This is a genomic window from Pilosibacter rotomagensis (genome assembly GCF_045062245.2).
Lineage (GTDB): Bacteria > Bacillota > Clostridia > Lachnospirales > Lachnospiraceae > Pilosibacter.
In genome coordinates this window covers 3087501-3145171 of the sequence record NZ_CM170323.1, presented here as the reverse complement: position 1 = coordinate 3145171, position 57671 = coordinate 3087501, and the positions used below count along the sequence as shown (strand labels likewise).

At 49.0% G+C, this 57671-nt stretch carries 46 protein-coding genes and 1 riboswitch (1 of these 47 only partly in view); of the genes, 36 read left to right on the top strand and 10 right to left on the bottom strand.

The genetic code is table 11. From position 1 onward, the window contains the following. Together ACI3EW_RS14085 and ribH are read left to right on the top strand one after the other, a co-directional pair. Positions 1–820, top strand: partial view of a bifunctional 3,4-dihydroxy-2-butanone-4-phosphate synthase/GTP cyclohydrolase II gene (locus tag ACI3EW_RS14085; protein WP_021904510.1) — the 3' portion only. 392 nt of this gene lie to the left of the window's left edge; 820 of the gene's 1212 nt are visible here — the last part of the coding sequence; its start codon lies beyond the left edge, outside the window; its stop codon occupies positions 818–820. Between the two features lie 222 nt (positions 821–1042). Further along, positions 1043–1507, top strand: a complete 465-nt coding sequence (gene ribH, locus ACI3EW_RS14080; RefSeq protein ID WP_425518591.1) for a 6,7-dimethyl-8-ribityllumazine synthase — start codon at positions 1043–1045, stop codon at positions 1505–1507. A 125-nt stretch (positions 1508–1632) separates the two neighbouring features. Here the strand turns inward: ribH and ACI3EW_RS14075 are convergent, their stop codons facing one another. Both ACI3EW_RS14075 and ACI3EW_RS14070 read right to left on the bottom strand, forming a co-directional pair. Continuing rightward, positions 1633–2058, bottom strand: coding sequence for a MarR family winged helix-turn-helix transcriptional regulator (locus ACI3EW_RS14075; RefSeq protein WP_405580707.1), 426 nt, complete (start codon positions 2056–2058; stop codon positions 1633–1635). A gap of 72 nt (positions 2059–2130) precedes the next feature. After that, on the bottom strand, positions 2131–3462 hold the full coding sequence (locus tag ACI3EW_RS14070; RefSeq protein ID WP_405580704.1) for an MATE family efflux transporter: 1332 nt from the start codon (positions 3460–3462) through the stop codon (positions 2131–2133). Between the two features lie 442 nt (positions 3463–3904). Here ACI3EW_RS14070 and ACI3EW_RS14065 point away from each other — a divergent pair, with 442 nt between their 5' ends. The 19 genes from ACI3EW_RS14065 (at position 3905) to ACI3EW_RS13975 (ending at position 25528) form a co-directional block, all read left to right on the top strand. Beyond that, positions 3905–4561, top strand: a complete 657-nt coding sequence (locus ACI3EW_RS14065) for an HD domain-containing protein (protein WP_117469133.1) — start codon at positions 3905–3907, stop codon at positions 4559–4561. A gap of 330 nt (positions 4562–4891) precedes the next feature. Then, positions 4892–5437 carry a hypothetical protein gene (locus ACI3EW_RS14060; protein WP_405580700.1) on the top strand — a complete coding sequence of 182 codons (546 nt, stop codon included), beginning with the start codon at positions 4892–4894 and terminating at the stop codon, positions 5435–5437. An 82-nt stretch (positions 5438–5519) separates the two neighbouring features. After that, the gene (locus ACI3EW_RS14055; protein ID WP_405580697.1) at positions 5520–6152 is read left to right on the top strand and encodes an RNA polymerase sigma factor; all 633 of its coding nucleotides are present in this window, start codon (positions 5520–5522) and stop codon (positions 6150–6152) included. Beyond that, positions 6139–6792: a hypothetical protein gene (locus tag ACI3EW_RS14050; RefSeq protein WP_405580694.1), complete on the top strand. Its 654-nt coding sequence runs from the start codon at positions 6139–6141 to the stop codon at positions 6790–6792. The genes ACI3EW_RS14055 and ACI3EW_RS14050 overlap by 14 nt, the downstream gene beginning before the upstream one ends. Before the next feature lie 77 nt (positions 6793–6869). Further along, positions 6870–7148 (top strand): AAA family ATPase, encoded by a 279-nt coding sequence (locus ACI3EW_RS14045; RefSeq protein WP_252197387.1) that lies wholly within the window; start codon positions 6870–6872, stop codon positions 7146–7148. A 169-nt stretch (positions 7149–7317) separates the two neighbouring features. Beyond that, complete coding sequence (locus ACI3EW_RS14040; protein WP_405580690.1) at positions 7318–7971, top strand: CatA-like O-acetyltransferase; 654 nt, start codon at positions 7318–7320, stop codon at positions 7969–7971. A gap of 49 nt (positions 7972–8020) precedes the next feature. After that, entirely contained in the window at positions 8021–8707 is a 687-nt protein-coding gene (locus ACI3EW_RS14035; RefSeq protein WP_405580687.1) for a FadR/GntR family transcriptional regulator, read from the top strand. Positions 8708–9009: 302 nt separating this feature from the next. Then, positions 9010–10482 (top strand): NAD(P)/FAD-dependent oxidoreductase, encoded by a 1473-nt coding sequence (locus ACI3EW_RS14030; protein ID WP_405580684.1) that lies wholly within the window; start codon positions 9010–9012, stop codon positions 10480–10482. A 1-nt stretch (position 10483) separates the two neighbouring features. Then, a complete protein-coding gene (locus tag ACI3EW_RS14025; RefSeq protein ID WP_485663140.1) occupies positions 10484–11716 on the top strand; it encodes an NAD(P)/FAD-dependent oxidoreductase in 1233 nt (410 codons plus the stop codon). Continuing rightward, on the top strand, positions 11713–12075 hold the full coding sequence (locus ACI3EW_RS14020; protein WP_118514855.1) for a DUF1667 domain-containing protein: 363 nt from the start codon (positions 11713–11715) through the stop codon (positions 12073–12075). The genes ACI3EW_RS14025 and ACI3EW_RS14020 overlap by 4 nt, the downstream gene beginning before the upstream one ends. Before the next feature lie 197 nt (positions 12076–12272). Continuing rightward, positions 12273–13193: a nucleotidyltransferase family protein gene (locus ACI3EW_RS14015; protein ID WP_118530894.1), complete on the top strand. Its 921-nt coding sequence runs from the start codon at positions 12273–12275 to the stop codon at positions 13191–13193. Positions 13194–13335: 142 nt separating this feature from the next. Next, the gene (locus tag ACI3EW_RS14010) at positions 13336–13716 is read left to right on the top strand and encodes a hypothetical protein (protein ID WP_118530892.1); all 381 of its coding nucleotides are present in this window, start codon (positions 13336–13338) and stop codon (positions 13714–13716) included. Between the two features lie 135 nt (positions 13717–13851). Continuing rightward, positions 13852–16329, top strand: coding sequence for a hypothetical protein (locus ACI3EW_RS14005; protein ID WP_405580679.1), 2478 nt, complete (start codon positions 13852–13854; stop codon positions 16327–16329). Positions 16330–16449: 120 nt separating this feature from the next. Further along, entirely contained in the window at positions 16450–17742 is a 1293-nt protein-coding gene (locus tag ACI3EW_RS14000) for a UDP-N-acetylglucosamine 1-carboxyvinyltransferase (protein WP_118530888.1), read from the top strand. Positions 17743–17916: 174 nt separating this feature from the next. After that, a riboswitch (SAM riboswitch) is annotated at positions 17917–18033 on the top strand. Between the two features lie 79 nt (positions 18034–18112). After that, positions 18113–19300 (top strand): methionine adenosyltransferase, encoded by a 1188-nt coding sequence (metK, locus tag ACI3EW_RS13995; protein WP_118297169.1) that lies wholly within the window; start codon positions 18113–18115, stop codon positions 19298–19300. 321 nt (positions 19301–19621) lie between these two features. Then, complete coding sequence (locus tag ACI3EW_RS13990) at positions 19622–21100, top strand: sensor histidine kinase (protein ID WP_118297168.1); 1479 nt, start codon at positions 19622–19624, stop codon at positions 21098–21100. A 17-nt stretch (positions 21101–21117) separates the two neighbouring features. Then, the gene (locus ACI3EW_RS13985) at positions 21118–21807 is read left to right on the top strand and encodes a response regulator transcription factor (RefSeq protein ID WP_118297167.1); all 690 of its coding nucleotides are present in this window, start codon (positions 21118–21120) and stop codon (positions 21805–21807) included. Positions 21808–22193: 386 nt separating this feature from the next. Further along, positions 22194–23387: an MFS transporter gene (locus tag ACI3EW_RS13980; protein ID WP_118530887.1), complete on the top strand. Its 1194-nt coding sequence runs from the start codon at positions 22194–22196 to the stop codon at positions 23385–23387. 458 nt (positions 23388–23845) lie between these two features. Further along, positions 23846–25528, top strand: a complete 1683-nt coding sequence (locus tag ACI3EW_RS13975; protein ID WP_405580096.1) for a DEAD/DEAH box helicase — start codon at positions 23846–23848, stop codon at positions 25526–25528. A gap of 47 nt (positions 25529–25575) precedes the next feature. On the opposite strand, the gene rpiB is transcribed toward ACI3EW_RS13975, so the two are convergent. The 3 genes from rpiB to ACI3EW_RS13960 form a co-directional block, all read right to left on the bottom strand. Next, positions 25576–26016, bottom strand: coding sequence for a ribose 5-phosphate isomerase B (rpiB, locus tag ACI3EW_RS13970; protein WP_118530885.1), 441 nt, complete (start codon positions 26014–26016; stop codon positions 25576–25578). Positions 26017–26093: 77 nt separating this feature from the next. After that, on the bottom strand, positions 26094–27224 hold the full coding sequence (aroC, locus tag ACI3EW_RS13965) for a chorismate synthase (RefSeq protein WP_405580100.1): 1131 nt from the start codon (positions 27222–27224) through the stop codon (positions 26094–26096). Positions 27225–27230: 6 nt separating this feature from the next. Beyond that, complete coding sequence (locus ACI3EW_RS13960) at positions 27231–28283, bottom strand: lactonase family protein (RefSeq protein WP_118530881.1); 1053 nt, start codon at positions 28281–28283, stop codon at positions 27231–27233. 339 nt (positions 28284–28622) lie between these two features. Here ACI3EW_RS13960 and ACI3EW_RS13955 point away from each other — a divergent pair, with 339 nt between their 5' ends. From ACI3EW_RS13955 to ACI3EW_RS13945, 3 genes are read left to right on the top strand one after another with little or no spacing between them, the layout of a single operon-like run. Further along, positions 28623–29699 (top strand): ABC transporter ATP-binding protein, encoded by a 1077-nt coding sequence (locus ACI3EW_RS13955; protein WP_118322549.1) that lies wholly within the window; start codon positions 28623–28625, stop codon positions 29697–29699. After that, the gene (locus ACI3EW_RS13950) at positions 29692–30513 is read left to right on the top strand and encodes an ABC transporter permease (RefSeq protein ID WP_118530879.1); all 822 of its coding nucleotides are present in this window, start codon (positions 29692–29694) and stop codon (positions 30511–30513) included. Before ACI3EW_RS13955 ends, ACI3EW_RS13950 begins: the two co-directional genes overlap by 8 nt. Beyond that, positions 30513–32453, top strand: a complete 1941-nt coding sequence (locus tag ACI3EW_RS13945) for an extracellular solute-binding protein (protein WP_405580106.1) — start codon at positions 30513–30515, stop codon at positions 32451–32453. Before ACI3EW_RS13950 ends, ACI3EW_RS13945 begins: the two co-directional genes overlap by 1 nt. 308 nt (positions 32454–32761) lie before the next feature. Here ACI3EW_RS13945 and ACI3EW_RS13940 read toward each other — a convergent pair whose 3' ends face one another. Then, positions 32762–34081 carry an aspartate kinase gene (locus ACI3EW_RS13940; RefSeq protein ID WP_405580109.1) on the bottom strand — a complete coding sequence of 440 codons (1320 nt, stop codon included), beginning with the start codon at positions 34079–34081 and terminating at the stop codon, positions 32762–32764. A gap of 103 nt (positions 34082–34184) precedes the next feature. Continuing rightward, on the bottom strand, positions 34185–34820 hold the full coding sequence (lepB, locus tag ACI3EW_RS13935) for a signal peptidase I (RefSeq protein ID WP_118530873.1): 636 nt from the start codon (positions 34818–34820) through the stop codon (positions 34185–34187). A gap of 420 nt (positions 34821–35240) precedes the next feature. Between lepB and glgB the strand changes: the two genes are divergently transcribed. The 5 genes from glgB to ACI3EW_RS13910 all read left to right on the top strand — a co-directional run bounded on the left by glgB (position 35241) and on the right by ACI3EW_RS13910 (position 41893). Beyond that, positions 35241–37655 (top strand): 1,4-alpha-glucan branching protein GlgB, encoded by a 2415-nt coding sequence (gene glgB, locus ACI3EW_RS13930; RefSeq protein ID WP_405580112.1) that lies wholly within the window; start codon positions 35241–35243, stop codon positions 37653–37655. A 51-nt stretch (positions 37656–37706) separates the two neighbouring features. Beyond that, the gene (locus ACI3EW_RS13925; RefSeq protein ID WP_118530871.1) at positions 37707–38522 is read left to right on the top strand and encodes a mechanosensitive ion channel family protein; all 816 of its coding nucleotides are present in this window, start codon (positions 37707–37709) and stop codon (positions 38520–38522) included. Between the two features lie 432 nt (positions 38523–38954). Continuing rightward, entirely contained in the window at positions 38955–39791 is an 837-nt protein-coding gene (locus ACI3EW_RS13920) for a DUF3100 domain-containing protein (RefSeq protein ID WP_117485796.1), read from the top strand. 11 nt (positions 39792–39802) lie between these two features. Beyond that, the gene (locus tag ACI3EW_RS13915) at positions 39803–40288 is read left to right on the top strand and encodes a DUF340 domain-containing protein (protein ID WP_118530867.1); all 486 of its coding nucleotides are present in this window, start codon (positions 39803–39805) and stop codon (positions 40286–40288) included. 288 nt (positions 40289–40576) lie between these two features. Then, positions 40577–41893, top strand: a complete 1317-nt coding sequence (locus ACI3EW_RS13910; protein WP_405580117.1) for an MATE family efflux transporter — start codon at positions 40577–40579, stop codon at positions 41891–41893. A gap of 310 nt (positions 41894–42203) precedes the next feature. On the opposite strand, the gene hemZ is transcribed toward ACI3EW_RS13910, so the two are convergent. The 3 genes from hemZ to ACI3EW_RS13895 all read right to left on the bottom strand — a co-directional run bounded on the left by hemZ (position 42204) and on the right by ACI3EW_RS13895 (position 46790). After that, a complete protein-coding gene (hemZ, locus tag ACI3EW_RS13905) occupies positions 42204–43661 on the bottom strand; it encodes a coproporphyrinogen dehydrogenase HemZ (RefSeq protein ID WP_405580120.1) in 1458 nt (485 codons plus the stop codon). Then, positions 43658–44302: an MBL fold metallo-hydrolase gene (locus ACI3EW_RS13900; protein WP_405580122.1), complete on the bottom strand. Its 645-nt coding sequence runs from the start codon at positions 44300–44302 to the stop codon at positions 43658–43660. The genes hemZ and ACI3EW_RS13900 overlap by 4 nt, the downstream gene beginning before the upstream one ends. Positions 44303–44504: 202 nt before the next feature. Next, positions 44505–46790 (bottom strand): RelA/SpoT family protein, encoded by a 2286-nt coding sequence (locus ACI3EW_RS13895; RefSeq protein ID WP_405580125.1) that lies wholly within the window; start codon positions 46788–46790, stop codon positions 44505–44507. 356 nt (positions 46791–47146) lie between these two features. Between ACI3EW_RS13895 and ACI3EW_RS13890 the strand changes: the two genes are divergently transcribed. The 7 genes from ACI3EW_RS13890 (at position 47147) to ACI3EW_RS13860 (ending at position 57305) form a co-directional block, all read left to right on the top strand. Next, positions 47147–48322 (top strand): M20 metallopeptidase family protein, encoded by a 1176-nt coding sequence (locus ACI3EW_RS13890; RefSeq protein ID WP_117471266.1) that lies wholly within the window; start codon positions 47147–47149, stop codon positions 48320–48322. Between the two features lie 12 nt (positions 48323–48334). Beyond that, the gene (locus ACI3EW_RS13885; RefSeq protein WP_405580128.1) at positions 48335–49747 is read left to right on the top strand and encodes a YfcC family protein; all 1413 of its coding nucleotides are present in this window, start codon (positions 48335–48337) and stop codon (positions 49745–49747) included. 395 nt (positions 49748–50142) lie between these two features. Then, on the top strand, positions 50143–51408 hold the full coding sequence (gene hisS, locus ACI3EW_RS13880; RefSeq protein ID WP_015552566.1) for a histidine--tRNA ligase: 1266 nt from the start codon (positions 50143–50145) through the stop codon (positions 51406–51408). Between the two features lie 146 nt (positions 51409–51554). Beyond that, the gene (aspS, locus tag ACI3EW_RS13875; RefSeq protein ID WP_405580132.1) at positions 51555–53351 is read left to right on the top strand and encodes an aspartate--tRNA ligase; all 1797 of its coding nucleotides are present in this window, start codon (positions 51555–51557) and stop codon (positions 53349–53351) included. A 93-nt stretch (positions 53352–53444) separates the two neighbouring features. After that, positions 53445–54860 carry a transglutaminase domain-containing protein gene (locus ACI3EW_RS13870; RefSeq protein WP_405580135.1) on the top strand — a complete coding sequence of 472 codons (1416 nt, stop codon included), beginning with the start codon at positions 53445–53447 and terminating at the stop codon, positions 54858–54860. A gap of 223 nt (positions 54861–55083) precedes the next feature. Further along, positions 55084–55764, top strand: coding sequence for a response regulator transcription factor (locus ACI3EW_RS13865; protein ID WP_021905844.1), 681 nt, complete (start codon positions 55084–55086; stop codon positions 55762–55764). After that, entirely contained in the window at positions 55761–57305 is a 1545-nt protein-coding gene (locus tag ACI3EW_RS13860; RefSeq protein WP_117567754.1) for a HAMP domain-containing sensor histidine kinase, read from the top strand. The genes ACI3EW_RS13865 and ACI3EW_RS13860 overlap by 4 nt, the downstream gene beginning before the upstream one ends. Positions 57306–57671: the final 366 nt, after the last annotated feature.

The window sequence follows — 57671 nt, the reverse complement described above, 5'->3', positions numbered from 1 at the left end:
TGTAGCAAGACGGGGCGGAGTGCTCGTGAGAAATGGCCACACCGAGGCAACTGTGGACCTCATGCGTCTGGCGGGACTTTCCGAGTGCGGCGTGTGCTGTGAGATCATGGAGGAAGACGGAACCATGATGCGGACCACAAACCTGTGGAAGCTGGCGAAGGAGTACGGACTGAAATTTATCACGATCAAGGAACTGCAGGATTACTGCCGTGTCCATGAAAAACATGTGGTGCAGGAGGCCTGCGCGGACATGCCGACCCAGTATGGACACTTTAAGATCTACGGCTATGTGAACGATATTACCGGCGAGCACCATGTGGCTCTTGTGAAAGGTGATATCGGGGACGGCGAGGATGTGCTCTGCCGCGTGCATTCCGAGTGCCTGACCGGAGATGTGTTCGGTTCCATGCGCTGTGACTGCGGAAAACAGCTCCAGACCGCGATGCGCCAGGTGGAGGCGGAAGGCCGTGGCATCATCCTCTACATGCGCCAGGAAGGCCGCGGCATCGGTCTGATCAACAAATTGAAGACGTATGTACTTCAGGAGCAGGGCTTTGACACTGTGGAGGCCAATATCAAGCTTGGTTTTGCTCCGGATCTTAGGGAATACTGGATCGGGGCACAGATCTTAAGGGATCTCGGCGTGAAGTCCTTAAGACTTCTCACGAACAATCCGGAGAAGATCTACGGACTTTCCGGCTTCGGACTTGAGATCCATGAGCGCGTGCCGATCGAGATCGATCCGCAGCAGTACGACAGCTTCTATCTGAAGACGAAGCAGGACAAGATGGGACATATCTTTACAAAAATTAAAGTGTGATAGGATGGAACGTCCATTGCTGAAAGTCCTGTACACCGGCGGCATGCATCCCGCACGGACGGAAGTGATGAGATGATTACAGCTGCGCAGGCGGCACAGATCTACGGGCATGCATCCCGCACGGATGGAAGTGATGGGCAATTGGAAATAGAATTTTGCATGTAATTATGAAGACTTCTGAATAGCAGTAAGCATAAGAAAAGGAGAAACATCATGAAAGAGATCAAAGTATTAGAAGGAAAAGTTGTAGCACCAGAAGGCATGAAAGTGGGGATCGTAGCTTCCCGTTTCAACGAGATCATCGTAAATAAGCTTTTAGGCGGAGCAGTTGACGGACTTGTCCGCCACGGTGTGGAGGAAGAAAATATCACGGCGGCCTGGGTTCCGGGGGCGTTCGAGATCCCGGTTGCGGCATCTGCCATGGCAAAGTCCGGCAAGTACGACGCGATCATCTGCGTCGGCGCTGTGATCCGCGGTGATACCACACACTACGATTATGTGTGCAGTGAGGTCTCCAAGGGAATCGCGCAGGTGGGACTGGCAGAGAAGATGCCGGTACTCTTCGGCGTCCTGACAACCGAGAACATTGAGCAGGCCATCGCCCGTGCCGGAAGCAAAGGTGGAAATAAGGGATATGACTGTGCACTTTCCGCGATCGAGATGGTAAATCTTATGAGACAGTTCTAATTTCAGATCATATAGACGTAAAAGATCAGCGCCTGAAAACATTTTTCAGAGGCGCTGATTTTTGCGTAATAGGGATTCCTCGGAATTTCCTATTACACAAAAGGCACATTCTGCTTTAGCAGAGCTTATAAGGTTTTCGTCTCTTCCGTGAATTTAGCCGCGAAATCCCGGTTCAGTTTCATGAAGAGCTGCTGCTCCTCGGGAGACCAGCTCTCAAAAATCGCATTTTCGATGGCGATCAGGCGATGGGCGGTATTTTTCATGAGTTCCTCTCCTTTTTCCGTGAGAAAAACGCAGGTGTTCCTCCCGGTTCCGGGTTTCAGGTACAGATAACCGGCCTGTTCCATCCTGCGTACTGCAGAGTTGATCGTGGATTTTGTGGTGCCGGTCTCTTTGTAAAAAATACTTTGATTGCAGCCGGAGCCGTGTTCATTGAGGGAGTAGAGAATATCAAGCTCGCTGTCCGTGAGACCGAGCTTTAATGCAGCGTCATGGTAGGCACTGTCGACCTGGCTGAGCAGGTTGTAGAATTCTTTAAATGCAGAGTACATGGCAGATCTCCTGAAAATATAAGTGTATGGGGGCAGTGCAGGGCTTTGCATCCGCCTGCACGGGTTATCAGTCTATGTGTATCCGTACTTCTTTGCCTTCCGGATCAGGAAGAAGAGCGACAGGCATACCGCCATAAATTCCGCCGCGATGATGGAATACCAGATCCCGGAGACACCGAGGAAAAACGGCAGGATGATAACGGCCCCCGTTTCAAAGATCATGGTACGGCAGAAGGAGATCACAGCGGAGACGAATCCGTCGTTGAGTGCCGTAAAGAAGGACGATGCGTAGATGCTGAAGCCCATGAACAGGAAAGAGATCGAGTATGAGCGGAATGCATGGACCGTCATGTCTAAGAGGTTCGTGTTATAGCGGACGAAAATTCCCGCAAGAAACGGGGCACCCGCTTCTGCCACGATCGTCAGGATGATCTGGAAGGTCAGGATCAGCAGGAAGCTTTTTCCGAGCAGATTCTTTAACTCGCTCTTATTTCCTGCACCGCAGTGATAGCCCACGATCGGGGCACTTCCCATAGAGTAGCCGATAAAGAGCGCCGCAAAGATAAAGCTCACGTACATGATGACGCCGTATACGGCAACACCGTCGGAACCGGCAAGGCGCATGAGCTGCCAGTTGTAGAGCATGTTTACGATGGACATGGAGATGTTCGTCATAAACTCGGAAGCGCCGTTTGTACAGGTCTTCAACAGGGCACTAAAGTCCATATGGGTCCTTCCGAGACGGAGTCGGCTCCTGTTTGGAAAGATAAAGTAGAGCAGGGGGATCAGTCCACCGATGGACTGACTGATCGCCGTTGCGGCGGCAGCTCCCACAACGCCGAGACGCAGAACAGCGATAAAATAAGCATCGAGGATCATATTTGTAAGTCCTGACGCGATGGTGATCAGGAGTCCGAGCTGCGGGCGTTCCGCAACAACTAAAAAGCTCTGGAATACATTCTGCAGCATAAAGGGGATCAGAGCCAGCAGGATGATCCGGCCGTAACGGACGCAGTAGGGGAGAAGGATCTCATCAGCACCTAAGAGTCTTGCCATCGGGGCTAAAAGAATCTCACCGCCTACCGTAAAGAGGAAGCCCACCGCGATCAGAACGTAGACGAGGAGGGAAAAGATCTCCTTTGCCTTTTTTTCATTCCCGGTTCCGAAGGTCAGAGCCACCAGGGCACTGCCGCCGGTGCCGGTCATAAAGCCGATGGCACCGAGGATCATGAGAAACGGCATAATGATATTGATGGAGGCGAAGGCCTCGGAACCCACAAAGTTCGAGACGAAAACACCGTCCACAACACCGTAGATGGACGTTAAAATCATCATGACGATAGACGGAAACGTGAACCGCAGGAGTTTTTTGTAGGTAAAGTGGTCGGAAAGCGAAATATTCATCGTGTGCCCTTTCAGTTTTTTTACTGTGTCTGCCCGCGGGGGAAAATCGTGTCTTTTCTATCGGACAGTTTTACAGTTATGAATGTACGAAATCGTACGTAGAATCATAGTACGATTTCGTACATATGTCAAGAAGAACTTTACATACTGTCTCACGGTATGAACTTCGTATCCAGCCTCACAGATATGAACTTTGCATCCTGTCCCACGGAAGAACTTCGCATCCAGTCTCACAGATATGAACTTTGCGTCCTGCCTCACGGAGGTTCGCCTCGAATTAAGATGGAAATCTCACAGAATGAGTTTTTACACAGATTTTACATTCTTTTACCGGAGCGTGATTGTTCGTTTCTTTTTTCTGCTATATGATATAGAAGTGAAAATGAGAGAAAAAAGAAAGAGCAGTCACGAGCTGGGTCGACTGCGGCAGAGGAAAAAGAATATGACATATAAGGAAATCAAGAAAAACGAGGAAGTTTTAGCTTACCTGAAAAAAGGAAACGACAATCTGGGGACTATGGGATTTACAGATCATTCGGACGCGCACTGCGCGATGGTTGCGGAGCGGGCAGCAATGATCTTAAAGAAATTCGGTTACTCAGATCACGATATCGAGCTGGTGAAGATCGCCGGTTTCATGCATGATATGGGAAATGCGATCAACCGGCATGCCCATGCGGAGTATGGTGCCCTTCTGGCATCCCAGATCCTGGAAAAGACGGATCTTCCGATCACAGACCGCGCGATCATCGTCTCCGCGATCGGAAACCATGATGAGTCAACGGGCGGAGCTGTAGATCCGATCTCCGCGGCGCTCATCATCGCCGACAAGACGGATGTACGCAGAAACCGCGTCCGCCAGAAGGAGATGGCATCATTTGATATCCACGACCGCGTAAACTATGCGGTTACAGAGGCAAAATTAAAGGTAAATGAGGAAAAGAAAGTGATCACCCTGAACTTAAAGATCGACGAAAACATCTGCTCCATGCTGGAGTACTTCGAGATCTTCTTACAGCGCATGCTCATGTGCCGTCGTGCGTGTGAAATGCTCGGAGCGAAATTCAAGATGACGGCGAACGGAAGCAAGATCGTATAAAATAAAATATGGAATATGCATCAGAGACACTCTTGGAACAGACCGTAATTGGCCTGTGCTGAGAGTGTTTTTTGTAACAGGAAATTCGGGGGGAGTTCTCCGATGAAAAAAGCACGAATGTGCCAATGATGTGCATTCACGCGAGGCTGTAGGTTATCGCAAGCGACTGCACGAGACACCCGAATGTGCCAGGGCATATTCTTTTTGAGCATTTTAATTCTGATATTCGAAAAAATATTTTTTACCGCAACATTTTCGTTCGGCTGGTTGTATATAGGGTAGAAAGGCAAAAATGCCGGAGTCAAAATGAAGAATTGTGAGGGAATCAATATGTATAAGAAGAATTTAGTAATGCTTGCAACAGTAGTTATGATGGCGGCTTTCGTGAGCGCCTGCGGAAATGGAAAACAGGAAATAAAGGAGACTGCAGTAATCGAGACAATGAAAGACTCACAGGAGGCATCTGAAAATGCTCAGATTGCGAATCCATGGATCGAGGTAAAAACGATGGAGGAGGCGAAAAATATGGCTGGTTTTGACTTAAAACTTCCGGAAATTCCGGCAGAATACGGAAAGAAGATGATCCAGGTGCTGGACTCTGCTGATGCTCTGACGATCGAAGTGATCTTCTGGAATAATGAGGATAAGGAAATACGAATCCGGAAAGCACCGGGAACCGGGGATATCAGCGGAGATTACACTGCTTATGCGCAGAAGCAGAAAGTTCAGGCGGAAAATCGTGAACTGACCTTAAAGGGAGAGGAAGATAAGGTATTCCTTGCCACCTGGACGGAGGATGGTTATACTTATTCTATGTATGTAGAAGCCGGAATTTCAGCGGATGAGATGACTGGAATGGCGGGACAGGTCTGCTGAGAATGGATATCGGAGCGGACTGCTCGGACTACGGATAGAGCTTCATATGACAGGATACGATAAAACAGGGAGAAAAACGGGAATGGGAATATGGACAGCATGGGAGCTGCCGGGATTTCGCCTGCTCCGGTGGCTGCAAGCCCTTATCTGGGCCTTTATGCCGGGGGTAAAGGACGAAAACCGGCAGAATATGGTCGAAAAAGAAGAATGGGAAGCGCGGATGCGTCAGGCGGAGACGAACGGCCGGGCGGAAATGATTCTGACTAGGTTTGGAGACAGCATCCTGCGCTATGCTTATACATATCTTCATAATATGAGCGATGCAGAGGAAGTCCTTCAGGACACGTTGATGCAGTTTTTAAAGACAGCACCGGAATTTGAAAGTGAGAATCATGAAAAAGCCTGGCTTCTGCGAGTCGCTGCGAACTTGAGCAAAAACAGGATCAGGTATAATAAACTTCGGGAGACGGATGAATTGAATGATGAGCTTGTCGCGGAAGAGCGTGAGGATCTGTCCTTTGTGTGGGAGGCGGTAAAGAGTCTGCCGGTAAAATACCGGGAGGTGATCCACCTGTTTTACCATGAAGGTTACCAGACAGCTCAGATCGCGAAGGTTCTCGGAAGAAATGAATCGACAGTCCGTTCTGATCTTCGCCGGGGCAGGGAGAAGCTTAAGGAAGTTCTGAAGGGAGAGTACGATTTTGAAGAAATATGATGAGATCATGAACAAAATCGAGGTAGACGAGGCGATGCGCAAACGGATCCTCAGCTATGTGGAGAACTTGAATCTGGAAACGGAAAAGCCGGCAAAAAGCAGAGAAGAGTCAAAGATCCGCCAGTTCCGCAGACGAACGGTGAGAAATATAACAGCTGCGGCTGCCTGTATCGCGATCCTTCTGGTATGTATCTTCGCCTGGCCGAAGCTCACGGGACCGGGAGAACTGGAAACGAAAGAAAGCGTAAGCATCGCGAACGGCATGGTGGAAGTAAAATCTATCGATGAGCTTTCCGCGGCAGTGGGTTTCCCGGTAAACGAAGTGGAGGGACTCCCGTTTACTGTTGAAAAAGAGGTATACATCTCCTACTGGGGAGAGATGGCGCAGATCGAGTATACCGGAGAAGGCGAGACAGCCGTATTCCGAAAGGGCACGGGAACGGATGATGTCTCTGGAGATTATAATGTGTATTCCAGCGTAAAAGAAATTATGGCTGGAGCGAATCCTGTGACATTGAAAGGCGAGAATAATGTATTCACGCTGGCTGTCTGGACAGATGGGAATTACTCGTACTCTTTGGATATTTCCAAAGGATTAAGTGAAGATGAATGGAGTGAAATGATTCAACTTGCATTGTAAATGCCAGTGATTTTTCAGGTGCCTGCAGCAGTCTTATAAAAATTATGAATGCAGAGACGAGGCGGGCATTTATTTCCATGGATAGCCAGAAACTCAGTGATGTCGACAAAAAGCTGTTTGAGGAATTAATGGACCGTGGTATGACGCAGGATACACTTGTATACAGCTTAAAAGAACTTTCAGAATTGCTCGAACGAGTCTATGGCAGAAAAGTCATTGTCCTTATTGATGAGTATGATGTTCCGCTGGCAAAGGCAAATGAAAATGGATATTATGACGAGATGGCATTGCTGATTAGGAGAGAATGCCTGCAGAGCTCTCAAATTTGTAGGAAATCTCAAAGAAATTTCCTGTGAATAAAAATTAATGTTTCTGTTCATTGCCTTATTAAGGCGGATATGTTATCGTAGATGCAGAAATTAAGATTCATAGTTTTAAGCAGAGACCGGATATCATTGTGAAAAAACGTGCATGTGAGGCTGCATGAATGTGAAACTATGATATCCGTAAGAAGGAGTCAGGACCATGATATTTACTCCGGTTGATCTGGATAGCTGGGAGAGAAGATCCCATTACGAGTATTATACAAAGCTGTTAAAATGCGGGTACAGTGTGACGGTGTCTCTTGATATCACCAAGCTGCACCGTCAGGTAAAGGAAAAAGGATTGAGATTTTATCCGGTGTTTGTGTACTGTGTGTCGAGGCAGATCGCGGCAACGAAGGAATTTCGAATGGGACGGGACAAAGACGGGAATCCGGGATATTATGATGTCCTTCATCCGAACTATACGATCTTTCATGAGGATGACCACACCTTTTCCGATGTGTGGACCGCCTATACGGAAGATTTTTCGGTGTTTTATAAAAATATGTGCAGTGACATGGAGACATACCGGCATGTAAAGGCGGTAAAAGCAAAGCCCGGACAGCCGCAGAACTTTTATTGTATTTCCATGGTGCCATGGCTTGATTTTACCGGATATTCTGCGTATACGGAGAGCGGAACACCGATGCTGTTCCCGATTATTACCTGCGGAAAATTTACGGAGCGGGATGGACGGCTGACGATGCCGTTCTGTGTGAATATAGCTCATGCAGCGGCAGACGGATATCATACATCCATGTTTATTAACGAATTACAGAAACAGCTTGATACGATCACACTGAAAGAGCTGTGATCAGATCATTGTCCGGATATGCCAGGGAAGAAACAGGAGGCGGGAATTGATGGGGACACAGACGAAAACACTTGCGGAGCAGGTTGCGGACGGAATCATGAATCTGATCCAGGAGACACCATACAAAGCAGGAGACAAGCTTCCGACGGAAAAGGAACTCTGTGAGAGTACGGGAGCAGGAAGAAATACGGTCCGTGAGGCCTTAAAGATCCTTGCATCCAGAAATGTCCTAGAGATCCGTCAGGGAGCAGGAACCTTTGTGTCTGAAAAACAGGGGATCCCGGATGATCCTCTTGGATTTTCAATGGTGAATGACCACGTAAAGCTTACAAGGGATCTGCTCCAGGTGAGGATCATGCTGGAGCCGCAGATAGCGGCACTTGCGGCCCAGTGTGCGAAGGAGCATGAGATCAAAGAGCTGGAAGAAATTCTGGAAGAGATGGAAGCGGCAATGAAAAAGAGGGAGGATTATTCGGAGCTGGATACGAAATTCCACACGAAGATTGCCCAGTGTACGCATAATATCGTGATGGAAAATCTTCTTCCGGTGATCGGAAAAGGTGTGGCTGTTTTTGCAAAGGAGGTTGCACAGACAGAATATGACCGGACATGGATCTCGCACCGAAAGATCTTTTGCTATATCCGTGATCACAAGCCCTTTGAGGCAGAGATGGAGATGCAGTATCATCTCCTGTATAACACGAGCCGGTATGAGGAAGAGCAGAGCGGACTTTAAACGATGACGGCTTTGTGTCTGCCTGGCTGTTTTAAACATGAAAAGTCTTCGAAAATTTGTAGGATAAATTTTCGGAGACTTTTTTCATAAAGGGAAAGGGAAATCGAAAATGCCTGCGTGCCGCTCTCCTTTGAGATACTGCGAAAAAACAATGAAAAAATATGAGAAAAATCAAGAAAAATCCTTGTAAAAAGCCGGGATCTGTGGTAAGATTCAAACATAAAATAGGTAGGACGAATTTTGACCTGACCATTGTAGAAAATAATAGCAACGAGATAAAATATCCAAAAAGGAGAAAAGTTATGGGACGATTTGATGTGCTTATCATTGGCGGCGGTGTTGTCGGCAGTGCAATCGCAAGAGAGCTTACAAGATATCAGCTCCGGATCGGTGTGCTGGAAAAGAATCTGGATGTCTGTTATGAGACGAGCGGACGAAATTCCGGAGTGGTCCATGGTGGATTCGCATATGATGTAGGAACACTGAAAGCAAAGCTTTGTGTGGAAGGCAATCAGGGGATGGATGAACTGTCCAGGGAGCTTGGCTTTGTATTCAAACGCTGTGGAAAGGTTCTTGTAGGAAAAACTCCGGAGGATCTGGAGACATTAAAACGGACGATCGCTCAGGGCGAAAAGAACGGAGCAACAAAGCTTCGTCTGCTGAATAAAGAAGAGCTTCATGAGCTGGTTCCGACAGCAGTTGGAGAGTTTGCCATGTTCTCGGAAAATTCCGGAATCGTAGATCCCTTTAACTATACGATCGCACTGGCGGAGAATGCAGCTCAGAACGGAGCGGAATATTTCTTCGATCATGAAGTGACAGGAATCAGCCGTGGAACAAGCGAGGCAGGAGAAGATCTTTATACGGTAACGACAACGCACGGAACCTTTGAGTCCCGTTGGGTGGTCAACAGTGCCGGACTTGGCTGCGGAAAGATTTCTGATATGCTTGGTATCAAAGGATATCGCGTGATCGGCTCCAAGGGAGATTACATCATTCTGGATCGCAGGACCGGAGAGCTTCTTCCGATGCCGATCTATCCGGTTCCGAGTAATACATATATGGGAATCCATGTTACCAATACGACGGATGGAAATGTAATTATCGGACCGAATGCAGAGATGACAGAGAATTTCACGTACTATGGAGTGCCGCAGGAGAACATGGATTACCTTGCAAGGAGTGCATCTGAGATCTGGCCGTATATTAAAAAGTCAGATTATATCCGCAACTACTCCGGAATCCTGCCGAAGTGGGTGGATGAGAACGGAACGATCCAGGATTTCAAGATCGAGATCCGTCCGGAGCTTGCGCCGCATGCGGTGAACCTTGTAGGAATCGAGTCTCCGGGACTTACGGCAGCAGTTCCGATCGGACGTATGGTGGCACGGATGATGCAGGAATACGAAGCATTTAAAGAAAATCCGGAATTTAACCCGAAACGGGAGGGAATTATCCGGTTTGATGAGCAGGATGACGAGACAAAAGCAAAGCTGATCGCAGAAGATCCGGATTACGGTGAGGTGATCTGCCGCTGTGAGAAGGTAACAAAGGCGGAGATCCTCAAGGCGGTCCACAATCCGCTCGGAGTTCATACGATGACAGGAATTAAGTACCGTACAAGATCCATGATGGGGCGCTGTCAGGGCGGTTACTGCCAGATGAGAATTGAAAAAATGATCGAGGATGAGCTCGGTGTGAAGGATACGGATATCCGGTATGCAAGACAGAATTCCTGGATGTTTACCGGAGAAGTGAGAAAGGAGGAACAGTAGGATGGAAACACGTGATGTGGTAATTGTCGGCGGAGGTCCGGCCGGACTTGCGGCAGCCGTAGAGCTTTATAAAAAAGGGATTAGGAATGTTCTGATCGTAGAACGTGAAAAGACCATGGGCGGTATTTTACGTCAGTGTATTCATGACGGTTTCGGTCTGACGAGATTTGGAGAGACCTTGAGCGGACCGGAATATGCACAGAAATTTATTGACGAGGTCATGGAATTAAAGATACCGTATGTGACCGATACGACTGTTCTTTCTGTATCTCCGGACAAGGTTGTAACCCTTGCTTCTTCGAATGGTTTAAAGAAGATTCAGGCAAAAGCTGTGATCCTCACCATGGGCTGCAGAGAGAGGACAAGAGGTGCTCTGGGAATCCCGGGCGAACGTCCGACGGGAGTATTCACAGCAGGTGTTGCACAGGCTTACATCAATCTTTATAACCGCATGGTCGGAAAAGAGGTCGTGATCCTTGGTTCCGGAGATATCGGAATGATCATGGCGAGACGTTTAACCTTAGAGGGCGCTCATGTACAGGCTGTGTTTGAGATCCAGCCGATCCCGAGCGGACTTCCGAGAAACATCGAACAGTGCCTGAATGATTACGGAATCCCGCTGTATCTGAGCCACACGATCACAGACATCCACGGAAATGAGCGTGTGACAGGCGTTACCGTTGCACAGGTGGATGAGCACATGAAGCCGATTCCGGGAACGGAGAAGGAATACAACTGTGATACGGTGATCCTCTCGGTCGGTCTGATTCCGGAAAACGAGCTTTCCATCGATGCCGGTGTTACGCTTGATGCAAGAACAAAGGGGGCGGTGGTCGATGAATATTTCCAGACAGAAAAATCCGGCTTCTTTGCAGCAGGCAATGTCCTCCATGTTCATGATCTGGTAGACTTTGTGTCCATGGAAGCAGAAAAGCTGGCAGACGGTGTTGCGGAATATGTGGAAAACGGCAGTCTGCCGGAGTGCACGATCCCGGTGAAAGCAGCTTCCGGCATCAATCATACGGTGCCGATGAAGGTCAGCGGAAAGAAAGATGTGACGATCTCCATGCGTGTCGGACGGAAATTCGAAAATTGCACGATCGAGGTCAGACAGGGAGAAAAGGTTCTTGCGAAAAAGCATTTAAAGAAGGCACTTCCGGCAGAGATGATCCAGATCCCGGTTAAGAAAGAGACGTTTGAAGGTGAGCAGGAAGTGGAGGTGTGCATCTTATGATTAGAAAAATGACATGTATCGTATGTCCGAATGGCTGTGAGCTTGAGGCGGAGATCGTGGATGGAAAATGCATCTCCGTGAGTGGAAATTTATGCCCGAAGGGAGCTCAGTATGCGGCGCAGGAGGTCGAAGCGCCGAAGCGTACGATCGCAAGCTCCGTGGCTGTGAAAAACGGAGTTCTCCCACTTGTCAGCGTGCGGTTAAACCGTGCGGTGCCGAAGGAGAAGCTGTTTGAGGTGATGGCGGAGATCCGCAAGCTGTCCTTAAATGCACCGGTCCATACCGGTGATCTGATCGTAGAAAATATTTTAGGTCTTGGAAGCGATCTGATCGCGACGAAAAATGTAGAGAAACAGTAGTATAGAAGATTATTTGGAAGAGTCCGGTGGTTCTCTCAGAAGATGCGAAGGAAGTGACTGCTTTTTGGCAGAAATTCCTACGAATTTCTTAAAAGAGTGCAGCCGGACTCTTTGTCTGATTGAAAAGAATCTGAATCTGTGTTATGATACCTCCATATGAGTGTGAAAGAATCTGCAGAAAAAAGGAGGACTGTTACATGAAAAAGACATCTCTTGTCATCATGGCAGCAGGAATTGGAAGCCGTTTTGGCGGCGGAATCAAGCAGCTTGCCCCGGTTGGTCCGAGCGGTGAGATCATTATGGACTATTCGATCCATGATGCTCTGGAAGCGGGTTTTGATAAAATTATTTTTATCATCAGAAAAGATCTGGAGAAAGATTTTAAGGAGATCATCGGAAACAGGATCGAGAAGATCGCTCCGGTCGAGTATGCGTACCAGGAGATGGATGATCTCCCGGAAGGTTTTTCTGTTCCGGAAGGTAGAAAAAAACCGTGGGGAACCGGTCAGGCGATTCTTGCGGCGAGAGATCTGATCAAGGAACCGTTCCTTGTCATCAATGCCGATGACTACTACGGAAAAGAAGGCTTTAAGATCGTCCATGACTATATGGTAAATGAGATGGATGATACGAAGGCTACATTCGATATGTGTATGGCTGGTTTTATCCTCTCCAACACGTTAAGCGAAAATGGTCCGGTGACCCGCGGCGTGTGCACGGTGGATGCCAATGGATATCTCTCCAAGGTCACAGAGACATACGACGTCTACAAAGCGGAAGACGGCATGCATGCGGCTGACCACGATGGCAACCCGGTTATCGTAAAAGAAGACCAGCATGTTTCCATGAATATGTTCGGACTGCCGGCATCTTTCGTAAAAGAACTGGAAAAAGGATTCCCGGAATTCCTCTCCGGCGTGAAAGAGGGGGATCTGAAAGCGGAATACCTTCTCCCAGCGGTGATCGACAGCTGTATTCATAACGGAAAAGGTACAGTCCGCGTCCTTGAGACAAAGGATAAATGGTTTGGTGTGACCTACAAAGAGGACAAACCGGCAGTTGTCGCGTCGATCCAGAAGCTGGTCGATGCGGGTGTTTATCCGAAAAAACTGTTTTAGCCGGTCCGGCGCCGACATGTCAGACTTCATGAAATTGCCGGCTGTGGATCGAAATTATCATAAAATGAGATGGTAGCTTTCCCGCTCCTTTTTGCATATGATAATCCTGTATAGGGATCAGCAAAGGAGCGGGAACGTTTTTATGGAGAAGAGATACCGGGGATACCCCCCGGAAGTGAAAAAAGTGCCCTGGATGCTTTATCGGAGAGAGGAACAGAGCGCAGGACCGGTCCTGACCGGAAATGAGCTCCGGTCGGAGATGGACTATCTGAGAGGACTCTATCCTTCAGCAGCGAAGAGAAAACAGGTTTTGGCCGAGGAGGCGTGTGACCTTTTGGAATACCCCGGGAGTCCGATGTATGACGAATATCCGGACCGGGAATTCTTATACCGGGAACTGTTAAAAGTCAGAGAACGCCACCCGGAGGAGACTATGGGCGGAACAGAAGAACAGGATCTGCTGCAGGTTCTGTTTGTGAATGAGATTTACCGGAGAAGAATTTTAAACAGAGTTGAAAATTGATAACTGTTCAGCAGGTCTGCGCACTTGCTGCGTTGACTGTAATAAAGCACGGGTTTGAAGGTACTGAACAGTTACGGAAATTGAAAAATTCTGCCGACAGGCAGTGACAGATAGACAGAGTGAGGAAACAGTGAGATGAAGACCGGAAAGAAAGTCATGATCCTGCTGCTTGTTTTTGTAGCGGCGGCAGTGGTATATTTTGTACACCCAGTAGGGAAGAAAGAAGAGCACGGAGTCACGGAGTACACGGCGATGGAAAAAGCAAAATTCCCGGTGCTCTATGCGACGATGGGAGAACGGGAGATGGCACCCGTGTTCGGACAGACGGAGGAGCGCGGCGTGACCGCAGGGCGTGACAGCCTGATCCTGCTTCCGGAGGACCGGAAACTAAAGCTCCGGTTTGCAGGGACTACGAAGATCCAGGGAGTGCATTATGAAATCCGCAGTCTCGATACGGAGGATCTGATCGAGAGAACGAGAATTGGATCGTTTGAAACGTCATTAAACGGGGACAGTGAGAACGCCTTGAGTACAGAGCTTCCGATCCAGAACCTTCTGGATGCAGGAAAGGAATATCTGCTCGGGGTATGTGCAGAACTCTCTGATGGATCCGAGGCCTGGTACTATATGCGGATCACGGAACAGGACCAGGGACATGCGAATGAGATGCTGTCGCTGGCGGAGGACTTTTCTTCAAAAACTTATAAGTATAGTGATGCCCAGAGTCTGACCATGTATATGGAGACATCCCCGACCGCAGGCAGCACATCCCTGGGGACGGTGACACTGAAGGACACATTTACCCAGCTCACCTGGGGATCGCTCGGTGTGGAGCGGTCCGGAGAGGCATACACGAAGCTGAAGGAACTTTCCGGCAATCTCGCGAATGTGGAGATCACGTCGAGAGTGACGGCGAAAAATGGTGAAAAGACAGAAAACTATGAAGTGACAGAAAACTTCACGATGAAATGGTCATCCCAGAGGATCTACATGATGGATTACGAGCGCACGATGACGGAACTTTTCACCGGAGACACGGAACTGTTTTCCGGAAAGAGGATCCTTCTGGGGATCGGAAACGGTGACGGAGTTCACGCCGTAAAGAGCACAGGTGGCCAGTATACGGCATTTGTGACAGACCGGGAACTGTGGGCTTACGACAGCGGTGAGAACGTGGGGGCGCGGGTGTTCGCGTTCGGCGGAGCAGCGTCCGATGATATCAGGGACAATGTGCCGGAGCATGGCGTCGAGATCCTCGCTGTCGATGAGGACGGCGGGATCGATTTTATCGTTTACGGGAGAATGAACCGCGGAACACATGAAGGAAGCACGGGGATCGCGTACTATCATTATGATATGGGACAGAATGCGCTGGAAGAAAAATTCTTTATTCCATCGTCGGAACCTTATCAGGAGTTAAAAGATGATCTCTCGGTACTTGCCCATCGCGGAACGAATGGAATCTTCTACTTCTATATGGATCACGGGATCTATGGGATCGACTTAAAGAGTCTGGAGTATGTGGCACTTGCCTCCGGACTTACAAAAGAGCAGTTCGCGGTCAGCGCGGACCATTCCCGGGCGGCATGGCAGGAGAATACCGGGATCTGGGATTCACAGACGATCCAGATCATGGACCTCGACACCGGGGACAAGACTCAGGTGGGCGGACAGAGTGGTTCTGTAACGAGGATCCTTGGTTTTGTCGGAAACGACTGCATTTATGGAACCGGGGACAGCGGAGACTATCTGATGTCCAACGGCCGTGTGATGGGGACTTATCTGAACAGCATCGATATCGTTGACCGGGAGATGAAGTCGGTCATGCATTATGAGAAGCCGGGTTCCTGGATTCGTGAGGTGTCTGTGGATGACAGCAGGATCCATATGAAGACTGTGAACAGCCGGGACGGATTTTTCGGAGCATATTCTGAGGACACGCTTGTCTGCAATGCGGAGATCCTTCCAGGAAAGACGGATGATATCGGCTGGTACGCATCAGACCAGAAAGGTCAGATCATGTTTGTACAGCTTGACCGTGATGTCGATGCGTCAAAGAAAAAGATCCGCCAGACATCTCCGAAGCTTGCGGAGAGCAGTTCGACAGTCAAACCGATCGCAGCGGCAGCTTGTAAGACTACGGAATTTTATGCGTATGGACGAGGACGATTCCTCGGACGTTTTGTGGACTTTGCCGATGCGGCGCAGGCAGCATACGATCATATGGGATTCGTGACCGCGGGACGTGACCGGACCATCTGGGTCCGCGGAAACCGCGCGAGCGCCTTCTATATCAGGGATCTCACCGCGGGTTCCGCTCTGCTGGAGCGCTATCGGGATTCCTTTGAGAAGAACCAGACAATGGAAGACGGAACCTTCCTTCTGGATGCGTCGGGCAGCAGTATCGTTCAGGTCCTGTACTTTGTGGGACAGAATATCCCGGTACTGGCGTATACCGGAGAGGGAACCTGCATGTACCTGACCGGCTATGACCAGACGCATGTCCGCGTGTACCATCCGGAAAGCGGGGCAACGGAAGTCCTGTCCATGGAGACGGCGAACCAGATGTTCGGCGCAGCGGGGTATGATTTTATCTGCTGTGTACCGGTATAGGGGAGTATCTTAAGAAAAACTTTACATTTTTCCCAGATATGTTATAATCATAACGAAAACGAGCTGGGACGGATGCAGGATAGCTATGTCCTTTTTTAGATATATAGATAGAGGTGCGTAATGGAACAGTACATTATGAAGGGCGGAAACCCGCTTGTAGGTGAAGTGACTATAAGCGGCGCGAAGAATGCGGCTCTGGGAATCTTAGCGGCGGCGATCATGACGGATGACGATGTTGTGATCGATAATCTCCCGGATGTCAGCGATATCAATGCTCTCCTGGATGCGATCAGTCATCTTGGAGCGAAAGTTGACCGGATCGACCGCCATACCGTAAGGATCAATGCCGCAAATATCCACGCCGTGACCGTGGAAGATGAGCATATGAGAAAGATCCGCGCGTCATATTATTTTATCGGCGCGCTTCTCGGAAAATATAAGAGTGCAGAAGTTCCGCTTCCGGGCGGATGTACGATCGGAAGCCGTCCGATCGACCAGCATTTAAAGGGTTTCCGTGCCCTGGGATCCGATGTGAAGATCGTCCGCGGAGCAGTTGTAGCCCACGCGATCGATCTTGTCGCAAGCCATATCTACCTTGATGTGGTTTCCGTCGGAGCAACCATCAATATCATGATGGCGGCAACGATGGCCGAGGGCGAGACGATTCTTGAGAACGTTGCAAAAGAGCCGCATGTCGTTGATGTTGCGAACTTCTTAAACAGCATGGGTGCGAACATCAAAGGCGCAGGTACGGATGTGATCAGGATCAAAGGAGTGAGACGTCTTCACGGAACAAATTATTCGATCATCCCGGATCAGATCGAGGCCGGAACCTTCATGTGTGCGGCGGCGATTACCCGCGGTGATATCACCGTAAAGAATGTGATCCCGAAACATCTGGAGGCAATCTCCGCAAAACTGATGGAAATGGGCTGTGAAGTGGTCGAGTTCGATGAGGAGATCCGCGTAGTCGGAAAACCGAAACAGCGCCACATGAACTTTAAGACTCTGCCGTACCCGGGATTCCCGACCGATATGCAGCCGCAGATGACGGTGGCACTTGCTCTGGCGGACGGAACAAGCGTGGTGACAGAGAGTATTTTTGAGAACCGCTTCAAATATGTGGATGAGCTTTCCCGCATGGGAGCAAACATCAAGGTAGAAGGCAGTGTTGCCATTGTTGACGGTGTCACAAACTTCACAGGTGCCCAGGTCGTCGCACCGGATCTCCGCGCGGGCGCAGCTCTTGTGCTTGCAGGACTGGCTGCAGACGGATATACGACTGTTGATGAGATCGGCTATGTCGAGCGCGGATACGAAAATTTTGAAGAGAAACTTCGTTCTCTCGGTGCTGTGATCGAGCGTGTAGATTCCGAGAAGGAAGCACAGAAATTCAGACTGAGAGTCGGCTGAGAATAAAGAAACGGTCCGAAACCCCGGAATTTATGGGAATTTTTTCCGATTTTCCAGGTTTTCGGGCTTTTTTTATGATTCCCGCTTGACATTCTGTTCTGAATCGTATAAGATACAGTCCGTGAGTCATTCATGGGATGGCTTACGGCCATAATGTGAAAAAGTTCGCAATATCCCTTATTCAGAGTGATGGAGGTACATAGGACCGGTGAAGTCACGGCAACCCCTGTTAATCGCGTTCGCGAGAGGGCAGGAAGGTGCCAACCTGAGCGAGTAATCGAGCAATAAGAGGATTTGACCGATGATAAGTTTGTCAAGTCCGCTTAGCATGAGCGGACTTTTGTTTTGTTTAAAATCGAAAGGAGTTACAATGGAAAAGAGATTATTTACTTCCGAGTCCGTAACTGAAGGACATCCGGATAAGATGTGCGACGCGATCTCCGATGCGATCCTCGACGCTTTAATGGAGCAGGATCCGATGAGCCGTGTTGCGTGTGAGACATGCACAACAACAGGTCTTGTTATGGTAATGGGTGAGATCACAACAAAGGCATACGTGGATATCCAGAAGATCGTCCGTGAGACAGTCCGCGAGATCGGCTATGACCGTGCAAAATATGGTTTTGACTGCGATACCTGCGGTGTTCTCACTGCGATCGATGAGCAGTCTACCGATATCGCGATGGGAGTTGACAAAGCACTCGAGGCCAAAGAGAACAACATGACCGATGACGAGTTAGACGCGATCGGCGCCGGTGACCAGGGTATGATGTTCGGCTTCGCTACAAACGAGACACCGGAGTACATGCCGTACCCGATCGCTCTTGCACATAAGCTTGCAAGACGTCTCACAGAGGTAAGAAAGAACGGAACTCTTCCGTACTTAAGACCGGATGGAAAGACCCAGGTTACTGTTGAGTACGATGAGAACGGAAAGCCGTTCCGCCTCGATGCAGTCGTTCTCTCCACACAGCATGATGAGAATGTGACTCAGGAGCAGATCCATGAGGATATCAAAAAATATGTATTCGATGAGATCCTTCCGCAGGAGATGGTAGATGCAGATACCAAATTCTTCATCAACCCGACCGGACGTTTCGTGATCGGCGGACCGCACGGAGACAGTGGACTTACAGGAAGAAAGATCATCGTTGACACCTACGGCGGATATGCACGTCACGGCGGCGGAGCTTTCTCCGGAAAGGACTGCACAAAGGTAGACCGTTCCGCAGCATACGCAGCCCGTTATGTTGCAAAGAACATTGTAGCAGCAGGACTTGCAGATCAGTGTGAGATCCAGCTTTCCTATGCGATCGGTGTTGCTCATCCGACTTCCATCATGGTCGAGACAGAGGGAACCGGAAAGGTATCCGACGAGAAGTTAGTTGAGATCATCCGTGACAACTTTGACCTTCGCCCGGCAGGAATCATCAAGATGCTTGATCTCCGCCGTCCGATCTACAAGCAGACCGCAGCATACGGTCACTTCGGAAGAACCGATGTAGATCTTCCGTGGGAGAAGCTCGACAAGGTTGAGGATTTAAAGAAATATCTGTAGGATAAAAGAACAGAAAGATCATGGACATATATCATGAAAATGATCGGAAGCAGCGGCACAGTCCCCGGGGTGTTCGGGAAACTGTGCCGTTGTTTCTATATTACGCGAACAATGAGCCAAAGTCCGCGATTCCGTAAGACTCTGGCGACTGTCGCGATAACAACGTGAAGATTCCACATTTTAGAATACTTTTATAAACACCACCCCTGAGTTGTGCTATACTTATCATATGTCGGTTTTCTGTATACAGACAGGAGTCCTGACAACGGATGAATGACCGGAAGACCGGATGAAAAATAAGAAGGGAGCGCGCGGACGCTCATGAAAATACGAACAAAATTACTGGTAACCTTTTGTACGATCACGGTGGTGCCGATCATCCTGATCTATATCGCGATCATGGGACTCAGCACATATCAGAACCGGGTATTTAGTGAGACATATGGAGTCGGCCAGGTGGATCTCTCGGCAGGCGCGTCGATCCGCGTGTTCAGCCATCTGACAGAGAGTATCCAGAAAGAGATCGAGGAGGAGATCAAAAATGATCCGTCTGACTTCGAGGACCTGACTTATCTGGCAACGCTGAATGACCAGATGAAATTAAAGCATTCCTTTTTGATGGTGACAAAGAATGGAAAACTCTTCTATTCGGGAAATGAGGAAGCGGCATCGGCGCTCGAGAGCCAGATCTCGGATTATGCGGAGATCAATGATGTGGATTCGTGGGGAAATTATCTGGATAAGAATACGGAACACCTGATCAAACAGCGTGAATTTGAACTTTCGGATGGATGCCGGATCGGGATCTATCTCGTGACAAACGTGGTGGATGTGATCCCGGAGGTAAAATCCCTGATCACGGAGATGTTCCTCAGCAGTGCGATGATCCTTTTTATCACCGGAGGTATGCTGACGGCGTGGGTATACCGGTCGATCTTATGGCCGATCGGAAAGCTCCAGGAGGCGACAAAACAGATCCGTGACGGCAATCTGGACTTTACTCTTGACGTTGAGGATGATGATGAGATCGGGCAGCTCTGCCAGAACTTTGAGGAGATGAGGATCCGGCTGAAGGAATCCACGGAGGAGAAGATCCAGTACGACAAAGAGAGCAAGGAACTGATCAGCAACATCTCCCACGACTTAAAGACCCCGATCACAGCGATCAAGGGATACGCGGAAGGACTGATGGAAGGTGTCGCGTCCTCGCCGGAGAAACGGGACAAATATATCCGGACGATCTACAATAAGGCGAATGATATGGACCGTCTGATCAATGAGCTGACATTCTACTCAAAGATCGACACAAATAAGATCCCGTACACATTTTCAAAGATCAATGTGGCAAACTATTTCCGTGACTGTGTGGAGGAAGTCGGCCTGGAGCTTGAAGCGAGAGGAATCGAGCTCGGCTACTTTAACTTTGTGGATGAGGACGTGATGGTAATCGCCGACGCGGAGCAGATGAAGCGCGTGATCAACAACATCATCGGAAATTCATTGAAATATATGGACAAAAAGCATGGGATCATCAATATCCGGATTCTTGATGTCGGTGATTTTGTCCAGATCGAGATCGAGGATAATGGAAAGGGGATCGGCCAGAAGGAGCTTCCGTACATCTTTGACAGGTTCTACCGGACTGATTCTTCGAGAAATTCCAGCAAGGGCGGAAGCGGCATCGGACTTTCCATCGTAAAGAAGATCATCGAGGATCACGGCGGAAAGATCTGGGCGACGAGCAAGGAAGGGATCGGAACAGAGATCCATTTTGTGCTGAGAAAGACGACAGCAGATTAATAGGAGGAAACAACAATATGAGCAAAATTCTGATCGTGGAAGATGAGGAAAGTATTGCAGAGCTCGAGAAAGACTATCTGGAATTATCGGGCTTTGAAGTTGAAATAGAAAATGATGGGGAAGCAGGCTTAAAGAGAGCCATGTCGGAAGAATTTGATCTTTTTATCCTGGATCTGATGCTTCCGGGCGTTGATGGATTTGAAATCTGCAAAAAGATCAGGGAGACAAAAAACACCCCGATCATCATGATCTCCGCGAAAAAAGACGATATCGACAAGATCCGCGGTCTCGGCCTTGGCGCGGATGATTATATCACCAAGCCGTTCAGCCCGAGTGAGATGGTAGCGAGAGTCAAAGCCCATCTTTCCCGTTACGAGAGACTGATCGGAAGCGGAACCCCGGCAAACGACATTATCGAGATCCGTGGCTTAAAGATCGATAAGACCGCCCGCCGCGTCTATGTAAACGGCGAGGAGAAGAACTTTACGACAAAGGAATTCGACCTTCTGGCGTTCCTCGCCCAGAACCCGAACCATGTATTTACAAAGGAAGAACTCTTCTCAAAGATCTGGGATATGGAATCCATCGGCGATATTGCGACCGTCACAGTCCACATTAAGAAGATCCGTGAAAAGATCGAGATGAATACGGCAAAACCGCAGTATATCGAGACGATCTGGGGAGTCGGCTACCGGTTTAAAGTCTGATCTGCAGGAGACGAAGATGGGCAGAAGAAAACTTTTAGAAAAGATGCCGTGAAATCCCGCTCAGACGCATGGGAAACATGATATGTGAGAAGATACCTCTGAAGCAGACTGGTTGAAAAAACAGATCTGCTTCAGAGGTATTTTTTATTTAACAGCAGTGGTCACCGCGATGTTTTGCGCTTGACATTTCGACTGTATCCGTTTAAACTTGAATTATGCGAATTTTCTGTAAAAAGTGAAGTAAATACAGAAAAGATAGAACAGTTCTTGATGGATAAACGCATCCGGATTGCAATATGGCTCTGTGTGCCATGATGCAGGCAATGTTGCCGACTGGAAATGCCTGCCCGGCAGAAATTGAATAAAGACAAAGGAAGACACCGCCTATGAAGTACAAAATGAGATTTTTCGCCTTTTTCGCCGCCATGGTCGTATTCAACCTGGCAGCGAACTTTGCCCATCCGGTAACGCCGACGGTGATCCAGGAACTCCACCTCCACGACTATATGTTTGGCGTGGCGCTGGCAGTCATGCTGATCACGAATTTCCTGCTGTCGCCGTTCTGGGGAAAGATCAATAACTATATTTCCTCGCGACTTTCCTTATTGATCTGCTGTCTTGGATACGGCGTGGCACAGATCTGGTTCGCCTACGCGACTACGGAACTCATGATCATCCTCGCGAGAATGTTCGCGGGACTCTTTACCGGTGGGATCTTTGTAAGCTTCCTGACTTACATCGTAAACAAGTCAAACCCGGAAGACCAGGGAAAATATCTGACTTACAGCGCGACGATCAAGAGTGTGGCCAGCGCGTTCGGCTATATGATCGGCGGCTTCTTAGGCGAGTCTTCCGTTCGGCTGGCATTCCTGGTGCAGGCGGGAACCCTGATCGCGGTCGCAGTTGCGTTCTTTATGATCTGCGAGCCGGACAGTACCGCAAATTTAAAGGATATTCCGGCAAAACAGCTCATGAAAGAGGCAAATCCGTTCCAGGCGTTCATCGACAGCAAAAACTTTATGTGCATGGCGTTTGTGTTCCTGTTCGCGATCAATATCTTTATCAACTTCGGAAATACCGGTTTTGACCAGGCTTTCAACTATTACTTAAAGGCACAGCTTGGTCTGACTTCCTCCTACAACGGAATTATCAAGGCAGGCGTTGGTTTCGTATCCTTTATCGCAAATATGAGTCTCTGCATCTGGATCATCAAAAAGACGAATGTCAAAAAGTCCATGGTCGTCCTCACCGCCTTCTGTGCGCTGGCGGCGATCGGAACGTTGATCTCCGTGAATATCGGAATCTTCATCTTCTTCAGCATCCTTGTCTATGCGGGTTACTCCGTCAGCGTCCCGGTCCTCCAGAACATGGTGGCGAATCAGGCGGATCCGAAACAGAAAAACCTTGTCATGGGATTCTTCAACGCGACCCAGTCCCTGGGAAGTATCGCGGGTTCCCTGACAGCCGGATTTATCTATTCTGTAAATGCAAAGCTTCCGTTTGCATGCACCTTCGTGATCTACTCGGTTGGCGTTGCGGCGGCGTTCGGATATCTGTGCTACCATAAAAAAGAGGTGTAGAGGATGTTCATTTACCGTGTATAGCGGAAAGAATCATACACGGTTATAAAAAGAATCATTTTATGACATGATACAGGCAGTTGTTCAGATTATTTCACGTATGACCGAAACACTGCAAATCAGGCAGTTTCCCCGGAAAACATGGCGTCAAAAACATGTTTTCCGGGGTTTTCTGTTTCCTTGCAGGCTTTTGCTTGACTTTTTTCTTTCTATGTTATAAGATATTTTACATTTGCACCCCGCACGGCTGGAAATCAAAAGGCAGCCGTCAGCATTGTATATAGAATTCTGTGACCGGTATGGAAATCCGGGAATCCGGGTGAATCGTTATAGAAAAGTAAGGAAGAAATATCGGGACTTTTCACGGGCAGGAATTTTCTGAATGGAAAATTCCATATGATATAGGAATATATCCGAGGCATGGAATCGTTATGCAGACAAAACAGAAAGGATATTGAATGGAAACAATCAGATTTGATGAACTTAATTTAGACCCGCGGATCCTCCGCGCAGTTACCGATATGGGATTTGAGGCAGCGTCCCCGATCCAGGCCCAGGCGATCCCGGTTGAGATGGAAGGCCACGATATGATCGGTCAGGCCCAGACAGGAACCGGTAAGACAGCAGCGTTTGGAATCCCGCTTCTTATGAAGATGGATCCGGAAAACAGAAAGACACAGGCAATGATCCTCTGCCCGACAAGAGAACTTGCGATCCAGGTAGCGGAAGAACTTCGCCGTCTTGCGAAATATATGTCCGGGATCAAGATCCTCCCGGTATACGGCGGACAGGAAATCGTAAAGCAGATCCGTTCCTTAAAGGGCGGAGTCCAGATCATCGTCGGAACCCCGGGACGTGTGATGGACCACATGAGAAGAAAGACGATCCGCACCGATGCGATCCACACGGTCGTTCTCGATGAGGCGGATGAGATGTTAAACATGGGATTCCTTGAGGACATGGAGACGATCCTCGGTGAACTTCCGGAGGAGCGCCAGACCGTGATGTTCTCCGCGACGATGCCGCACGCGATCGCCCAGATTGCCCAGAAGTTCCAGAAAGACCCGAAGATGGTCCAGGTCGTAAAGAAGGAACTGACGGTTCCGAAGGTAACCCAGTATTATTATGAAGTAAAACCGAGAAACAAAGTGGAAGTAATGTGCCGTCTGTTGGACCTCTATTCCCCGAAGCTCTCTGTTGCATTCTGCAACACGAAAAAGCAGGTAGATGAGCTGGTACAGGCGCTTCAGGGACGCGGATATTTCGCGGAAGGTCTTCACGGAGACTTAAAGCAGGAGCAGCGAGACCGCGTTATGAGCAGCTTCCGGAACGGAGCGACCGAGATCCTTGTTGCAACGGATGTCGCTGCACGAGGAATCGATGTGGACGACGTGGAAGCGGTATTCAACTACGATATCCCGCAGGATGACGAGTATTATGTACACAGAATCGGGCGTACCGGACGTGCCGGAAGAGAGGGACGTGCGTTCAGCCTTGCAGTCGGAAGCGAAGTCTACAAACTCCGTGACATCCAGAGATTCTGTAAGACAAAGATCGTTCCGCAGCCGATCCCGTCCTTAGATGACGTCACAGCGATCAAGGCGGAGAAAATCTTGGACGATGTGCAGCAGCATATCGGTGAGGACAGCGACCTCGAGCGCATGACAGATATTATCGAAAAGCGCCTGCTCGCGGAGGATTATACTTCCTTAGAGCTCGCAGCAGCGTTCTTAAAGATGGCGATGGGAGATGACTACGAGGATATCGTGGATGAGGGAAGACCGCTCCGCGACCTTGATGATCTCGACCGCCGCGGCGGCAGAAATGACCGCGGAAGAAACGGACGCAGACGCGGCAGAGGCGATGACGAGGAATATGTGGACAGAAAGAATGCCAGAGGCGGCATGACGAGACTGTTCATCAACCTCGGAAAGAACCAGAATGTGAAGCCGGGAGACATTTTAGGCGCGATCGCCGGAGAATCCGGAATCCCGGGCCGTCTTGTCGGCAGCATCGATATGTACGACAAATACACCTTCGTCGAAGTACCGAAGGACCAGGCCGATATCGTCATGGATGCGATGAACCATGTGAAGATCAAAGGTAAGAGCATTCATGTGGAGAAGGCGAACAGAAGATAAAACAAAACCCCCGAAGTCTGGTACACTTCGGGGGTTTTTATCGTCAATTACTTATTCTCAATATCCATGATCATATCCACACGTCTCTGGTGGCGGCCGCCCTCAAAGCTTGCGTTCAGCCACTCGTCAACGATCATCTTTGCGAGCTCACTTCCGACAACGCGTGCACCAAACGCGAGAATGTTGGAGTTGTTATGCATTCTGGAAAGCTTTGCGGTGTACGGCTCGCTGCAGACACATGCGCGGATGCCTTTTACCTTGTTGGCAGCTAAAGAGATGCCGACGCCGGTTCCGCAGATGGCAATTCCGAGATCTGCTTCGCCGTCAGCGACTGCGCGGCCAACCTTCTCACCGTATACCGGGTAATCACAGCTCTCTGTGGAGTCTGTTCCGAGGTTTAATACTTCGTAGCCATTGCTCTCGAGGTGCTCCTTGATGATGTTTTTCAGCTCTACAGCTGAGTGGTCGTTAGCGATTGCGATTTTCATTTCTTTCTTCTCCTGTTATTTACTATTATTCCATGAACAGAGAGCAGACTCTCTGCCATGTGGGAATCGGATCAATATTACTGTTCCGGTGAATCATCGACATTCTCCACCTGGAAGAACATCTGGATCAGGTCAAGTCTGGAAGTCATGGACATTAAGAGCATATCCATCGCGGTGATCGCAGCCATAGATTCGACTACAACAACAGCTCTCGGAACAACCACCGGGTCGTGACGACCGTGGATCACGAGATCGATATTCTCGCCGTCCTTTGTCACTGTCTCCTGGGATTTTGCGATCGATGGAGTCGGCTTGAATGCGGCGCGGAAGATCACATCACTTCCGTCGCTGATGCCGCCGAGAACGCCGCCGGCATGGTTCGTCTCCTTCACGATCTTATCTCCATCCATACGGAATTCATCGTTATTTTCCGATCCGCACGCTTTCGTCGCGGCAAATCCGTCTCCGATCTCAAAACCTTTGACAGCACCGATCGAGAGGATCGCTTTTGCGAGGTTGGCATCCAGCTTTTCGAAGACCGGCTCACCGAGACCGGCCGGAAGACCGGAGATCACACACTCAACGACTCCGCCGACGGAGTCACATTCTGCGATCTTCTGGTCAAGATAGTGCTCCGCCTCCTTTGCGGAGTCCGCATCCGGGAGACAGAACCGGTTATTCGGGATCGCTGAAAGGTCCATGCGCTCCGGGGATACCTCAACCGGACCGATCGATTTCGCATAGGCAGTCACAGAAATATTTAACTGTTTTAAGAACTTTTCAGCGATCGCACCCGCCGCAACACGGCCGATCGTCTCACGGGCGGAGGAACGTCCGCCGCCGCGGTAATCGCGGAATCCGTATTTTTCCTCAAACGTGTAGTCGGCATGTCCCGGGCGGAAACAGGAAGCGATATTGGAGTAGTCTTTGGAACGCTGGTCTGTGTTCCGCACGATCATGGAGATCGGGGTTCCGGTTGTCTTTCCCTCGAAAACGCCGGAGAGGATCTCGACCTCATCTCCCTCTTTTCGCTGGGTCGTAAAGCGGCTCTGTCCCGGTTTCCTTCGGTCTAAAAGTTTCTGGATATCGGATTCCTCTAAAGGAAGTCCCGCCGGGCAGCCGTCAACGACAACGCCGATGGCTTTTCCGTGGGATTCTCCCCAGGTTGTTACTTTAAATATTGTGCCGATGGTAGAACCTGCTGCCATGTTATTTTAATCTCCAATCTTTACAATTTCACAGCAGTTCGGCTCATTGACCTTGATGCTGCGGTCGCTCATGACAAGAAGACCTTTTTCATAGTCGATCTTAAAGAAGGAAATACTTCCCTCGTGGTTGATAGAAGCGAGATGTTCTCCGCCCGGGAAGATCGCGATATCCTTCGGATAATCCCCGCTGATCGGAAGACAGAAGCGCAGGGTCAGCATTCCGGTCTCATCATCGCGGTCGTACATGGACACCGTATTGTCGCCGGCATTGCTGCAGAATACATGTTTCTCATCCGGGGAGAAATGCATCGCACAGGCAGCGGTCAGCTGGTTCGGTTTGCTTCCTGTGGATGAGATCGTCTGGATCTTCTCGACGATCGGAACACGTTCGCCTTCTTTATAGGAATAAACCTCGATCACATTTTTCATCTCATACAGGACATAGAAGAAACGGCCGTCGGAGCTGAACATGAAATATTTCGGGGCGGATTCGAGCTCACAGCGGATCGTGTCCACGAGAGCGATCTTTCCGTCCTTATGGTCAAAACGGTAAACTTTGATCTGGTCGATCCCGAGGTCTGCGACCATTAAGAAGCGCTCGTCCGGAGTCAGGCGGCTGCAGCTCACATGCGGACGGAAGCTTCGCTCAGCGACGGAGCCAAGTCCCTTGTGGAAGACACCGTCGGCGATATCTCCGACCGATCCGTCCTCGTTCAGATGAAGGACCGTGATCTTTCCATCGTGGAAACCGGAGATAAAGATATAGTCATCTGCTTTGCTCGTAGAAAGGTGGCATCCGCGCATGCCCTTGATCTTAGCACTGTTTAAACGTGCGAGACTTCCATTTGGAAGAACGCGGAACGCGACAACGCCCTCATCGGCGATAGAGTACAGGATTTTTCCGTTCTGGGATGATTTCAGATAGGAAGAGTTGTCCACTTCCACTTCGCAGCGGTAGATGAATTTTCCTGCCTCCACATCAACATCATATACGGTGATCCCTTTTGCCTTTCCCGTATAGGAATAAGAGCCAACATAGGCCATGTATTTTCCAGTCATAGGTAAATTCCCCTTTGCTTTCGATGTCCGGAGACGCAAAACTGCCGATTTTGCCAACCTCCTCCGGAGATTCATAGATATACTCATTTTATCATAATCTGACCGGTTTGTTAACTGAAATCTGAAAATTGTATGGATGCGATCATGTACAAACAACAGGAAAAAGAAACAAGAGAAATCTATTGACAGAACGGGAAAACCATGCGTAAATATACTATGATAGGCATTTTGCCGTTTTCGTATATCTGAAGAAAACCATGTATAAAAATACATTCAAGCCGAACACAAAAACAGTGGAATCTATCGTATGAAATCTGTTTACATCAGGAGGAAAAAGGAATGGAGCATCCGCTCATTGATTTGTCCCATATTTTTAAGAGTTATGACGGGGATCTGATCCTCGACGATCTGAGCCTTTCCGTAAAGGAAAACTCCTTCGTGACGCTGCTTGGTCCGAGCGGCTGCGGAAAGACAACGACCTTAAGAATCATCGGTGGGTTTGAAAAACCGGATAAAGGTCAGGTGATCTTTGATGGGGAAGACATCACAAATATGCCGCCGAACAAGCGCCAGTTAAATACAGTGTTTCAGAAGTACGCCCTGTTCACGCACATGAGTATTGCGGAGAATATCGCGTTCGGTCTGAAGATCAAAGGCAAATCGAAGAGCTATATTGATGATAAGATCAAATATGCATTGAAACTTGTAAACCTTGACGGATTTGAGAACCGGAGCGTGGATTCTTTAAGCGGCGGCCAGCAGCAGCGGATTGCCATCGCCCGCGCGATCGTAAACGAGCCGAAGCTTCTGCTTCTCGACGAGCCGCTCGGCGCTCTCGACCTGAAGCTCCGCCAGGACATGCAATATGAGCTGATCCGCCTGAAAAATGAGCTGGGAATCACCTTTATCTATGTCACCCACGACCAGGAAGAGGCGCTCACGATGTCCGACACGATCGTTGTCATGAACCAGGGCTATATCCAGCAGATGGGAACGCCGGAGCAGATCTACAATGAGCCGGAAAATGCCTTTGTCGCGGACTTTATCGGCGAGAGCAATATCGTGGGTGGAACGATGATCCACGACGAGCTTGTGGAGATCTTCGGCGCGAAATTCGCCTGTGTGGATAAAGGATTCGGAAACAACAAGCCGGTCGACGTGGTGATCCGGCCGGAGGATATCGATCTTGTGAAGCCGGAGAACGGCACTCTCCAGGGCGTTGTTACACACCTGATCTTCAAAGGCGTACACTACGAGATGGAAGTTACGACCCCGGACGGCTACGAGTGGCTGGTCCACAGCACGGACATGTTCCCGGTCGGACAGAAAGTCGGCATTCATGTGGATCCGTTCGATATCCAGATCATGAACAAGCCGGAGTCCGAGGACGAGGAGGCCGTTGGAGTCAATGAATAGAAAAGCATCCAGATTTCTGGCTTATCCTTATATCATATGGATGGCGGGATTTACCGTGATCCCGCTGCTCATGGTATTTTACTATGGTCTGACGGACCGCAGCGGCGCGTTCACGCTGGCAAATATCCTGGCGATCGGTTCCTCCGAGCATTTAAAGGCGCTGTGGCTGTCCTTACTTCTCGCGGGTGTCAGCACGGTGATCTGTCTGATCCTCGCATATCCGCTGGCGCTGATCTTAAGAAAGCGCCATATCGGAAAAGGAAGCTTTGTGGTGTTTATCTTTATCCTTCCGATGTGGATGAACTTCCTTTTAAGAACCATGGCGTGGCAGACCCTGCTTGAGAAGAACGGTGTGATCAATACCTTCCTCACGCTGCTGCATCTGCCGAATGTTGCGATCATCAATACTCCGGCGGCGATCATTCTCGGCATGGTCTACAATTTCCTGCCGTTCATGGTCCTGCCGATCTACAACACACTCGTGAAGATCGATGATAATGTGATCAATGCTGCGCGGGACCTCGGAGCGGATAATTACCAGACACTCACAAAGATCCTGATCCCGTTGAGCGTTCCGGGCATTGTCAGCGGGATCACGATGGTGTTTGTCCCGGCGCTCACGACGTTCGTTATTTCAAACCTCCTGGGCGGCAGCAAGATCCTGCTCATCGGAAACGTCATCGAGCAGGAATTTACAAAGGGAAGCAACTGGAACCTCGGTGCCGGACTTTCCATGGTGCTCATGATCTTCATCCTTCTCAGCATGACCATGATCGCAAAATACGATAAGAATGGGGAGGGCACTGCATTCTGATGAAAACCGTAAGAGAAAGACTGAAGAAATTTTTTGAGGATTTTTATCTGGTGCTGGTACTGATCTTCTTATATGCACCGATCCTCGTCATGATGGTCCTGTCCTTCAACAGCTCGAAATCGAGATCCCAGTGGGGCGGGTTCACGTTACAGTGGTATAAACAGATGTTTGAGAGCGCGTCGATCATGGACGCCCTCTATAATACGCTGCTGATTGCCTTCCTGTCGGCGCTGATCGCGACGATCCTCGGAACGGCCGCGGCGATCGGGATCTCCTCGATGAAGAAGCTCCCGAGAACGATCTGCATGGGACTCAACAACATCCCGATGTTAAACTCCGATATCGTGACCGGTATCTCCCTGATGCTGATGTTCATCGCGTTCGGTATCTCCCTGGGATTCAAGACGATCCTTTTTGCGCACATCACGTTCAACGTGCCGTATGTGATGTTAAGCGTTATGCCGAAGCTAAAACAGACGAGCCGGAACACTTACGAGGCGGCCATGGACCTCGGAGCAGGCCCTGTAAAGGCGTTTTTCAAGGTTGTCTTCCCTGATATCCTTCCGGGCGTGTTATCGGGCTTCCTGATGGCGTTTACGATGTCTCTGGATGATTTTATCATCACCCACTTCACAAAAGGCGCCGGGATCAACACCCTGTCCACGCTGATCTACAGTGAGGTGCGCCGCGGCATCAAGCCGTCCATGTACGCGCTCTCCACAGTGATCTTTGTGACTGTGCTCGCGCTGCTGCTCATTACAAACTTTGCTCCGGCAAAACCGCAGGCGAAGGCGGGAGCGGGCAGCTTTGGACCGAACGCAGCACCGGACCGTGGAAAGAAACCGGCATGGACCGGAAAGGCAGCGATCGTGTTTGCCTCCTTCCTGATCGTTGGAAGCGTGGCATATACCAGCTACCTGCACTTTTCTTCCTCCCACTCGGATGAGCTCTATGTATACAACTGGGGCGAATACATCGATGAGAGCGTGATAGACGAATTTGAGGCGGAGACCGGGATCCATGTGACCTATGACCTTTTCGAGACGAACGAGGAGATGTACCCGGTCATCGAGGCCGGCGGCGTGAATTACGACGTCGTATGTCCATCCGACTATATGATCCAGAAGATGGCGGAGAACGGACTTCTTGCGGAGATCAATTTTGACAATGTTCCGAACATCAAAAACATCGACCAGGTTTACCTTGAAAAGTCGAAGGCATTTGACCCGGATAACCGCTATTCTGTTCCGTATACATGGGGAACCGTCGGGATCATCTACAATGTCCAGAAACTGGAAGAACTCGGAGTTCCGGCACCGACGAAATGGTCGGATCTCTGGGATGAGCGCTTAAAGGGCGAGATCCTGATGCAGGACAGCGTCCGCGACGCCTTTATGGTGGCGCTCAAGGAACTCGGCTATTCGATGAATACGACCGATGAGGCGGAGCTCCAGGAGGCGAAGAAGCTGCTTCTCGCACAGAAACCGCTCGTACAGGCCTATGTCGTGGATCAGGTCCGCGACAAGATGTTGAACGGTGAGGCGGCGGTAGGAGTCATCTATTCCGGTGAGCTGCTCTATCTGCAGGAGGAGGCGGAGACGCTGAATCTTGATTATGATCTGGAGTATGTACTTCCGGAAGAGGGAACAAACATCTGGATCGATTCCTGGGTGATCCCGTACAATGCGAAGAACAAAGAGAATGCGGAGAAGTGGATCAACTTCCTCTGCCGTCCGGATATCGCGGTGAAGAACTTCGAGTACATCACCTACGCGACGCCGAACAAGGCTGCGTTCGACCTTCTGGATCCGGAATATCAGGAGAACAAAGCTGTATTCCCGGATACCGATAAGCTGGAAAACTCTGAGGTATACAGTTATCTCGGAACCGAGGCGGATGACCTCTACAGTGCGCTGTGGAAGGAAGTCAAGTCGGAATAAAGAATTGAAAAGTGACAAGAAAAGCTCCCTGTACCGGAGGACATGACCGGTGTGGGGAGTTTTATTTTACGCGAACAACGAGTCAAAGTCCGCGCTTGCGCGAGAACTTGGCGACTGTAGCGATAACAAGTGGAAACTCGCGAAGCTTGTTTTCGCTTGTTTAGAAAATTTTTTATTCAATAAAGAGGCACTGCGTGTCTGAGATGTACACTCGTGCGAAGATGATTCATTAAAAAAATCCCCACACACCGCTATGAAACATTCACCGGTGCATGGGGATTTTTAAGAATTTATGGAATTGCGATCCCTTATAACTCTGTCTTTACAAAAATATCATAGATCGCGCGGATCGCCGGCTCGAAATCGTCATCTGCGACACCGATGATGATGTTCAGTTCACTGGATCCCTGGTCGATCATCTTAACGTTGATCTTTGCGTGTGCAAGTGCTGCGAAGATTCTTGCAGCAGTCCCGCGCATTGCTTTCATGCCGCGTCCTACGACTGCGATCACTGCGAGATCGGACTCGAGAGTCACGATATCCGGGTGAACTGCACGCTGGATTCCTGCAAGAACGGACTGCTCTCTCTCCTGGAACTCATCCTGATGGACGAGAACGGACATCGTATCGATCCCGGACGGCATATGTTCGAAGGAGATGCCGTTCTTCTCAAAGACCTCAAGGACTTTTCTCCCAAAACCGACTTCGGAGTTCATCATCGCCTTGTCGATGTTCATTGCGCAGAAGCCTTTCTTTCCTGCAACGCCTGTGATCGTGTAGCGCGGGCGTTTGCTGGTGTTCTCAACGATCATGGTACCCGGATCTTCCGGACGGTTTGTGTTGCGGATGTTGATCGGGATTCCCTCTTTTCTTACCGGGAAGATCGCATCCTCGTGGAGAACGCTTGCGCCCATGTAGGAGAGCTCACGGAGCTCTGTGTAAGTGATCGTTTCGATCGGAGCCGGATTGTCGACGATCCTCGGGTCAGCGACAAGGAAACCGGAGACATCGGTCCAGTTCTCATAGAGATCAGCCTGGATCGCACGGGCAACGATGGAACCTGTGATATCGGAGCCGCCGCGGGAGAAGGTGTGGATTGTTCCATCCGGCTTAGCACCGTAGAATCCCGGGATGACAGCCTGCTTTAAGGAAGCGAGGTGTTCTCTCATCTCCTCGTTTGTTTCCTCAGAGAGGAAGTTTCCGTCTGCATCGAAACGGATCACGTCAGCCGCGTCCACGAAGGTGAATCCGAGGTAGTTTGCCATGATGAGACCGTTTAAATATTCTCCTCTGGAAGCCGCATAGTCGCGTCCGACTTTATTTAAGAAATTTTCTTCGATCTTTGAAAATTCAAAGTCAAGGTTTAAGTTGAGCTCAAGACCGTCGATGATGTCTGTGTAGCGCTTTTTGATCTGGTCGAGAATGCGCTTGTAGCTCTGTCCTGTGCTGGCTGCATCGTAGCACTGGTATAACATGTCAGTTACTTTTGTGTCTTTGCTGTCTCTCTTTCCCGGAGCGGACGGAACGACATAGCAGCGTGTCTTATCGGCGTCGATGATCGCCTTTACTTTTTTAAACTGACGTGCACTCGCGAGAGAGCTGCCGCCGAACTTTACAACCTTTTTCATAATTTGTCTCCTGTGTAAGTGAAATATTTGTTACTTTTCATGGGTAGGAATTTTCTGAACTGAAAATTCCGTATGATACCGTTGTGGTCGCGGATTTTGCCGATTAGTGGATTACCTTCGGTGTCGGGAAGTATTCGAAGAATACCTTTGCAACCATCTTGTCTCTGGAAATGTAGTGATTCTGCCAGTAGCGGGCATCCAGAGAATAATTTCGGTTGTCGCCCATCATAAAGTAGCAGTTTTCCGGAACTTCAAAATGGTAAGTTTCATGCTGGTTCATTGGTTCTGCCAGATACGGCTCGTCGAGCGGAGTGTCGGAACCGTTCAGATAGACCTTATCGTCGATGATATCGATGACATCACCCGGCATACCGATCACACGCTTTACATAGTAGATCGTATGACCACGTTTTCCAACTTCGGAACCGCAGGCCGGGCAGGTATCCTGCTTGTCGCCTTCGATGATGGCGTTGCATTCCGGGCATTGCCAGCCAAAGACGAAGATCGCGACATCTCCGCGTTCCGGATCTGCGAATTTGTAGTGCAGCCTGGAGCCGATGACGCGGCTTCCTGCCATGATGGTGTTTTCCATGGAACCGGTCGGGATCTCACTGTTTGCGATGACAAAAGTCGTGAGAACGAAGGCAATGACGGCGGCGGATACAAGAACCTGGACCCAGCTGATCAGCTCCGCTACCCAGCCTGTTTTTTCTTTCTTTTCTTTTCCGTTATTTTCCATATAAAGATGATAACCTCGTTTGACTAATATACTCAAAAACATTCCTGTTTTTGGCAGATCCCAGATTCAAAAATCTTCCTGCAGGCAAGCCGGCATCGGATTTCCGGACTTTTGACCCTGGCATCACAACATACAATAAAGAGTTTATGATAAATTGTCAAGTTTCGCAAGAGAATTTCGAAAAAGGTAAGGAATTTTTTAATGGGAAAATATGCGGGAGCGCCATGAGGATGGAAAAACGGATATTTGCCGATACTGCCACTTGTATCAGAGAGATGATGATGCTAAAATATTGTTAAGAAAAAAATGGCTTCGGACATCAGGAAACAGATATCCGCAGCCGCAGAAAATTCCAGAAATGGACAGGTCTTTGTGGACCATGCCGGAAAACGGCATTGGAACACGATAGGGGGAGTGCTTATGGAAAAAATCTTATATGATCTGATGGACTGGGCCGGGATCGAGGAACTCGTATATTCTGAGGCGAGCGATCCGGGACGGCTTTTAGGGGAACATGTAATAAAGGAAGGACTTCTGATCCAGGCGTTCCTTCCGAATGCGGCGAAAGTCTCCGTAAAGATCGGGGAAGAAAGCTTTCCGATGGAGATGGCGGATGAGAACGGATTCTTCGCAGTCCTTCTTGAGGACCGTCTGGAGTTAGTGCCGTACCATTTTCTCGTGACTTACGAGGACGGGGACAGTGAGGAGATCGTGGATCCCTACAGTTACCAGTTCTACACCGCGTTTACCGAGGAGGAAGTAAAGAAATTCGGCGCCGGGATCTATTATGATTCCTATCAAAAGTTTGGCGCGCACCCGACCGTGGAAGCCGGGATCTCCGGAGTGCACTTTGCAGTCTGGGCGCCGGATGCGATGCGTGTCAGTGTTGTGGGCGACTTCAACTTCTGGGACGGAAGACGCCACCAGATGAAAAAACGCGGACCGTCTGGGATCTATGAGATCTTTATTCCGGGACTGAAGCCGGGTGCGATCTATAAATATGAGATCAAGACAAAAGCGGGAGATCCGATGTTAAAGGCGGATCCGTATGCGAATTTCTCAGAGCTCCGACCGAATACGGCATCCGTGATCTGGGATATGACTGATTATCAGTGGAACGATGGCGAGTGGATCGAAAAGAGAAAAGCGGCAAAAGACCGGCTGAAGGACTCGCCGATGTCGATCTATGAGGTCCATCTCGGCTCCTGGATGCAGAAACCGGTAGCTCAGGATGAAAATGGGGATGACATCAACGGCAGCCAGTTTTATAATTACAGGGAGATCGCGGAAAAACTTGCTGCTTACGTCAAGGAGATGGGCTACACCCATGTGGAGCTTCTCCCGGTGATGGAGCACCCGCTCGATGAGTCCTGGGGTTACCAGGTGACCGGTTACTATGCGCCGACGAGTCGTTTCGGGACTCCGGACGATTTTAAGGCGTTTATGGACTATATGCATAAAGAGGGGATCGGCGTCATCCTCGACTGGGTTCCGGCCCATTTCCCGCGTGATGCGCATGGTCTCGCGGCCTTTGACGGGACCTGTCTCTACGAGCACAAGGACCCGCGCCAGGGATCACATCCGCACTGGGGAACGCTGATCTACAATTACGGCCGTCCGCAGGTATCGAACTTCCTGATCTCCAACGCTTTATACTGGGCGAGGGAGTTTCACGCCGACGGGATCCGGATGGACGCTGTGGCATCCATGCTGTATCTTGATTATGGAAAGAACGCGGGCGAGTGGATCGCGAACATGTACGGCGGAAATGAGAACCTGGAGGCGGTGGAATTCCTGAAACACCTGAATTCCATCTTTGCACGGGACACAGAGGGCGCAGTTCTGATCGCGGAGGAATCCACAGCATGGCCGAAGGTTTCCGGCGATGAGAATGACGGAGGACTCGGCTTTGACTTCAAGTGGAATATGGGCTGGATGAATGATTTCCTCGATTACATGCAGTGCGACCCGTATTTCCGCCATGACCATTATGGAGAGCTGACTTTCAGCATGCTGTACGCATACAGTGAGAAGTTTGTTCTCGTATTCTCACACGATGAGGTGGTCCACGGAAAAGGTTCCATGGCCGGAAAAATGCCGGGGGACACCCAGGAGAAAAAGTTCGCAAACCTCCGTACCGCCTATGGGTTCATGATGGGGCATCCTGGTAAGAAACTGCTCTTTATGGGCCAGGATTTCGGTCAGATGGACGAGTGGAACGAGAAGGAGAGTCTGGAATGGGGACTCTTGAAGTACGATATCCACAGCCAGATGAGGGATTATGTGAAGGCGTTAAACCACCTGTACCGCACACAGCCGGCTCTCTATAAAATGGACTATGAGCCGGAAGGCTTCGAGTGGATCAACTGCACTTACAATGACGAGAATATCGTGATCTTCGAGAGAAAGACGGACAAACTGGAGGAGACACTGCTCTTTGTCTGTAACTTTGTCTCGGTGGAACATGAGAAATTCCGCCTCGGAGTTCCGTTTGCCGGAAAGTACAAGGAGATCCTGAACAGCGACGCGAAGCAGTTCGGCGGCAGTGGCATGGTAAATCCGAGAGTCAAGATGTCGAAGAAAGAGGAGTGGGACGCGAGAGAAAACTCGATCGTGATCAACCTGGCTCCGATGTCCGTGGCGGTATTCTCCTGTACCCCGTATGAGGAAGAACCTGTGACGGGAAAGAAGAAACCGGCGGAAAAGAAAAAACGTCCGGCGAAGCAGCCGTCCGTAAAGATACCGGCGAGTCCGCTGGATGTGATCTCTGAGAAAGTCGGGCAGATCATAAAGACGGCGCGGGAGAGCCAGACGGGAAAAAGAAACAAAGGCTAGACAGAAAAATACAGGGCATGAAAATGTCCGAAAAACAGCAGGGAAACAGACATGAAAGAATACACACTGGATTTTCTTACTACGACGGCCATCAAATACGGGACCAGGATCTTCTGGACCGCGGTGATCGTATTTGTCGGTCTCCGCGTGATTCGGATGGTCCGGACCGCAGCAGGGCAGATCATGGACCGCGCCGGCGTGGAGATCACGTTAAAGAAGTTTCTGGATATGCTGCTGCACGCCGTCCTCTTCGGAGTCATGGTGTTCATGGCAGCGGACCAGCTGGGGATCAAGACAACGTCCTTCGTTGCGGTTATCGGTACCGTAACGCTGGCATTCAGCCTTGCGATGCAGAATACACTCTCAAATTTCGCAGGCGGAACGCTGATCCTGCTCTTAAAACCGTTTAAGGTCGGGGATTATATCAGCACATCGGCAGGTGAGGGAACGGTCGAGACGATCGGTCTTGTATACACGACACTTTTGACGATCGACAACCGCGTGATCACGATCCCGAACAGCTCGGTATCGAGCGCACCGCTCACAAACCTCACGAGAATGGGAAAACGCCGCCTGATCATCAACGTCGGGATCGGATATTCCTCGGATCTCTTAAAGGCGAAAAACGTTCTGAAACAGATCTTTGAGGAGAATCCATATATCATGAAAGACCAGGATATCCAGGTGATCGTGGACAGCCTCGGAGACAGCAGCGTGAACTTGAGCGCGAGAGGCTGGGTGCTCTGTGAGGACTATTGGAAAACAAAATGGGCGATCACGGAGGAGATCAAACTCACATTTGACCGGGAAGGGATCGAGATCCCGTATCAGTATATGAACGTGACACTGACGAAGGAGTCACAGTAGAGAAGATACCCATCAGTATGATGTGGGAATAATGTTCCTGGCTCGTGCACAGACCGTATAAAAAAGTTCTGTCAGCTGAATACAAGGCTGATGGAACTTTTTTGTTTAGCAGGAAATTCCATGATACAAAAGAGATTCCACAATATGAAACATAGAAAAAACAAATCGCATACTGTGATACAGTACCTGATCACCACGGTATTTTTCGCGAAACAAGCCAAAAAATGCTTGCATTTTCCCGGGAATCTGATAGAATCAATGTTAAAATGTTTCTGCGTTGCGGACAAATGTTTGCGGAAAAGAGACGTGTTTTTTGTCTGAACGGACATGGTACAGGTACATGATTTCAGCAAAAGTGAAACATGCAGAGGCGAAAAAGGGTAGTTGTTGGATTTCGATGCGGCTGCCGAAAAAGAAAAGGAGGGATTGAATATGAAAGAGCATATGGCTGACTGGCGTATCCATGCACTTGCTTTCGTACTCACCGTAATTGCCGAATTTATCGGCACCAAAAAATTCAGTTTCGGGCCTTTGTCCTTCTCACTGTTTCCGATGCTGTATGTACTGATCCTTGGAGCAATCCTTGGAATCGCGAAAATGATTCCACAGAAGATGATGACAGAAGCATCACCGTATATTGGAATCAGCGTTATGATGCTGACAGCAAAGATCGCATCCACGATCGGACCGAACCTCGGCGCGGTTGTCAAAGCCGGACCGGCGCTGATCCTTCAGGAATTCGGAAATCTGGGAACTGCGGTTTTAGCGCTCCCGATCGCCGTATTTGTATTCCATATGGGACGCGCTGCAATTGGAACTTCCTTCTCTATTTCAAGAGAGAGCTCCCTTGCGGTCGTTGCCGATAAATACGGTCTTGATTCAGATGAAGGAATCGGTGTTATGGGTGGATATATCACAGGTACTGTATTCGGAACCATGTTCAACGGTATCTTTGTTTCCCTCCTCTGCTCCTTAAATATCTTCCATCCGTACGCGCTTGGAATGGCGTGTGGAACAGGTTCCGCATCCATGCTTTCTGCCAGCCTTGCGGCAGTCGTTGAGGCATATCCGGATATGGAAGCGGAGATCACTGCTTATGCGGCGACCTCAAATATGCTGAGCAGTGTGGATGGCCTTTATATGAGTCTTTTCATCGCACTTCCAATGTGTGAATTCATGTATAAGCTGTTTACAAAGAACAACAGGCATTATAAAGACGGACTCCCGATCGGCGCTAAGGTAAAAGTTAAAGCAGCCGGGGAAGAATAGGAGGGATCCATATGGACGCAGCAGTATGGTTTAAAAGAATCAAATGTCTTGTCCTTGTATGCATCTTCGCATCCATCGGCAATTTTATCAGTACATCAAAGGCCGGAAACCCGGTAACCCCGCTTGAGGCAGTGCCCGGGCTCGTGCTTCTTCTTTTATGCACGCTGGTGGGCTGTATCATTTATGAGCTGATCAATAAGGTTTCACCGAAGAATCTTCCGGCGATCGCTTATATCTCATTTATCGCGATCCTGATCACGATCCCGGGTGTCAGCCCGATCGCAGATTATGCGATCGAACAGATTGGAAAGATCGGACTTCTTCCGCTCTGCACTCCGATCCTTGCATATGCGGGAATTTCCATTGGCAAGGATGTGGATACCTTCAAGGAACAGGGACTTGCGATCGTGATCGTAGCGATCTTTACTTTCGCAGGAACATTCCTGGGCTCCACGATCATCGCACAGATCATTCTGAAGATGACTGGTGTGATCTAAGCAACATAAAAATAGCAGAAGGCAGAATCGAGCTGGTGTGGATTCTGCCTTCTTTTTGTTTACGCGAACAACGAGCCAAAGTCTGCGCCTGCGTAAAGGGCGGTGCTGATAAGGTACATGGCTGTGAGTGACCGGTCTATATGAAAACGCGGCGGAAGCTGACAGGACTTTGACTGTGGGGATCACCTTGTAAAAGAACAGGAATCATGCTATGATGGAAGAACTGTACGGTGCAGTGAAATATCTGTGCAGTACGTTTATAAATCTGTGATAACGGAGTGAGTTTCCATGTACCATGATCTTACAAAGGGGAGCATCTCACGCTCCCTTCTTTTATTTGCCCTGCCCATGATGGCAGGAAATCTTTTACAGCAGTTCTACAATATTGCGGATACCCTGATCATCGGGAGAGTGCTCGGAAAAAATGCGCTGGCGGCGGTCGGCTCGTCGTATACGCTGATGACATTCCTGACCTCGATCTTTCTGGGACTCAGTATGGGCTCCGGCGCGCTGTTTTCCATCTACCGGGGAAAGGGAGATGAGAGGGCACTGAAGTCCTCCATCGCCCACGCCTGCGGCCTGATCCTCGCTGTAACGCTTGTTTTGAACGCAGTTGTCTATATTTTCATTGATCCGATCTTAAACTTCTTACGGGTTCCTGAGGAGGTCTGGGGCGGTATGAGGGAGTATCTGCTGATCATTTTCGCAGGTCTGCTCGCCACGTCCCTCTATAATTTCTTCTCCTGCCTGTTAAGGGCGCTGGGAAACTCTACGGTTCCGCTGGTGTTTCTTGCGGTATCCGCGATCTTGAACATCGCGTGGGATCTTTTATTTGTGGCGGTCTTCCATTGGGGAATCGCCGGTGCGGCCTATGCGACGATCTTTGCCCAGTATGTATCCGGAATCGGGATCCTGCTCTATGTTCTTTTCCGATGCAGAAGCCTTCTTCCGGAGAGAAAGGATCTTTGCTTTGACGGCGGAATCTTAAAGGAGATCGCGGGCCTTTCCTCCCTGACCTGCCTGCAGCAGTCGGTTATGAACTTCGGAATCCTCATGGTGCAGGGGCTTGTAAACAGCTTTGGCGCCACCACCATGGCGGCTTTCGCGGCGGCAGTAAAGATCGACACCTTCGCGTATCTGCCGGTTCAGGACTTTGGAAATGCCTATTCGACCTTCGTTGCCCAGAACTACGGCGCGGGAAATAAAGAACGGATCCGCCGCGGCACAAAGGAATCCTTTGCCATCAGCACGGCATTCAGCCTTGTGATCTCAGCGCTGGTCTTTGCCTTCGCGGCACCGCTCATGCAGATCTTCGTGAGCTCCGCAGAGACGGCGGTCATCGCCTCCGGCGTCCGTTATCTCAGGATCGAGGGCGCGTTCTATTTTGGAATCGGCTGCCTGTTCCTGCTTTACGGATATTACAGGGCGATCAAGAGGGCGGAGATGTCGGTGGTGCTTACAGTGATCTCCCTCGGAATCCGTGTGTTACTGGCCTACGTGCTCTCTGCCACATCCCTCAGCGAGACAGGAATCTGGATGGCGATCCCGATCGGCTGGGTGCTGGCAGACCTGGCAGGACTTTTATACATGAGGAAGACCTGGTAAAAAGAAAAGGTAACTATTCAGTACCTTCATAGTTACGTGCAAAAATCCATTCCAGATCAGCTTCGCTGATGGGATTTTTGCCTTCCAGCCTATGTTTTCTTACGGTCAGCGCAGCAAGTGCGCAGACCTACTGAACAGTTACAAGAAAAGTTACAAAGAAAGAACTTTTGCAAAATAAGAATTAAAAAATGTTGAATCTAAAAAATACGCTGTACAAGAGAATGAACCCCATGTACAGCGTATTTTGTTGCCGCGTGCCCAGATCTATCGTTTGATCTGCGCTATCCTGCGGTCAGCGCAGCAGACATATTTAAACCAGCTTGCTCAACAGCTTCTCTTTCCTATCGATCATCTCATCGATCCTCTCGATATAGGAAGCCACATCCTTCACATTTTCTGCGCGCTCCAGCCGGTTTTCCGCCGGGAACGTGACTTTCGTGGTGGTTCCGGCACCGCAGGCCACGATGGTCTGCTTTTCCTCCATGATGAGGATATTGTAGATACATGCTTTTCCGGGTGCCGCATAGCCGACATTCTCGAAATTTCCGGCCATATTTTTCTGACGGTACAGGTAATACGGCTCAAGACCCATCTCGCGGGCGTACTTCGCGGTGAGATCGATCATCTCCTGAGTGTTCTGGATCTTTAAGTTCGCGTAGCGCTCCTTGAAGATATTGAGTCTTGCCGCACGCTTGATGGCGAGAGAGTGGACCGTCACGCTGTCCGGGGCAAGCTCTCTGACCTGCTCCATGGTGCTGCGGACGTCATCGATATCTTCCTCCGGAAGTCCGATGATGAGGTCCATATTGATATTGTCAAAGCCAAGATCTCTTGCCATGCGGAATTTTTCCTTTACCATATCCACGGTGTGGTGGCGTCCGATCAGATCCAGAGTTGCCTGCTTCATCGTCTGCGGATTGATGGAGATCCTGGAGATATTGTGGGCACGGAGAACTTTGAACTTGTCTTCGGTGATGCTGTCCGGACGTCCGGCTTCCACAGTGAATTCCTGTACCTTTGAGAGGTCAAAGGTATTTTCGATCTTTGTGAGCAGGGCGTCCAGTTCCTCGGCCTTTAAGGATGTCGGAGTTCCGCCGCCAAAGTAAACCGTGTCGAGAGTACGTCCCTTCATCTTTTCTGCCACATAGTCTAATTCTTTAAACAGCGCTTCAAGATAGAGATGAACCTTCTTTTCCCACGCGCCGATCGGGTAGGAGGTGAAGGAACAGTAGAGGCAGGTGGTCGGACAGAACGGAATTCCCACATAGAGGCTGTATCCCGTCTCATAGTCGATATGGCTTAAGAGCTCCCGCTCCCGTTTTGCGACCTCCACACTTAAGTCGATCTTCTCTTTGCTTGTCAGGTACATGTTCCGCATGAAGGAACGGATGCTCTCCTCATCCTCACCCTGATCAAGTCTCGTCATGGCGATCTTTGTTGGGCGGATACCGGTCAGAGTCCCCCAGGGGAGTTCTTTTCCCGTCCGCTTTTTTAACATGCCGTAAAGCTCTTTCTTGATCGTTGTCTTTGCGTTTAACCGCACATCGTAGTCGATCGGAAATACGGCCTCATCTGCGACGGTGCCCGCCGGATCCGTGATCTTCAAGCCAAATTTTGTCTCATCCGCATTCTGCGAGCAGGTTCCCTCCACGTAAAAATCCACGTCGTCCTGTTTCTCATGGACAAAAGTCTCACCCGGATAAAACGCCATCAAAAGCTCCCGGATATCCTGCTCATAAGCAGTATCGTTCAATAAAATTCCAATCATTCCATTGCCCCCGAAAGAGGATTATACTTCTTTTCAAAACCGATGGTAGTCGTGTCCATATGCCCCGGATAGACCATGGTGTCGTCCGGCAGTGTGGAGAGTAGACGTCTTACAGACTCGGCGATCTGGCGTCCGCTTCCCGTCGGGAAATCTGTGCGGCCGTAGGAGCCTGCAAACAGGGTATCTCCGGAGAAGAGAACAGATTCTTTTTCGATATAGTAACAGCAGGAACCGATGGTGTGTCCCGGTGTTTCAAATACTTTCCATGTAAATCCGGCGATGGAAAGCTCGTCGCCTTCTTTCACCGTAATATCCGGTGTCAGCGTATATGGTTCCCTGTAGTAGCTGGATACAAGGCTTTTTCTGCTGTCTGAAAGCACCTCGATCTCCTTTTCGCATGCGTAGATCGGCACATGCCATGCTTCTTTCAATTCCTTTGCGGCCATCATGTGGTCGAAGTGACCGTGGGTCAGAAGGATCGCCTCCGGCTTTAAACCCAGGGATACCGCCATATTGACGATCTTGTCGGCGCTGTCGCCCGGGTCCACGACGGCAGCTTTTTTTGTCTCATGATCATAGACCAGGTAGCAGTTCGTTCCGACCATGCCGACTACCAGAGTCTTGATGCGAATTTCGCTCATATCTTACTTTTCCTCCATTTTTCCTGGCACAAAGCAGGGACTCCGGCCCTGTGCCGTGTACAGTAACGGAAATGTTTCTTTAAAATCCATGTATAAAAAGGTCTACCGTCCGTAATACCTCCGGCAGACCTTTTTCCGACTGCATTCGACCTGTTCTGTTTCAGAACAGCCGACGGCAGACATTCATTTGAAATTGTAGTTATCAGCCCGTGGTTCTCTCAATATCCAGCACGCCGTCGATCTGGCGCAGCTTTGCCATCAGGTTGTTTAATTCTTCGATTCCATGGATATCGAAGCTCATGGTGATCGTCGCCTTGCCCTGCTTATTCACGCGGGAGTTCATCGTTTTGATGTCGATCTCGCGCTCTGTAAAGATCTTGGAGATATCCACGAACATTCCGATCCGGTTGTTTGCGAAGATCGAGATCTCTGTGGAGTAGGTTGCGGCACTGTTGTCCTCCTCAACGCCCTGCCACTCTGCGTCGATCAGGCGGCTTCTCTCGATCTCCGGGAGATTTAAGACGTTGATACAGTCCGTTCTGTGGATCGTAATTCCGCGGCCTCTCGTCACGAAACCAACGATCTCGTCGCCTGGAACCGGGCTGCAGCACTTGGAGAAACGAACCGCAAGATCATGGATTCCCTTTACGGTAATGCCGCTCTTTGATTTGCTGCCCTTGATCGGAACCACAGCAGGTTTGTTGTTGTCACCGATGGCATCAAGGATCGTCGCATCGGTTACTTCGCGTTTCAGCTTCTTTGTGCGCTCCTCGATCATCTTGTTGATGACCTGACCTTCTTTTAATCCGCCGTGTCCGACGGATGCCAGAACAGAATCCCAGTCCTGGAACGCGTAGCGTTTTAAAACCTTATCTACGAATTCCGGCTTATTGATATCGGAGAAATTGATCCCCTTTGCCTTACAGTAGCGGTCGATCATTTCGCGGCCTTTTAAGATATTGTCAGCTTTCCGCTCCTGCTTGAACCAGGCGTTGATCTTGTTTCTCGCCTGGCTGCTCTTGATGATATTTAACCAGTCACGGCTTGGTCCCTTGGAATTCTGGGATGTCATGATCTCGATCCGGTCACCGTTCTGGATCACATAGTCAATATTTACGAGCTTTCCGTTGACTCTCGCGCCCACCATCTTGTTTCCGACAGCCGTGTGGATCGAGTAAGCGAAGTCGATCGGCGTGGAGCCGCTTGGCAGTGCCTTTACGTCTCCAGTCGGTGTAAAACAGTACACGCTGTCGGAGAACATATCGAGGTCGCTCTTGATGGCATTTAAGAATTCCTTGTTGTCGGACATATCCTGCTGCCACTCAAGGATCTGGCGCAGCCAGCTTAACTTCTTCGCCTCATCACCGGCAGCAACCTGTCCGCTGCCGCTCTCTTTATATTTCCAGTGGGCGGCGATACCATATTCCGCTGTACGGTGCATCTCGAAGGTACGGATCTGGATCTCAAAGGGCTGGCCGTTTGTGCCGATCAGTGTCGTATGTAAGGACTGATACATATTCGGCTTCGGCATCGCGATATAATCTTTAAAACGGCCGGGGATCGGTTTGTACATCTCGTGGATCACACCCAGAGCCGCGTAACAGTCTTTTACGGAGTCCACGATGATGCGGACCGCGAAGATATCGTAGATCTGGTCCAGCGTCTTGTGCTGGTTTAACATCTTTTTATAAATACTGAAGAAGTGCTTGACGCGTCCGTTGACCTCGCACCTGATCTCAGCATTTTCCATGTGGGTCTTGATCTCGGCGATAATGTCATCGATGAATTTCTGGCGCGCTTCGCTTGTCAGGGCGATCTTTTCTTCCAGTTCTTTGTATACATTTGGCTCGAGATACCGTAACGCAAGGTCATCCAGTTCGATCTTGATCTTGGAAATACCGAGTCTGTCAGCAAGAGGAGAGTAGATCTCGATGGTCTCTCTCGCCTTCTCCTTCTGTTTTTCAGGGCGCATATACTGAAGCGTCCGCATATTGTGGAGACGGTCCGCAAGCTTGATGATAATGACGCGGATATCTTTTGCCATGGCGAGGAACATTTTTCTTAAGTTCTCCGCCTGCATTTCCACCTTATCCGCCGACCAGGATAACTGGGTCAGCTTTGTAACACCGTCGACTAAGAGGGCAACCTCTTTTCCGAATATCTCGGCGAGCTGTTCCTCTGTATATACGGTATCTTCCACCACGTCGTGGAGAAGTCCGGCTGCGATCGTCTCTTTATCCATCTCGAGATCCGCGAGGATGATCGCCACACAGAGCGGATGGATAATGTACGGTTCCCCGGATTTTCGCTTCTGGTCTTTATGGGCATTATCCGCAAGCTGATATGCCTTCTCGATCATGCTCAGATCATCGGACGGATGGTACTTTCTGATACTGGCAACAAGATCCCGGTAAAGAACATCAGGACTTGTGAAATCAGCAGGCGCTTCCAGCTCGCTTTCGATCGTTTTCAGTTTGTTTTCTTCCATAAAATCTCCCACCTTCATTTTTAGCGTACCATCCGGTCATGTCCGCCGCATAAATCCGCCGTTTTCCCGGTATTTTCGACAAAAGCAGACACTCCTGAAATATACCAATCATTATAAAATTTTTTGGCATAAATTGCAATCGTTTTGTTGCGGTTTTAGACCGCTGCTTTCCGGAAGGATTCCCTGATCCGGGGACTCTTATACGGGGCGTTCCTGATTCAGAATATAAAATGTCTATGACAGACATATCTTATTCTTATAGTGCTACCGAATTAAAGTGGTTAAACTTTAAAGAACAATGTATTATAATAAAAATGTTAAAATTTTATAAATAAATTGGAAAGGGGTACTTCAATATGGATACAATGAGTCTCACAGCAAAGTATGAAGATGAAATGATTGCCATTCGCAGGCATATTCATAGACATCCGGAACTCAGCAACAAGGAATATAAGACAACGGAGTTCATCCGCGAAAAACTGACGGAATACGGTGTGGAGATCGCTGAGATCGGGATGAAGACCGGCGTTGTTGCCGTTATCCGCGGCGGAAAACCGGGAAAAACCGTTGCGATCCGCGAGGATATCGACGCACTTCCGATGAAGGAACTCACAGGACTTCCGTTCGCCTCCGAGAATGATGGTGCCTGCCATTCCTGCGGACATGATATCCACACAACCGTGCTTCTCTACTGCGCGAAGGTATTATCAGAGATCCGTGAGGAGCTTGCCGGAACGGTCATGCTGATCTTCCAGCCGGCAGAAGAGCATATGGGAGCCGGAGAGCTTGTCGACTGCAATTTCACGCAGGTTGCGAAACCGGACGCATTTATCGGTCTCCACGTATCACCGGAGATCGATGCCGGAAGCATCGGATTAAAAAAGGGACCGGCAAACGCGTCCAATGATTTCTTTAATATCAAGATCAAAGGAAAGGGCGGACATGGCGCTCATCCGGAAAACTGCATCGATCCGGTCGTAATCTCCGGTTATGTGATCACACAGCTTCAGACCGTGATCTCCCGTGAAAACTATCCGGTATATCCGGGCGTTCTTACCATCGGCAGCATCCACGGCGGAACAGTAAACAATATCATCCCGGATTATGTGGAGATGCATGGAACACTGAGAAGCCTTGATCCGGACTGCCGCAAAAAAATGATGGCTGCCATCGACCGCGTCGTAAAAGGCTGCGCCGAGTCCATGAGAGGAACTGCGGAGGTTGAATGGGAAATCGGAGTTCCGCCGCTCGTAAATGACGATTCCATCATCGAGGCAGTTGCTGAGGCCGCTGCAAAGACCATCGGTGCTGACCATGTTTCCTACGTGAAGAATCCGTCAATGGGTTCCGAGGACTTTTCTGTTCTTTTCCCGAAGTTCGGACCGGGCGCACAGTTCCGCTTAGGATCCGGAAATAACGAGGATCCGAATTCCAGACATGGTCTTCATAACTCTAAAAACGTATTCGATGAGAAGTGCATCCGCACAGGCGCATCCGTAATCATCCAGTACGCGAGAGATTTCTTAAGATAAAGGAGAATACTTATGGAAAACAACAAGAAAAAGCTGCAGATCCCAAGTACATGTGCACTGTTATTCATGCTCATGATCGTCTGCGCCATCCTGACCTGGATCGTTCCGGCAGGTGAATTCGATACAGAGAAAGTGGGCGACTTAAACAAGGTTATCGCAGGTACCTATCACACCGTAGAAGCTTCCCCGGTCGGTCCGTGGGCAACTATCATGGCAGTCGTACAGGGATTCTACAAAGCCGCAAAGTTAATGGTCATGGTCATGTTTGTCGGCGGTGCCGTTGAGGTCCTTGAAAAGACAGGAGCGATCCACGCTGCGTTCGGAAAACTTGCTTCCAAGCAGAACTTAAATGTAAACGTACTTGTATTCTTAGTAATGGCATTCATGTCCATCGGCGGCGCAGCAGGCGTTTTCGCAAACGCGGTCGTTGCCCTGATCCCGATCGGAATCATCCTTGCAACAAACTTAGGGTATGATGCCTTCACAGGCTTCCTGCTTGTATATATAGGCGCTTATTCCGGATTCAACGTAGGTTGGGCGAACGCCTCCACTATCGGTACTGCACAGCCGATCGCGGAGCTCCCGATCTTCTCCGGTTTCAGTGTCCGTGTCGTATTAAACATCATCAACTTCGCGATCTGCTATTTCTTTACGATCCGTTACATGAAAACCATCAAGGCGGATCCGAAGAAGAGCTTAAACTATGAAGCTGGTATGAGTGCATCTGACAGCATGGGCGCAGGAAAAGATGGAGCGAAGGCGATCGAAGCACATTTAACAACGAAGCACCTGATCAGCCTGATCGGTCTTGTCGTAGCGGTTGCGGCAATCCTGGTTGGCTCTGTAAAATATAAATGGAGCTATGATCAGATCGCAGCTACATTCTTTACACTTGCGGTTGTTGTTGGCCTTCTCAATGGTATGGGTATCAACGGAACAACGAAGGTATTTATCGGTGGCTGTTCCAAGATGGTAAACGCCGCGTTCATTGTTGGCTTCGCAAATGGTATTTCTGTGATCCTTGCAAGCGGAAACATCTTAAATACGATCGTTTACTGGCTGTCCATCCCGATGTCCGGAATGGGTTCCATCCTCGGAGCGAACTTCATGTTCGTCGCAAACCTGATTATCAACCTTTTCATTCCGTCCGGTTCCGGACAGGCTGTAGCAGTTATGCCGCTTATGGTTCCGGTTGCTGATCTTGCAGGCATCACAAGACAGGTTGCTGTACAGGCATTCCAGTTCGGTGACGGCTTCTCCAACTGCCTCTTCCCGACAGCAGGTACTCTGATGGGTTCCCTTGCAATCGCAAAGACAGACTGGACAAAATACGCAAAGTGGCTTATGCCGCTCCTCGGATGTCAGGTGATCCTCTCATTCGCATCTTTAACGATCTTACAGAGCATCGGCTGGACCGGACTGTAGGAAGACGTATAATATAAGGAAAAAGGACTTCCGTTTCCTGGCGGAGGTCCTTTTTCTATGCAGGCGACTGATCCCGCCGCTCTTTTGTTACTGTTCACGCCTTGCGCAAACAGTAACTGATTTTGCCGATGCTTCGCATTCCAAATCGGCAAAATCCACTACCACCACTGTACTGTACGGAATTTTCAGTTCAGAAAATTCCTACCCGTGTATAGTAACGATCTTTTCGCTGAGGGATGGGAAAAACTCACAAAATAAGTTGACTTATCATAGCCTGAAAAATATAATACTTTTATTAAGGAAAGAAAAAACCCTTGAAAACCTAAGGCAATCAGCGTATTATGGTGAACGTAGGCGTGAAATTGCGCGATAAAGAGAGAAACAGAGGTACCTTTATGGCATTAAAGAAAAAGCCGGTTACCGGCATGAAAGATATTCTCCCGGCAGAGATGCAGATCCGGGATTATGTGCTGAACCAGATCAAAGAGACTTACCGCGGCTTCGGATTTTCCGCGATCGAGACTCCGTGCGTGGAGCACATTGAGAACCTCCTTAGCAAACAGGGCGGCGACAATGAGAAGCTGATCTTCAAGATCTTAAAGCGCGGTGAGAAATTAAATATCGAGACAGCAGAGACGGAGAACGATCTGGCAGACGGCGGACTCCGCTACGATCTGACACTTCCGTTATCCAGATATTATTCCAATAACTCTGCAAACCTGCCGTCCCCGTTCAAGGCACTCCAGGTCGGCAGCGTATGGCGTGCAGACCGTCCGCAGAAAGGCCGTTTCAGACAGTTCGTCCAGTGCGATATCGATATTCTCGGTGATGCGACGAACCAGGCTGAGATCGAGCTGATCCTTGCGACGACGACAGCGTTAAAGAAGATCTGCCCGGACAACAGCTTCGAGGTACGCGTCAACGACAGAAAGCTTCTCCGTGCGATGGCTGTATACAGCGGATTCCCGGAGGAAGATATCGATAAGGTATTCATCACCGTCGATAAAATGGACAAGATCGGTACGGATGGTGTAAAGGCAGAGCTTATGGAAAACGGCTACTCCGAGGAGACGGCCGATAAATACTTAGAGCTTATGGGGCAGGCAACAAACGATGCCTCAGGTGTCCGCCGTATGGGAGAGATCCTTGCGGGTGTGTTGGAGGACGGTGCAGCTGAGAATCTTGCACAGATCATGGAGACAGTCGGCGATGTTTCTGACGGAAGCTTCAAACTTGCATTTGACCCGACTTTAGTCCGCGGAATGGGCTACTACACAGGAACCATCTTCGAGGTTTCCATGGAAGGCTTCGGAGGTTCCGTAGCCGGTGGCGGAAGATATGACAAGATGATCGGAAAATTCACAGGCATGGACACACCGGCCTGCGGTTTCTCCATCGGATTTGAGCGAATCGTTACGATCCTTTTAGACAACGGATTTACAGTTCCGGGCGGAAATGAGAAGGAAGCGTGGCTCTTCGAAAAGGGAATGAGCTCCGAGAAGCTTGCTTCTATTATGAAAGAGGCGATGACTGCCCGCAAGGAGGGAAAGATCGTCCTTGTAGCCCAGATGAACAAAAATAAGAAGTTCCAGAAGGAACAGCTCGGAAAAGAAGGTTACAGTGAGTTTAAGGAATTCTATAAAGAGGACTTAAAGCACTAAGCCCGGGAAAAGGACAGCTTTATCTCAGTCGAGAAGACTCCCACCTCTTTTAAGTGGTGAGTAATCTCACGGATGTTCGACTTGAAATTATAATAACATTCAGCGGGTATGTTTTTAAATATTCCAGCTGTATCAGGAGGAAAATCATGGCAGAATCAATGGCAGGCTTAAAGCGTTCCTGCCGCTGTGCTGAAGTCACAGAGGCAAACGTAGGCCAGGAAATGACACTTATGGGATGGGTCCAGAAGAGCAGAAACAAAGGCGGTATTATCTTCACCGACCTTCGTGACCGTTCCGGAATCATCCAGATCATCTTTGAGGAGAGCGACTGCGGCGCTGAGAGCTTCGCAAAAGCTGAAAAATTAAGAAGTGAGTTTACAGTAGCGGTTGTCGGAACCATCGAAAAACGTTCCGGCGCGGCAAACCCGAATTTAAAGACAGGTACCATCGAGATGAGAGCGAAATCCTTAAGAATCCTCTCCGAGTCCGAGGTACCGCCGTTCCCGATCGAGGAGAACAGCAAGACAAAAGAAGATCTCCGCTTAAAATATCGTTATCTTGACCTCCGCCGTCCGGATCTCCAGAGAAACATCATGACAAGAAGCCGCGTGGCAACTATGGTCCGCCAGTTCCTTGCAGATGAAGGTTTCCTTGAGATCGAGACACCGACTCTTATTAAGAGTACACCGGAAGGCGCGAGAGACTACCTCGTACCGAGCCGTGTACATCCGGGCGAGTTCTATGCTCTTCCGCAGTCTCCGCAGTTATTAAAACAGTTATTAATGTGTTCCGGCATGGACCGTTACTTCCAGCTCGCAAGATGCTACCGTGACGAGGACCTCCGTGCAGACCGTCAGCCGGAGTTCACACAGATCGATATGGAGTTATCCTTCGTTGACGTGGAAGACGTTCTCGAAGTCAATGAGAGACTCTTAAAGAAACTCTTCAAGGAGATCTGCAACGTGGATGTCCAGACTCCGATCCTTCGTATGACATGGCGCGAGGCGATGGACCGTTTCGGTTCCGATAAGCCGGATATGCGTTTTGGCATGGAATTAAAGAATGTATCTGACGTCGTAAAAGACTGTGAGTTCGTTGTATTCAAGAGCGCTCTTGAGAACGGCGGTTCTGTCCGCGGTATCAACGCAAACGGACAGGCTGGAATGCCGAGAAAGAAGATCGATGCTCTCGTTGAGTACGCAAAGGGCTTCGGTGCAAAGGGACTTGCATACCTCGCAATTCACGAGGATGGTTCCTACAAGTGCTCCTTCGGCAAGTTCATGAAGCCGGAAGAGTTAGATGCTCTTGTAAAGGCTATGGATGGACAGCCGGGCGACCTTCTGTTCTTCGCAGCAGACAAGAATAAAGTTGTATTCGATGTTCTTGGAAATCTCCGTCTCGAGATCGCAAGACAGTTAGACCTCTTAAAGAAAGACGACTTCAAGTTCCTGTGGGTAACCGAGTTCCCGCTCTTAGAGTACTCTGAGGAAGAGGGACGTTATGTTGCAATGCACCACCCATTCACAATGCCGATGGAGGAAGACCTTCCACTTATCGACACCGATCCGGGTGCAGTCCGCGCGAAAGCATACGATATCGTATTAAACGGTACCGAGCTCGGCGGCGGATCCGTCCGTATCCACCAGGATGACATCCAGGAGAAGATGTTCGAAGTTCTCGGCTTCACAAAAGAGAGAGCAAGAGAGCAGTTCGGTTTCCTTCTTGACGCGTTCAAGTACGGAGTACCGCCGCACGCTGGTCTCGCATACGGTCTCGACCGTGTCGTTATGCTCATGGTAGGCGCAGACAGCATCCGTGACGTCATCGCCTTCCCGAAGGTAAAAGACGCATCCTGCCTCATGATGGAAGCTCCGGCTCCGGTAGATCCGAAGCAGCTTGAGGATCTCGATATCGCGATCGTTGAGAAGAGGGACGAAGAATAAAGATAATAAAGAGACGCTGAATAATGGAAGCGCTGTGCAGAAAAACTGCGCGGATGCTTCCATTTGCTATATTGGAAACAAAGGGAGAGAAATATGAAAAAGGTATTGAAAATAACAGCAGTGACCACACTGCTGAGCCTGGGACTGGCATTTTCCTCATATGCCGGACAGTGGAAACAGGGAACTGGAGCAAATGCCGGTAAATGGTGGTATGACGAGGACAATGGCACCTACGCAACAAATGGATGGCGCTGGATCGATGGAGACGGGGATGGAATTGCGGAGAATTACTGCTTTGACCAGAGTGGCTGGCTGTATGTGTCTACGGAGACACCAGATAAGAAGACGGTGGATGCCAATGGTGCACGAACACAGGATGGAAAAGTTGTTACGATGAATGTAAATTCCGGGGATACGACTTATACTGTGGATGGAACAGGGACACTGGAACCTAAAACATATAACGGAATAGAATTTAGTCTGGATAATTTAGGTTATAGTAACATGGCGATTGGAAGTATTATGTATCCGAAAGCGAACTCTGTTACAGCTGAACATATTTTGGAATACAAAAGATATTATGAAACCGGAACTGACAATTATTGGTTGGGAGCTAAGCAAAAGGAGCGCGTAAATGCTTTTATTTTAGAATGGAAAAGTAAAAATATTAATAATTCAATGACGGAGGATCAAAAGGCACGAAAGATTTACGATTGGCTTGTTGACAATGTGATATATGATGCGCAAGAACCGTATAATCAGTCATCTTATGGTGCGTTTATAGATAGACGATGTGTCTGTGGAGGTTTCGCAAATGCGTTTATGTCATTAGGAAAAGCTTGTGGACTTGATGTAAAATATGTATTTGAAATTGAGCATGCATTCAATATTGTTAAATTAGATGGGAAATGGTATGCAGTGGATGCAACAAAAAAATATTATAAAAATAAGGATACGTCGTCAGCTTACTATTATAAAGATATACCAGAAGGTGATAGATCTATAGAGGAAAAGGTGCAGAAAAGGGAAAATAAGGAATCTAAACGAATAGAAGAAATAAAAACGAGTAATGAAAAAAATATGGAGAGAGCTAAGAAAAACTTTGAAAGCGGAGCGGTATTCCAAGCAGATGATGAAAAGCTGATTCCATCGCTGTTACAATACATCAATGAACAGGTGAATACAAATGTAAAATCGAGTCAGCCTATTACTGCTGTTATATATACAGGGGGAAGAAATTTTCAGGAATTCAATAAACAGAGATTTTCGTATAATGGTTTTACAGGAAAACTTGATGAAGTTATAGAACATGAAATAATCGGTAAAACGATTAATGGCTATTACATAGGAAATTATTCCAATTGTGTAATTGATTATCAGAAAAATAAGGGAACAGATGGAACATCTATATTCGTGACAACATGGAAAGACAAAGACGGAAAAGATTATATAATCTTCAGAGTAGCACTCAATCCTAGAGACAGAGTGACGGCTTCAAAAGGAGAATAATACAGTTCTCCCGCCTTCATGAAACTGCCTTTGTGAAATGTTCGTGAACTTATAGAAATCCCACTTATTATCTGCTAAAATATAGCTGATGATAAGTGGGATTTTTATGCACACATGTATGATGCCGGTAGCACCGAATCGACTGGTTAATATCTCAAGTGTGTTGGAATACGCTTCTGTTCTTATCGGAGTGCATCAGGTAAAATATATGGAGGTACAGACAATGGATGCAGTAAAAATACTTATGGTCGACGACGAGGAGAGAATGAGAAAGCTCGTCAAAGACTTTTTAACGATTAAAGGATATCGCGTTTTAGAGGCGGGAGATGGCGAGCAGGCTATTGATATTTTCTTTAAGGAGAAAGATATCAGTCTTGTGATCTTAGACGTCATGATGCCGAAGATGGACGGTTGGGAGACATGCAAGACGATCCGACGCTACTCTCAGGTTCCGATCATCATGCTGACGGCGAGAAGCGAGGAGCGGGATGAGCTTCTTGGATTCGAACTCGGCGTTGACGAGTATATCACAAAACCGTTCAGCCCGAAGATCCTTGTGGCGAGAATTGAGGCGATCCTGCGCCGTGGCAGCGGTACATCAACGGGAGAGATTCTGGAGGCAGATGGAATCCGCGTGGATAAGGATGCCCACGAGGTGACTGTGGATGGGAAGCCGGTGGATCTCAGCAACAAGGAATTTGAACTTCTTACCTATTTTATGGAAAACAAAGGAATCGCCCTCTCAAGAGAAAAGATTCTGAATAATGTCTGGAATTACGACTATTTCGGAGATGCGAGGACTATAGACACCCACGTAAAGAAGCTGAGAAGCAAACTTGGCCCGAAAGGTGACAATATTAAAACCATCTGGGGCATGGGATATAAACTCGAGGTGGATGGATGATGAAATCGATACGATCCAGACTGACGGTCACGTTTATTGGTCTGATTGCTGTGATTCTCGCAGTGATCTGGGGCGTCAATAAGTGGTATCTGGAAGATTTCTATGTAACAAAGAAGGTACAGGCGTTAAATAGTGCCTACGAGGCCATCGACTCCCAGATCGAGGAGAACAGGGACTACGGGATTTCCATCGAAGACGCCATGAGGAGAGAAAGGGATGCTGACGGAAATATCACGGAAGGAAATTTGCAGCGCCTGATCCGGAATTTCAGCGACAGCGCCAATGTTTCTGTCCTGATCATCGACAACAGCACGGAGGATGCGACGGTCTATTCAACATCCCGTGATACGAAGTTTTTAAAAGACCGCATTGACCGCTATATTTTCGGCTGGACAAAGGCCAAGTACACGATTCTGGAGGAAAATGACCAGTATAAGATCCAGAAGACATACGATCCTCAGCGGGAGAGCATGTACCTGGAGAGCTGGGGATTCTTCTCCGACAACAGCACTGCCTTTATCATGAGCGCACCGCTGTCAAGTATCGGCGAGAGTGTCCGCCTCGCGAATCAGTTTCTGCTCTATGTGGGAATGATCGCTGTATTGATCGGTGCTCTGGTCATATATCTGGTGGCAAAACAGATCACAATGCCGATCTATAAGCTGTCGAACCTCTCAGAGCGCATGTCGGATCTCGATTTTAATGCGAAATATGAGTCTGGAAAACATGATATGGAAGAGATACAGGTTTTAGGAAACAGTATGAACACACTGTCGGAGCGCCTGGAGGAAACGATCTCGGAGCTAAAGTCGGCAAATAACCAGCTCACGAAGGACATCGAAGAGAAGACAAAGATCGACGAGATGCGTAAGGATTTTATCGCAAATGTCTCCCATGAGCTAAAGACACCGATCGCCCTGATTCAGGGATATGCGGAAGGTCTTCAGGAAGGGATGGGCGAGGAGAAGGAAAGCCGCGACTACTATTGTGATGTTATTGTTGATGAGGCCAACAAGATGAACAAGATGGTCAAGCAGCTTCTGACATTGTCTTCTCTGGAGAGCGGAAACGATAAGCCGGTGATGGACCGTTTCAATTTAACGGAACTGGTTCGCGGCGTTGTGAACGCGTCGAAGATCCTGCTCGAACAGAATGAGATTCAGGTGGATTTTGATGCTCAGACGCCGGTTTATGTATGGGCGGATGAATTTAAAATCGAGCAGGTAGTCACAAACTACCTGAGCAATGCAATCCACCATATCGATGGAGAGAAAAAGATCATTATCAAAATGCTTCCGGAAAACAACATCGTCCGTGTATCTGTCTTTAATACCGGAACCCCGATCCCTGAGGATGCGATCCCGAATCTCTGGACGAAGTTCTATAAGGTAGATAAGGCGAGAACCCGTGCCTACGGCGGAACCGGAATTGGTCTTTCCATTGTAAAAGCGATCATGGATGCCCACAACCAGCAGTATGGCGTGAAGAACTGGGAGAATGGCGTGGAGTTCTGGTTTACGCTGGATGGGAGCAATTCATAATATTATGGTAGGAACCCATATGGAATCTGGCAGGAGCAGCTTTTGGCTGCTCCTGTATTTGCTCTTGGCGATCAGGATGATACATCATATTGTATCAATTGAATATATAATATACAATATATAGCATTCTTGGGCTGGACTTGTAATGATATCGCAAAACATGTAAAAAGAAATGAAAAAAATGTAAAAAACAGTTGACTTTTGTCCGGGGATTTGATATTATAATACTCGCCTTGAGCGACAGGGCAAAACTTATTAAGAGTCATTAAGAAAACTTCTTAATCTCTCAAAAAAAGTTTTAAAAAGTTCTTGACAAACCGGAAACGGTATGATAGAATAAACGAGTTGTTGCCGAGAACGAAAGCG

Excerpts from the sequence above, each read along its gene's own strand:
- ACI3EW_RS14070 (WP_405580704.1), bottom strand. The coding sequence starts at position 3,462 with ATGAATATTTCGCTTTCCGACCACTTTACCTACAAAAAACTCCTGCGG.
- ACI3EW_RS13990 (WP_118297168.1), top strand. The coding sequence starts at position 19,622 with ATGAAAATACGAACAAAATTACTGGTAACCTTTTGTACGATCACGGTG.
- ACI3EW_RS14005 (WP_405580679.1), top strand. The coding sequence starts at position 13,852 with ATGAAGACCGGAAAGAAAGTCATGATCCTGCTGCTTGTTTTTGTAGCG.
- ACI3EW_RS14060 (WP_405580700.1), top strand. The coding sequence starts at position 4,892 with ATGTATAAGAAGAATTTAGTAATGCTTGCAACAGTAGTTATGATGGCG.
- ACI3EW_RS13950 (WP_118530879.1), top strand. The coding sequence starts at position 29,692 with ATGAATAGAAAAGCATCCAGATTTCTGGCTTATCCTTATATCATATGG.
- rpiB (WP_118530885.1), bottom strand. The coding sequence starts at position 26,016 with ATGAAAATCGCAATCGCTAACGACCACTCAGCTGTAGAGCTGAAAAAC.
- ACI3EW_RS13955 (WP_118322549.1), top strand. The coding sequence starts at position 28,623 with ATGGAGCATCCGCTCATTGATTTGTCCCATATTTTTAAGAGTTATGAC.
- ACI3EW_RS13985 (WP_118297167.1), top strand. The coding sequence starts at position 21,118 with ATGAGCAAAATTCTGATCGTGGAAGATGAGGAAAGTATTGCAGAGCTC.
- ACI3EW_RS13945 (WP_405580106.1), top strand. The coding sequence starts at position 30,513 with ATGAAAACCGTAAGAGAAAGACTGAAGAAATTTTTTGAGGATTTTTAT.
- ACI3EW_RS14035 (WP_405580687.1), top strand. The coding sequence starts at position 8,021 with ATGGGGACACAGACGAAAACACTTGCGGAGCAGGTTGCGGACGGAATC.
- metK (WP_118297169.1), top strand. The coding sequence starts at position 18,113 with ATGGAAAAGAGATTATTTACTTCCGAGTCCGTAACTGAAGGACATCCG.
- ACI3EW_RS13860 (WP_117567754.1), top strand. The coding sequence starts at position 55,761 with ATGATGAAATCGATACGATCCAGACTGACGGTCACGTTTATTGGTCTG.
- ACI3EW_RS14040 (WP_405580690.1), top strand. The coding sequence starts at position 7,318 with ATGATATTTACTCCGGTTGATCTGGATAGCTGGGAGAGAAGATCCCAT.
- ACI3EW_RS13980 (WP_118530887.1), top strand. The coding sequence starts at position 22,194 with ATGAAGTACAAAATGAGATTTTTCGCCTTTTTCGCCGCCATGGTCGTA.
- ACI3EW_RS13940 (WP_405580109.1), bottom strand. The coding sequence starts at position 34,081 with ATGAAAAAGGTTGTAAAGTTCGGCGGCAGCTCTCTCGCGAGTGCACGT.
- ACI3EW_RS13920 (WP_117485796.1), top strand. The coding sequence starts at position 38,955 with ATGAAAGAGCATATGGCTGACTGGCGTATCCATGCACTTGCTTTCGTA.
- ACI3EW_RS14020 (WP_118514855.1), top strand. The coding sequence starts at position 11,713 with ATGATTAGAAAAATGACATGTATCGTATGTCCGAATGGCTGTGAGCTT.
- aroC (WP_405580100.1), bottom strand. The coding sequence starts at position 27,224 with ATGGCAGCAGGTTCTACCATCGGCACAATATTTAAAGTAACAACCTGG.
- ACI3EW_RS13960 (WP_118530881.1), bottom strand. The coding sequence starts at position 28,283 with ATGACTGGAAAATACATGGCCTATGTTGGCTCTTATTCCTATACGGGA.
- hisS (WP_015552566.1), top strand. The coding sequence starts at position 50,143 with ATGGCATTAAAGAAAAAGCCGGTTACCGGCATGAAAGATATTCTCCCG.
- ACI3EW_RS13900 (WP_405580122.1), bottom strand. The coding sequence starts at position 44,302 with ATGAGCGAAATTCGCATCAAGACTCTGGTAGTCGGCATGGTCGGAACG.
- ACI3EW_RS13885 (WP_405580128.1), top strand. The coding sequence starts at position 48,335 with ATGGAAAACAACAAGAAAAAGCTGCAGATCCCAAGTACATGTGCACTG.
- ACI3EW_RS13910 (WP_405580117.1), top strand. The coding sequence starts at position 40,577 with ATGTACCATGATCTTACAAAGGGGAGCATCTCACGCTCCCTTCTTTTA.
- ACI3EW_RS13895 (WP_405580125.1), bottom strand. The coding sequence starts at position 46,790 with ATGGAAGAAAACAAACTGAAAACGATCGAAAGCGAGCTGGAAGCGCCT.
- ACI3EW_RS14030 (WP_405580684.1), top strand. The coding sequence starts at position 9,010 with ATGGGACGATTTGATGTGCTTATCATTGGCGGCGGTGTTGTCGGCAGT.
- hemZ (WP_405580120.1), bottom strand. The coding sequence starts at position 43,661 with ATGATTGGAATTTTATTGAACGATACTGCTTATGAGCAGGATATCCGG.
- ACI3EW_RS14015 (WP_118530894.1), top strand. The coding sequence starts at position 12,273 with ATGAAAAAGACATCTCTTGTCATCATGGCAGCAGGAATTGGAAGCCGT.
- ACI3EW_RS13890 (WP_117471266.1), top strand. The coding sequence starts at position 47,147 with ATGGATACAATGAGTCTCACAGCAAAGTATGAAGATGAAATGATTGCC.
- aspS (WP_405580132.1), top strand. The coding sequence starts at position 51,555 with ATGGCAGAATCAATGGCAGGCTTAAAGCGTTCCTGCCGCTGTGCTGAA.
- ACI3EW_RS13865 (WP_021905844.1), top strand. The coding sequence starts at position 55,084 with ATGGATGCAGTAAAAATACTTATGGTCGACGACGAGGAGAGAATGAGA.
- ACI3EW_RS14000 (WP_118530888.1), top strand. The coding sequence starts at position 16,450 with ATGGAACAGTACATTATGAAGGGCGGAAACCCGCTTGTAGGTGAAGTG.
- ACI3EW_RS13925 (WP_118530871.1), top strand. The coding sequence starts at position 37,707 with ATGAAAGAATACACACTGGATTTTCTTACTACGACGGCCATCAAATAC.
- ACI3EW_RS13915 (WP_118530867.1), top strand. The coding sequence starts at position 39,803 with ATGGACGCAGCAGTATGGTTTAAAAGAATCAAATGTCTTGTCCTTGTA.
- lepB (WP_118530873.1), bottom strand. The coding sequence starts at position 34,820 with ATGGAAAATAACGGAAAAGAAAAGAAAGAAAAAACAGGCTGGGTAGCG.
- ACI3EW_RS14010 (WP_118530892.1), top strand. The coding sequence starts at position 13,336 with ATGGAGAAGAGATACCGGGGATACCCCCCGGAAGTGAAAAAAGTGCCC.
- ACI3EW_RS14055 (WP_405580697.1), top strand. The coding sequence starts at position 5,520 with ATGGGAATATGGACAGCATGGGAGCTGCCGGGATTTCGCCTGCTCCGG.
- ACI3EW_RS14065 (WP_117469133.1), top strand. The coding sequence starts at position 3,905 with ATGACATATAAGGAAATCAAGAAAAACGAGGAAGTTTTAGCTTACCTG.
- ACI3EW_RS14045 (WP_252197387.1), top strand. The coding sequence starts at position 6,870 with ATGGATAGCCAGAAACTCAGTGATGTCGACAAAAAGCTGTTTGAGGAA.
- ACI3EW_RS13975 (WP_405580096.1), top strand. The coding sequence starts at position 23,846 with ATGGAAACAATCAGATTTGATGAACTTAATTTAGACCCGCGGATCCTC.
- ACI3EW_RS14025 (WP_485663140.1), top strand. The coding sequence starts at position 10,484 with ATGGAAACACGTGATGTGGTAATTGTCGGCGGAGGTCCGGCCGGACTT.
- ACI3EW_RS14075 (WP_405580707.1), bottom strand. The coding sequence starts at position 2,058 with ATGTACTCTGCATTTAAAGAATTCTACAACCTGCTCAGCCAGGTCGAC.
- ACI3EW_RS13870 (WP_405580135.1), top strand. The coding sequence starts at position 53,445 with ATGAAAAAGGTATTGAAAATAACAGCAGTGACCACACTGCTGAGCCTG.
- glgB (WP_405580112.1), top strand. The coding sequence starts at position 35,241 with ATGGAAAAAATCTTATATGATCTGATGGACTGGGCCGGGATCGAGGAA.